General features: G+C 59.3%; 54 protein-coding genes (2 of these 54 only partly in view). 28 read left to right on the top strand and 26 right to left on the bottom strand.

Annotated elements, in window-relative coordinates:
* From LKR43_RS12145 to LKR43_RS12110, 8 genes are all read left to right on the top strand, one after another.
* Positions 1-419, top strand: the 3' portion of a protein-coding gene (locus LKR43_RS12145) for an amino acid ABC transporter permease (RefSeq protein ID WP_227684327.1). 265 nt of this gene lie to the left of the window's left edge; only the last 419 of its 684 coding nucleotides appear in the window; its start codon lies off the left edge, out of view; the stop codon is at positions 417-419.
* A 4-nt stretch (positions 420-423) separates the two neighbouring features.
* Complete coding sequence (locus LKR43_RS12140) at positions 424-1,095, top strand: amino acid ABC transporter permease (RefSeq protein ID WP_227684326.1); 672 nt, start codon at positions 424-426, stop codon at positions 1,093-1,095.
* 11 nt (positions 1,096-1,106) lie between these two features.
* Positions 1,107-1,835, top strand: a complete 729-nt coding sequence (locus LKR43_RS12135; RefSeq protein WP_227684325.1) for an amino acid ABC transporter ATP-binding protein — start codon at positions 1,107-1,109, stop codon at positions 1,833-1,835.
* 60 nt (positions 1,836-1,895) lie between these two features.
* The gene (locus LKR43_RS12130) at positions 1,896-2,693 is read left to right on the top strand and encodes a transporter substrate-binding domain-containing protein (protein ID WP_227684324.1); all 798 of its coding nucleotides are present in this window, start codon (positions 1,896-1,898) and stop codon (positions 2,691-2,693) included.
* A 77-nt stretch (positions 2,694-2,770) separates the two neighbouring features.
* Positions 2,771-3,310 (top strand): VOC family protein, encoded by a 540-nt coding sequence (locus LKR43_RS12125; RefSeq protein ID WP_227684323.1) that lies wholly within the window; start codon positions 2,771-2,773, stop codon positions 3,308-3,310.
* Positions 3,311-3,374: 64 nt separating this feature from the next.
* Positions 3,375-4,643 (top strand): ribulose-bisphosphate carboxylase large subunit family protein, encoded by a 1,269-nt coding sequence (locus LKR43_RS12120; protein ID WP_227684322.1) that lies wholly within the window; start codon positions 3,375-3,377, stop codon positions 4,641-4,643.
* Between the two features lie 4 nt (positions 4,644-4,647).
* Positions 4,648-5,973 (top strand): four-carbon acid sugar kinase family protein, encoded by a 1,326-nt coding sequence (locus LKR43_RS12115; RefSeq protein WP_227684321.1) that lies wholly within the window; start codon positions 4,648-4,650, stop codon positions 5,971-5,973.
* 36 nt (positions 5,974-6,009) lie between these two features.
* Positions 6,010-6,852: a zinc-dependent peptidase gene (locus tag LKR43_RS12110; RefSeq protein WP_227684320.1), complete on the top strand. Its 843-nt coding sequence runs from the start codon at positions 6,010-6,012 to the stop codon at positions 6,850-6,852.
* On the opposite strand, the gene LKR43_RS12105 is transcribed toward LKR43_RS12110, so the two are convergent.
* The gene (locus tag LKR43_RS12105; protein ID WP_227684319.1) at positions 6,849-7,607 is read right to left on the bottom strand and encodes an SDR family oxidoreductase; all 759 of its coding nucleotides are present in this window, start codon (positions 7,605-7,607) and stop codon (positions 6,849-6,851) included. The two genes, LKR43_RS12110 and LKR43_RS12105, sit on opposite strands and share 4 nt — an antisense overlap.
* 78 nt (positions 7,608-7,685) lie before the next feature.
* A complete protein-coding gene (locus tag LKR43_RS12100) occupies positions 7,686-8,393 on the bottom strand; it encodes a DUF2238 domain-containing protein (RefSeq protein ID WP_227684318.1) in 708 nt (235 codons plus the stop codon).
* 124 nt (positions 8,394-8,517) lie between these two features.
* Here LKR43_RS12100 and LKR43_RS12095 point away from each other — a divergent pair, with 124 nt between their 5' ends.
* Positions 8,518-9,717: an MFS transporter gene (locus LKR43_RS12095; RefSeq protein ID WP_227684317.1), complete on the top strand. Its 1,200-nt coding sequence runs from the start codon at positions 8,518-8,520 to the stop codon at positions 9,715-9,717.
* On the opposite strand, the gene ppc is transcribed toward LKR43_RS12095, so the two are convergent.
* Complete coding sequence (gene ppc, locus LKR43_RS12090; RefSeq protein WP_227684360.1) at positions 9,714-12,545, bottom strand: phosphoenolpyruvate carboxylase; 2,832 nt, start codon at positions 12,543-12,545, stop codon at positions 9,714-9,716. The genes LKR43_RS12095 and ppc overlap by 4 nt on opposite strands.
* Positions 12,546-12,674: 129 nt before the next feature.
* Between ppc and ilvD the strand changes: the two genes are divergently transcribed.
* From ilvD to LKR43_RS12075, 3 genes are all read left to right on the top strand, one after another.
* Positions 12,675-14,534: a dihydroxy-acid dehydratase gene (gene ilvD / locus LKR43_RS12085; RefSeq protein WP_227684316.1), complete on the top strand. Its 1,860-nt coding sequence runs from the start codon at positions 12,675-12,677 to the stop codon at positions 14,532-14,534.
* Between the two features lie 232 nt (positions 14,535-14,766).
* Complete coding sequence (locus LKR43_RS12080; protein WP_227684359.1) at positions 14,767-15,372, top strand: OmpA family protein; 606 nt, start codon at positions 14,767-14,769, stop codon at positions 15,370-15,372.
* Between the two features lie 246 nt (positions 15,373-15,618).
* Positions 15,619-16,365, top strand: a complete 747-nt coding sequence (locus LKR43_RS12075) for a hypothetical protein (protein WP_227684315.1) — start codon at positions 15,619-15,621, stop codon at positions 16,363-16,365.
* Between the two features lie 25 nt (positions 16,366-16,390).
* Here the strand turns inward: LKR43_RS12075 and LKR43_RS12070 are convergent, their stop codons facing one another.
* Complete coding sequence (locus tag LKR43_RS12070) at positions 16,391-17,641, bottom strand: D-amino acid dehydrogenase (protein WP_227684314.1); 1,251 nt, start codon at positions 17,639-17,641, stop codon at positions 16,391-16,393.
* A 192-nt stretch (positions 17,642-17,833) separates the two neighbouring features.
* On the opposite strand from LKR43_RS12070, the gene LKR43_RS12065 reads away from it, so the two are divergent.
* Positions 17,834-18,322: an Lrp/AsnC ligand binding domain-containing protein gene (locus tag LKR43_RS12065; RefSeq protein WP_227684313.1), complete on the top strand. Its 489-nt coding sequence runs from the start codon at positions 17,834-17,836 to the stop codon at positions 18,320-18,322.
* A 12-nt stretch (positions 18,323-18,334) separates the two neighbouring features.
* Here the strand turns inward: LKR43_RS12065 and proB are convergent, their stop codons facing one another.
* From proB to LKR43_RS12025, 8 genes are all read right to left on the bottom strand, one after another.
* Positions 18,335-19,495 carry a glutamate 5-kinase gene (gene proB, locus LKR43_RS12060; RefSeq protein ID WP_227684312.1) on the bottom strand — a complete coding sequence of 387 codons (1,161 nt, stop codon included), beginning with the start codon at positions 19,493-19,495 and terminating at the stop codon, positions 18,335-18,337.
* Between the two features lie 12 nt (positions 19,496-19,507).
* Entirely contained in the window at positions 19,508-20,620 is a 1,113-nt protein-coding gene (obgE, locus tag LKR43_RS12055; RefSeq protein WP_227684311.1) for a GTPase ObgE, read from the bottom strand.
* A 139-nt stretch (positions 20,621-20,759) separates the two neighbouring features.
* Positions 20,760-21,020 carry a 50S ribosomal protein L27 gene (gene rpmA, locus LKR43_RS12050; protein ID WP_227684310.1) on the bottom strand — a complete coding sequence of 87 codons (261 nt, stop codon included), beginning with the start codon at positions 21,018-21,020 and terminating at the stop codon, positions 20,760-20,762.
* A 36-nt stretch (positions 21,021-21,056) separates the two neighbouring features.
* Positions 21,057-21,368, bottom strand: coding sequence for a 50S ribosomal protein L21 (gene rplU / locus LKR43_RS12045; RefSeq protein ID WP_130038696.1), 312 nt, complete (start codon positions 21,366-21,368; stop codon positions 21,057-21,059).
* A gap of 102 nt (positions 21,369-21,470) precedes the next feature.
* Positions 21,471-22,697: a bifunctional glutamate N-acetyltransferase/amino-acid acetyltransferase ArgJ gene (argJ, locus tag LKR43_RS12040; protein ID WP_227684309.1), complete on the bottom strand. Its 1,227-nt coding sequence runs from the start codon at positions 22,695-22,697 to the stop codon at positions 21,471-21,473.
* A gap of 44 nt (positions 22,698-22,741) precedes the next feature.
* Positions 22,742-24,019, bottom strand: a complete 1,278-nt coding sequence (gene hemL / locus LKR43_RS12035) for a glutamate-1-semialdehyde 2,1-aminomutase (protein WP_227684308.1) — start codon at positions 24,017-24,019, stop codon at positions 22,742-22,744.
* A 65-nt stretch (positions 24,020-24,084) separates the two neighbouring features.
* The gene (thiE, locus tag LKR43_RS12030; protein ID WP_227684307.1) at positions 24,085-24,732 is read right to left on the bottom strand and encodes a thiamine phosphate synthase; all 648 of its coding nucleotides are present in this window, start codon (positions 24,730-24,732) and stop codon (positions 24,085-24,087) included.
* Positions 24,729-25,499: a bifunctional hydroxymethylpyrimidine kinase/phosphomethylpyrimidine kinase gene (locus tag LKR43_RS12025; RefSeq protein WP_227684306.1), complete on the bottom strand. Its 771-nt coding sequence runs from the start codon at positions 25,497-25,499 to the stop codon at positions 24,729-24,731. The genes thiE and LKR43_RS12025 overlap by 4 nt, the downstream gene beginning before the upstream one ends.
* Before the next feature lie 171 nt (positions 25,500-25,670).
* On the opposite strand from LKR43_RS12025, the gene LKR43_RS12020 reads away from it, so the two are divergent.
* From LKR43_RS12020 to LKR43_RS12005, 4 genes are read left to right on the top strand one after another with little or no spacing between them, the layout of a single operon-like run.
* Complete coding sequence (locus LKR43_RS12020; protein WP_073102607.1) at positions 25,671-25,835, top strand: rubredoxin; 165 nt, start codon at positions 25,671-25,673, stop codon at positions 25,833-25,835.
* Positions 25,836-25,871: 36 nt separating this feature from the next.
* Positions 25,872-26,465, top strand: a complete 594-nt coding sequence (locus tag LKR43_RS12015) for a YqgE/AlgH family protein (protein ID WP_227684305.1) — start codon at positions 25,872-25,874, stop codon at positions 26,463-26,465.
* A complete protein-coding gene (gene ruvX, locus LKR43_RS12010) occupies positions 26,458-26,862 on the top strand; it encodes a Holliday junction resolvase RuvX (protein WP_227684304.1) in 405 nt (134 codons plus the stop codon). Before LKR43_RS12015 ends, ruvX begins: the two co-directional genes overlap by 8 nt.
* Before the next feature lie 12 nt (positions 26,863-26,874).
* Positions 26,875-27,627, top strand: coding sequence for a lysophospholipid acyltransferase family protein (locus LKR43_RS12005; RefSeq protein ID WP_370632107.1), 753 nt, complete (start codon positions 26,875-26,877; stop codon positions 27,625-27,627).
* Here the strand turns inward: LKR43_RS12005 and LKR43_RS12000 are convergent.
* The 8 genes from LKR43_RS12000 to mpl form a co-directional block, all read right to left on the bottom strand.
* Entirely contained in the window at positions 27,621-28,469 is an 849-nt protein-coding gene (locus tag LKR43_RS12000; RefSeq protein ID WP_227684302.1) for a symmetrical bis(5'-nucleosyl)-tetraphosphatase, read from the bottom strand. The two genes, LKR43_RS12005 and LKR43_RS12000, sit on opposite strands and share 7 nt — an antisense overlap.
* Positions 28,466-29,644: an LPS export ABC transporter permease LptG gene (lptG, locus tag LKR43_RS11995; protein ID WP_227684301.1), complete on the bottom strand. Its 1,179-nt coding sequence runs from the start codon at positions 29,642-29,644 to the stop codon at positions 28,466-28,468. Before lptG ends, LKR43_RS12000 begins: the two co-directional genes overlap by 4 nt.
* Positions 29,645-29,733: 89 nt before the next feature.
* On the bottom strand, positions 29,734-30,453 hold the full coding sequence (gene mtgA / locus LKR43_RS11990) for a monofunctional biosynthetic peptidoglycan transglycosylase (protein ID WP_227684300.1): 720 nt from the start codon (positions 30,451-30,453) through the stop codon (positions 29,734-29,736).
* Between the two features lie 3 nt (positions 30,454-30,456).
* Positions 30,457-31,308, bottom strand: coding sequence for a shikimate dehydrogenase (gene aroE / locus LKR43_RS11985; protein ID WP_227684299.1), 852 nt, complete (start codon positions 31,306-31,308; stop codon positions 30,457-30,459).
* Positions 31,305-32,192 carry an energy transducer TonB gene (locus LKR43_RS11980; protein ID WP_227684298.1) on the bottom strand — a complete coding sequence of 296 codons (888 nt, stop codon included), beginning with the start codon at positions 32,190-32,192 and terminating at the stop codon, positions 31,305-31,307. Before LKR43_RS11980 ends, aroE begins: the two co-directional genes overlap by 4 nt.
* A gap of 18 nt (positions 32,193-32,210) precedes the next feature.
* Complete coding sequence (locus tag LKR43_RS11975; protein WP_227684297.1) at positions 32,211-34,097, bottom strand: ribonuclease catalytic domain-containing protein; 1,887 nt, start codon at positions 34,095-34,097, stop codon at positions 32,211-32,213.
* Positions 34,098-34,149: 52 nt separating this feature from the next.
* A complete protein-coding gene (locus LKR43_RS11970) occupies positions 34,150-34,755 on the bottom strand; it encodes a YqiA/YcfP family alpha/beta fold hydrolase (RefSeq protein WP_227684358.1) in 606 nt (201 codons plus the stop codon).
* 38 nt (positions 34,756-34,793) lie between these two features.
* Positions 34,794-36,152 carry a UDP-N-acetylmuramate:L-alanyl-gamma-D-glutamyl-meso-diaminopimelate ligase gene (gene mpl, locus LKR43_RS11965; RefSeq protein ID WP_227684296.1) on the bottom strand — a complete coding sequence of 453 codons (1,359 nt, stop codon included), beginning with the start codon at positions 36,150-36,152 and terminating at the stop codon, positions 34,794-34,796.
* Between the two features lie 97 nt (positions 36,153-36,249).
* On the opposite strand from mpl, the gene LKR43_RS11960 reads away from it, so the two are divergent.
* From LKR43_RS11960 to LKR43_RS11925, 8 genes are all read left to right on the top strand, one after another.
* Positions 36,250-36,750: a TlpA disulfide reductase family protein gene (locus LKR43_RS11960; protein ID WP_227684295.1), complete on the top strand. Its 501-nt coding sequence runs from the start codon at positions 36,250-36,252 to the stop codon at positions 36,748-36,750.
* 116 nt (positions 36,751-36,866) lie between these two features.
* Entirely contained in the window at positions 36,867-37,301 is a 435-nt protein-coding gene (aroQ, locus tag LKR43_RS11955) for a type II 3-dehydroquinate dehydratase (protein WP_227684294.1), read from the top strand.
* An 82-nt stretch (positions 37,302-37,383) separates the two neighbouring features.
* Positions 37,384-37,836, top strand: a complete 453-nt coding sequence (accB, locus tag LKR43_RS11950) for an acetyl-CoA carboxylase biotin carboxyl carrier protein (protein ID WP_227684293.1) — start codon at positions 37,384-37,386, stop codon at positions 37,834-37,836.
* Between the two features lie 3 nt (positions 37,837-37,839).
* Positions 37,840-39,186, top strand: coding sequence for an acetyl-CoA carboxylase biotin carboxylase subunit (gene accC / locus LKR43_RS11945; protein WP_227684292.1), 1,347 nt, complete (start codon positions 37,840-37,842; stop codon positions 39,184-39,186).
* 11 nt (positions 39,187-39,197) lie between these two features.
* Positions 39,198-40,118, top strand: a complete 921-nt coding sequence (gene prmA / locus LKR43_RS11940) for a 50S ribosomal protein L11 methyltransferase (protein WP_227684291.1) — start codon at positions 39,198-39,200, stop codon at positions 40,116-40,118.
* A 24-nt stretch (positions 40,119-40,142) separates the two neighbouring features.
* Entirely contained in the window at positions 40,143-41,294 is a 1,152-nt protein-coding gene (locus tag LKR43_RS11935) for a zinc-ribbon and DUF3426 domain-containing protein (RefSeq protein WP_227684290.1), read from the top strand.
* An 8-nt stretch (positions 41,295-41,302) separates the two neighbouring features.
* The gene (locus LKR43_RS11930) at positions 41,303-42,247 is read left to right on the top strand and encodes a carbohydrate kinase family protein (protein ID WP_227684289.1); all 945 of its coding nucleotides are present in this window, start codon (positions 41,303-41,305) and stop codon (positions 42,245-42,247) included.
* A gap of 59 nt (positions 42,248-42,306) precedes the next feature.
* The gene (locus tag LKR43_RS11925; protein ID WP_227684288.1) at positions 42,307-42,807 is read left to right on the top strand and encodes a glycine zipper 2TM domain-containing protein; all 501 of its coding nucleotides are present in this window, start codon (positions 42,307-42,309) and stop codon (positions 42,805-42,807) included.
* Positions 42,808-42,879: 72 nt separating this feature from the next.
* Here LKR43_RS11925 and LKR43_RS11920 read toward each other — a convergent pair whose 3' ends face one another.
* From LKR43_RS11920 to LKR43_RS11900, 5 genes are all read right to left on the bottom strand, one after another.
* Positions 42,880-43,443: a YggT family protein gene (locus LKR43_RS11920; RefSeq protein ID WP_227684287.1), complete on the bottom strand. Its 564-nt coding sequence runs from the start codon at positions 43,441-43,443 to the stop codon at positions 42,880-42,882.
* Positions 43,444-43,583: 140 nt separating this feature from the next.
* Positions 43,584-44,240 (bottom strand): histone H1-like DNA-binding protein, encoded by a 657-nt coding sequence (locus tag LKR43_RS11915; protein WP_227684286.1) that lies wholly within the window; start codon positions 44,238-44,240, stop codon positions 43,584-43,586.
* A 157-nt stretch (positions 44,241-44,397) separates the two neighbouring features.
* Positions 44,398-45,546, bottom strand: a complete 1,149-nt coding sequence (locus LKR43_RS11910) for a ribonucleotide-diphosphate reductase subunit beta (RefSeq protein ID WP_227684285.1) — start codon at positions 45,544-45,546, stop codon at positions 44,398-44,400.
* A gap of 19 nt (positions 45,547-45,565) precedes the next feature.
* Positions 45,566-48,490: a ribonucleoside-diphosphate reductase subunit alpha gene (locus LKR43_RS11905; protein ID WP_227684284.1), complete on the bottom strand. Its 2,925-nt coding sequence runs from the start codon at positions 48,488-48,490 to the stop codon at positions 45,566-45,568.
* 298 nt (positions 48,491-48,788) lie between these two features.
* The gene (locus tag LKR43_RS11900; protein WP_370632106.1) at positions 48,789-52,304 is read right to left on the bottom strand and encodes an indolepyruvate ferredoxin oxidoreductase family protein; all 3,516 of its coding nucleotides are present in this window, start codon (positions 52,302-52,304) and stop codon (positions 48,789-48,791) included.
* A gap of 96 nt (positions 52,305-52,400) precedes the next feature.
* Here LKR43_RS11900 and LKR43_RS11895 point away from each other — a divergent pair, with 96 nt between their 5' ends.
* Entirely contained in the window at positions 52,401-52,853 is a 453-nt protein-coding gene (locus LKR43_RS11895; protein ID WP_227684282.1) for an Lrp/AsnC family transcriptional regulator, read from the top strand.
* A 112-nt stretch (positions 52,854-52,965) separates the two neighbouring features.
* The gene (locus LKR43_RS11890) at positions 52,966-53,457 is read left to right on the top strand and encodes a hypothetical protein (protein WP_227684281.1); all 492 of its coding nucleotides are present in this window, start codon (positions 52,966-52,968) and stop codon (positions 53,455-53,457) included.
* A gap of 9 nt (positions 53,458-53,466) precedes the next feature.
* Here LKR43_RS11890 and gltX read toward each other — a convergent pair whose 3' ends face one another.
* The gene (gene gltX / locus LKR43_RS11885; protein WP_227684280.1) at positions 53,467-54,876 is read right to left on the bottom strand and encodes a glutamate--tRNA ligase; all 1,410 of its coding nucleotides are present in this window, start codon (positions 54,874-54,876) and stop codon (positions 53,467-53,469) included.
* 77 nt (positions 54,877-54,953) lie between these two features.
* Between gltX and LKR43_RS11880 the strand changes: the two genes are divergently transcribed.
* A protein-coding gene (locus LKR43_RS11880; RefSeq protein WP_227684279.1) for a GNAT family N-acetyltransferase crosses the window boundary here: on the top strand, positions 54,954-56,365 show its 5' portion. It continues 1,048 nt past the right edge of the window; only the first 1,412 of its 2,460 coding nucleotides appear in the window; the start codon lies at positions 54,954-54,956; the stop codon falls past the right edge of the window.

The raw sequence follows: 56,365 nt of genomic DNA, 5'->3' as shown, positions 1-56,365 counted from the left end.
CATTTGCGGCGGGTCTGGTGGCGCTGATCATCAACGTTGCCGCGTATACCTGTGAAATCATGCGTGCCGGCATGGACTCGGTTCATCCGGGGCAGATTGAGGCTGCCGAATGCCTGGGCCTGACGAAACGGCAGGTTTACTGGCACGTTATCCTGTGGCCCGCCATGGAAAAGGTGTATCCCGCGCTCACCAGTCAATTTGTGCTGCTGATGCTGGCCTCGTCCATTACTTCGCAGATCTCGGTCGAAGAACTGACGGCTGTGGCAAGCCGGGTGCAGTCCGAAACCTTCCGGCCCTTCGAGGCCTATATCCTGGTTGCCGTCGTCTATCTGGCGTTGTCGCTGCTTATGCGCGTGGGGCTGTGGGGATTCGGGCAGTTGGTATTCGCTCGTCGGCGTCGTTTGAAGACAACAGGGTGAAGCCATGATATCCGGTGGATTTACATACGCGCATTTCGAATTCCTGCTGCAAGGCGCCGTCTGGACAATATGTCTTTCGCTCATCGCCTTTGTGGGTGGCGGGATTGCCGGCGGCGTGGTGGCCTTGCTGCGCATCAGCTCGGTGGCGCCGGTCAGGTGGCTTTCCTACCTTTATGTGCAGGTGATACAAGGCACGCCCTTGCTGGTGTTGCTGTTTGTGGCGTACTTCGGCCTGAGCATAGCGGGCCTGGAACTCTCCGGTCTGGCCGCCGCCGGAATTGCAATGGTGATTTATGTCAGTGCCTACCTGGGTGAAATATGGCGCGGCTGCATACAGTCGGTCGCCAGGACGCAGTGGGAAGCCGCTGAGTGCCTGGCGCTGTCGCGCAGCCAGCGCATGCGCCTGGTGATCCTGCCGCAGGCCGTGCGTATTGCAACGCCGCCCACAGTGGGTTTCATGGTGCAAATCGTCAAGAACACTTCGCTGGCTTCCATCGTGGGGTTCGTGGAGCTGGTTCGGGCCGGGCAGTTGATCAACAACTCCATTTTCCAGCCCTTCCTGGTCTATGTACTGATAGCGGTATTTTATTTTGCGATGTGCTACCCCTTGTCAGTGTGGAGCCGCAAGCTTGAACGCAAGCGTCAGTATGGAGCCCGCTCCACACTGAGCGCATAAAAGGAAAAACTATGTCGATAGTGGTTGAACTGAAAGACGTTCATAAAAGCTTTGGCGCCAACCAGGTGCTGAAAGGCGTGTCGTTTGCGGTTGCCAAGGGGCAGGTCGTGGCCATCATCGGGCAAAGCGGGTCAGGCAAAAGCACTGCCTTGCGTTGTATCGATCATCTCGAGGTCATCGATCAGGGGCAGATCAATGTATGCGGGCATCGCGTGCACGACGAGAACATCAACCTGCGTGCCTTGCGCACCGACGTGGGCATCGTCTTTCAAAGCTACAACCTGTTTCCGCATCTGACGGTTGCGGAGAATGTGATGCTCGCACCGCGTGCCGTCAAGAAAAAGACCAGGGAAGAAGCGCTGGCCATCGGCAATCGCACCCTGAAGCAGGTTGGCCTGCTCGAAAAAGCGGATGCCTACCCCGAGCAGCTCTCGGGCGGACAGCAACAGCGCGTAGCCATTGCACGGTCGCTGGCCATGGAGCCCAAGGTCATGCTGTTCGACGAGGTGACGTCGGCGCTGGACCCGCAGCTGACGGGCGAAGTCTTGCGTGTTATCGAGCAACTTGCGGCCGAAGGCATGACCATGGTGCTGGTTACCCACGAAATGGAATTTGCTGCGAAAGTGGCCGATACCATTATCTACATGCATCAGGGCAAGGTCTGGGAAACAGGCAGCGGCCAGATGCTGCGCAGCCCGCAAACGGCCGAATTGCAGGAATTTCTGGCGTATGGGCTGTAATCAGAGCCCCGCGCCTTCTTGTGTGACATCACTTTACGTTAAAGCAACGGAGACATAATCATGAAACTGAAGAAAATTCTTTGCATGGGCTCACTGGCCCTGTGCCTGGGCGCCTTTGCCGGCGCAGCCTCGGCGGATGCGCTGGCCGATATCAAGGCGGCCAAGAAGGTGCGGGTCGGCATCGATCTGGGTGCACCGTTTTACGGCTATATCGATGGAAAAATGCAGGCTGTCGGTTCAGACGTCGAGGCTGCGAAACTGCTGGCCGAGGATCTGGGCGTCGAGCTGGAAATCGTCCAGACGACCAACTCCGCGCGCATTCCCAATCTCTTGTCGAACAAGGCAGACCTGATCATCTCCTCGTTGTCCATCACACCGGAGCGCGCCAAGGCGGTTGATTTTTCGATTCCTTACGGCGCCATCCAGGCTGCGGTTGGTGCGCCCAAGAGCCTGGACATCAAGAACATGGACGATCTGGCCGGCAAGTCGGTTGCCGTGACCCGTGGCGGGCCGCAAGACAAACTGGTTTCGGAAGGATCGCCCAAGGCCAAAGTCGTGCGCTTTGATGACGAGGCCGCTTCCATCACTGCCGCCGCGACGGGACAGACCGATATCGTGGCGATCACACCGCCTATCATCAACGCCATCAGCAAACGTAATCCCGAGCGTGAGTTCGAGGTCAAGTTTGTGATTCAGTCGTATCAACTGGGTGTTGCCATGCGCAAGAACGAGCCGCAACTGAAGGAGTGGGTCAACGCATGGATACGTACGAACCTGAAGAACGGCAAGCTTAACGACATTCACATGAAGTACGCCGGTGTGCCGATTCCCGAGGAAATCGTACAGGGCGCCAACTGATAGTCGGTGATATGCAAGCAAGCCCGCCGTGTTGCATGACCGGTGCACAGGCGGGCCACTAATCTTTAGGAACAGGAATGAGCAAGTTTTTTGGCGAGATTCGTCAATTGGGTTATGTCGTCAAGGATATCGAGGCGGCGATGGAATACTGGAGCAAGACATTGGGTGTCGGTCCCTGGTACTACAACCCCAAGGTGCCCATCAAGAACTACCGCTACCGTGACGAAAGCTACGAGCCACATAATTCGGTCGCACTGGCCAACTCGGGTTTCGTACAGGTTGAGCTGATTCAATGCCGTAACGACGTCCCATCGATGTACCGTGATTTTCTGCAGGCCGGCAATACCGGTTTGCAGCACGTGGCCTATTGGACTGAAAGCTATGACGACGATCTTGCCAGACTGGTGGCACAGGGCTTTCGCCCGGTCATGAGCGGCGAAGTGGGCGAACGCGGACGCTTTGTGTATTTTGATACGGAGTATCACCCTGGCTCCGTGATCGAGCTCTCGGAAGTGGCCGGGCCCAAGGGCAAGCTGTTCGATCTGATCCGCAATGAGTCGCTGCAGTGGGATGGACGAGACCCTGTGCGGGAATTTCCTGACTTGAGCACGCTGTAGCCCGCTCGTAGGCAGCCTGCCCCAGGGCTGCGACGCTTCGAATGTCTTTCTTTTTTCTGCACACATGAACTCAGAACGTTTTCACGCCACTTATTTGATAGAGACCCCCCTGGATCCGGCCAAGGTCGCGAATGTCATGGCCGGAGAGCAGTCATGCGGGACGTTCACGCGTGTGCACGGCGAGACCGATGAGCTGCGCGAACGGGCCCGGGCGACGGTAGAACAGCTGGATTTGCTGGACAGTTCGGACAGCCCCGCCTTACCCAATGCCTGGCTGGACAGGCAGGGCAGCCAGGGCCCCTGGCAGCGTGCGCGAGTGCGCATTTCCTTTCCAGTGGACAATATCGGCGCCAACCTGCCCACGCTGGCATCGACGGTGGCCGGCAATCTGTATGACCTGGGCGAGACAACAGGCATGCGTCTTGAGGCCTTGCAGTTGCCCGCGTTGTATCGCCAACGTTTTGACATGCCCAGGCACGGGGTGGCCGGAACACGCCGCCTGGCCGGTGTCGAACAGGGCCCCTTGCTGGGTACCATCATCAAGCCCAATGTGGGTTTGTCGCCGGCCCAGACCGCCGCGTTGGTCGGGCAGCTATGCCAGGCCGGCGTTGATTTCATCAAGGATGACGAAATCTGTGCCGACCCGGTGCATGCACCGCTGGCCGAGCGTGTGGCCGCGGTGATGGCGGTGGTGCGCGAACACGAGCAACGCACCGGCAAGGCTGTCATGGTCGCTTTCAACATCACCGACGAAACCGATGCCATGCGTCGCCATGCCGAACTGGTAGAACGTGAAGGCGGCAGCTGTGTCATGGTCAGCCTGAATTATTGCGGGTACTCGGCGGTGCAGACCTTGCGCCGCAGTACTTCACTGGTTTTGCATGGGCATCGCAACGGCTATGGCGCCATGGCGCGGCATCCCTTGCTGGGAATTTCATTCCAGGCCTACCAGACACTATGGCGACTGGCCGGTGTCGATCATATGCACGTTCATGGACTGCAAGGCAAGTTTTCGCAGGAAGACCAAGAGGTCGTGGATTCGGCCAGGGATTGCCTTGCACCGCTGGCCGACGGCCTGAACGATCAGGTTATGCCGGCGTTTTCGTCGGGTCAGTGGGCCGGCACGGTGCCGGCCACCTTCGATGCAGTGGGCACCGACGACTTGCTGTTCATGTCGGGTGGCGGTATTTTGGCCCACCCAGACGGAGCGGCGGCCGGGATAGCCAGCCTGCGCCAGGCATGGGCTGCCGCAAACGCGGGCGTGGTGCTGTCCGAGTATGCCGTGAACGCGCCGGAGCTGCGTCGCGCGCTGGAATTTTTTGGCGGCAGGTAAGCGCATGGCGCCGCATCCGACCCGCCTGGCTTTCTACGCCGACGACTTCACCGGCGCAACCGATACCCTGTCAACGGTAGCCCGTGCCGGCTATCGCAGCATGCTGTTTCTGCGTCTGCCCACCCGCCGGCAATTGCAGGAGGCAGGCTCGCTCGATTGCCTGGGGATTGCCGGTGCAGCCCGCTCCATGAATGGTCCGGAGCAGGTTGCGGAACTGGAGCCTGTGGGGCACTTTCTGCAAGAGGTGAATGCCAGTGTCACGCATTACAAGACCTGCTCCACCTTCGATAGCTCGCCAGACACCGGCAGCATAGGCCTGGCTGTCCAGACGTTGCGCAAGCAATTGCAGCCGGCGCGCTTTGTGCCCATCGTGGGTGGACAGCCCAATCTTGGCCGCTATTGTGTGTTCGGCAATCTGTTTGCCGCCTTTCAGACTGGTGGTGCCGCCTACCGCCTGGATCGCCATCCCACCATGAGCCAGCATCCCGTGACCCCCATGCATGAAGCCGATCTGCGCCGGCATCTTGCGCAGCAGGGGCTGGAACAAATCGGACTGATGGAATATCCGGCTTACGCACGCGCACCTGCCGAGTTCCAGGCCTTGCTGGATCAGGCCATTGAAGATCATTCCGACGGCATTTTGTTTGATGTGGGCCAACCCGAACATCTGGCCACGATAGGGCAGGCCATGTGGCAGCAGGCACACAAACACAAGCTGCTGGCCGTAGGGCCCAGCAGCGTCGCCCAGGCGCTCATTGCGCATTGGACGGAATCTGGCGAGGGCATCACGCTGGCCCGAACTGAGTCCATGAAGACCGCACAGGGGCCTGTGTTCGTGATGTCGGGCAGCCGTTCCCCCGTGACTGCCATGCAGATCGCTGCTGCCACGTCGTACGAGCGCATACCCATGGATGCCGGCCTGTTGTGTGCCGGAGAAGGCAATGCCTATGATGCCCTGTTGGAGCAGGTTGCAGCAGGTTTGATCCAGGGGCGGCATGTGCTGGCTCATGTGGCTGATGAGTCGCAGGATTCGAGCCCGGTGTCGGCCGTGGCATTGGCCCAGGCCTGCGGGCGCTTTCTGGCCCAGGTGCTCGTACAAGGCCGGCCGGCCCGGATCGGTGTGGCCGGGGGAGACACATCCAGCCTGGCCCTGAAGTCGCTGGACGTCTGGGGCCTGTCGTATGTGGGCCAACTGGATCCGGGCGCCGCGCTTTGCCGCATGCACTCCGACCTTGAGTATCTGTCGGGTGTCGAGCTCATGCTAAAGGGTGGGCAAATGGGCTCTGAGCAAGTATTCGAGAAACTGATTGCACCCGACCTGGCGTGCTAGCATCGTAGCCATTCTGTCTCGAAGAACGAAGGGATTATGTTCAGATGGCTTGCAGGGCGTGGCGCATCGTCCCGGAAAGTGTCGAACGAGCTGGCGCAGATTTCCCCCGAGGTCTGGCTGTCGGTGGTCGGCGCGCTGCCTTTTCTGGGCGGTCTGAGTCACGCCGAAAACGAGGCACTGCGTCAGCGGGCGGCATGGCTGCTGGCCAGCAAGAACTTCAGCGCGGCGCAAGGGCTGGTACTGACTGATCAAATCATGTTGTCGATTGCCGCGCAAGCGGCATTGCCGGTGCTCAATCTGAATCCGGCGCTATACGAAGGCTGGATAGATATCATCGTCTATCCCGGCGGGTTTCTGACCCCACGGGTTGAAGTGGATGAAAGCGGCGTGGTGCATGAGTACATGGCCGAAGCCAGCGGCGAGGCATGGGAGGGTGGTCCCGTCATCTTGTCATGGGAAGACGCCGGCCCGGGCCGGGAGCCGGCCAACAACGTGGTCATTCATGAGTTTGCGCACAAACTGGATCAATACGGCAGCGATACTGATGGCATGCCTAATCTGGCGGCTCACCCCGAGCTTGAACCACGCCGGTGGAGCAAGACGCTGGATGAGTCGCTGTCTGCGTTCACGCGCGCGCTTGATGCGCTCGAAGCATCGATACCAGAGGACGTGGATCCGGAGTCGGAAGAAGGGCAAGTCTGGTACGACAGCTTGCCGTTGGACCCTTATGCGGCGACGGACGAAGCGGAGTTCTTCGCCGTCAGTTCTGAGGCTTTTTTTGTGGATCCTTTACAGCTATGCACCAGCTTGCCGCAGTGGTATGCCTTGCTGGCCCAATACTATCGGCAGGATCCGCTGCGCAGGCTGGCCAGTGTCTAGCCGCGTCCGATAAAGGGCATTTTGGTAGCCATGACCGTCATGAACTGCACGTTGGCATCCAGCGGCAGGCCGGCCATGTAGAGCACGGCGTTGGCCACGTGCTCGACATTCATCAAGGGCTCGGGTCGGGTCGAGCCGTCTGCCTGAAGTACGCCACGGCCCATGACTTCCGTCATTTCGCTGGCGGCGTTGCCGATATCGATCTGACCGCAGGCGATGTCGTATTTGCGTCCATCCAGTGAGGTCGCTTTGGTCAGGCCGGTGATGGCATGCTTGGTTGCCGTATACGATACGGCATGGGGGCGCGGCGCGTAGGCTGAGATGGAGCCGTTGTTTATGATGCGCCCGCCCTGTGGCTGCTGCGCCTTCATCAGTCGGAAGGCGCCTTGTGTGCACAGAAAGGCACCGGTAAGGTTGATGTCGACGGCCGCTTTCCATTGCTCGTATTCGAGCTCTTCAAGTGAGGCCGAACGGGCGAATATGCCGGCATTGTTGAACAGCAGGTCGAGCCGTCCAAAGTGTTCCGAGATCTGTTCAAAAAGATGATTGACCGCAGCAGGATCGCTGACGTCGGTCGGGACGACCAGAGTACGAACGCCGTGTGCCTGTGCCTGCTGCGCTGTGGCGTCCAGCGGTTCTTTGCGTCGCCCTGCAAGCGCCACGGCGTAGCCTGCGCCGGCCAGTGCCAGTGCGATGCTCTTGCCTATGCCTGAACCCGCACCGGTAATCAGTGCGAACTTTTCCTGTGAATTCATTGCCTGCTCCTGTCGCTTTTGTGTCTGCACGGCATTATACGGGTGGCGTGCGGGCTGCTGACTTGCATGCGCAGATGCTCAGTGCCTGGTCGATGGCTTCATGTGCTGCGACCACTCCCAGGCGATGTCGCGGCGTGCATATCTGTTGATCGCTGCGGCAATCAACATGGCCAGCAAGGCACCCAGCGCGGCCAGCGCCATATCTTTATGGGCGTCCCAGATATCACCCTGAGTACCGAGATAGTGCATGCCCAGATCGCCGCCGAAGATCTCGGCCGCTCCCCATTCGATCAGTTCGTACAAGGCCGATGTGCTGAGCGTAAAGTCCAGCGGCAGGAAATAAGCCCAGAAGCCGCGTACTTCGACGATGCGCAAAAAGAATTCGCGTATGGGGTAGGCCAGCAGCAGACCGTATGCAAAGTGTACCAACCGGTCGTAGTGGTTGCGTTCCCATCCGAATACGCTGTTCAGGGAATGGCCCGTGAGCGCTTGCCACCATTGGTCATAAGGAACGTTTGAGTAGGTGTAATGCGAGCCCAGGGCGTGCAGCGACAGAAAAAGCAGGATCAGCAGCAGCGAGGCATTCGAGAACCGGAACTGGCGCCGGACCAGCCACAGCAGGCAGAAGAGCATCAGGACCAGCGCGTTCTCGAGGAGCCAGGCCGGACGGTCGCTGGGATGAATGGCCAGTGCCAGCCACAAACCGGCATAGCCAAGAGCAGCGACGCGGATGGCAAGATGGCCTGCGCGGCATTCCTGAGTGTTTGATCGAGCCGGTACTGACATGCTGCTCCTTTGAGGCCGGTGCACGGCCTGTGTAGCATGGATTATGGCTTGGTGGCAAAATACTGCATAGCCTGCCTGGCGTCGCTGCGGATGGCCGCCGACCAGGTACGGGTCTGTTGCATAAATGACTGAAACCCCTTTTAGCTGGCGCCAGATTGCGATTCCCGCTTTCGGCCCCTCCTTGTTGTTCGGCATCTCCAACGGTGCCATCCTTCCTGTTATCGCCCTGAGTGCCATCGCTCTGGGTGCGTCCCATGCAATGTCCGGCGTTATTGCGGCGCTGGTAGGCCTGGGTTCCCTGATGTGCAACATTCCGGCAGCCATGATCACGTCGCGCTTTGGCGAGCGGCGCTCACTGATGGGTGCCGCAGCGGTCTGTGTCGTGGCGCTGCTCATCTGCATCCTGGCCCGTCACCCGGCGGTACTGGCTGTCGGCGTCCTGCTCATAGGCATGGCGACGTCAGTCTTTTACCTTGCCCGGCAAGCCTTCCTGATGGAGGCAGCACCGGTGCACATGCGGGCGCGGGCTTTTGCCACGTTAGGCGGCACGCAGCGTATCGGCATGTTCATAGGCCCCTTCGCCTCGGCCGGACTCATGCACTTCATGGGTTTGAGCGGTGCTTATGTGGTGGCCATGGTGGCTTTGACGGCGGCGGGTGCGCTGTCATTTGCGCTGCCCGAACTACGGTCGGGATCCGAAGACACTGAAGCGCAGGCCATGCGGCCCGGCGTACTGGCCATAGCAGTTACGCACAAGAGGGCATACCTGACACTGGGGCTGGGTTGCATGCTTGTTGCCGCCATGCGTGCTTCGCGCCAGGTTGCCATACCTTTGTGGGCCAATGCCATCGGTTTAAGCCCCACTGCGACCGCCCTGATCTTCGGCTGTGTATCGGCCATAGACATGCTGGTGTTCTATCCGGCCGGCAAGGTTATGGATCAATATGGGCGCTTGTGGGTGGCCCTGCCTTGCGCACTGACCCTGGCGGCGGCCTTCCTGGCCATTCCATGGGCCACGGCGCTGGTGCCATTTGTATTGGTGTGTCTGGTGATGGGGCTGGGCAATGGCATAGGATCCGGCATAGTGATGACACTGGGGGCCGACGGCGCCCCGGTCAATGGCCGTAATGAGTTTCTGGGTATCTGGCGCCTGATTACCGATGCCGGCACCAGTGCAGGTCCCTTTGTGCTGGCCGGCCTGACCGCAGCGGTGTCGCTGGGTGCCGGCATAGGCTTTACCGGTGTATTCGGACTGCTGGCAGCCGGCATTTTCTGGGGCAATCTGCCTCGTGCGCGGGCAAACCGGCAGTCCGGTACTGTCTAGCCGGAGTTCCTCAGGCCGGCGGCAATGCCATTGATGGTCGTGTGTATGGCCCGTTGGCTGCGGCTTTCCTCGTCGCCATTCTGGCTTTCATGGGCAAGACGGTGGCGTCGCAATAGTTCGACCTGCAGGTGGTTCAAGGGGTCGATATAGGCGAAGCGTTCGCTCAGTGCCGCAGCCAGCCGCTCATCTTTGGCCAGCAGGTCATGGCCGCTTACCTTTTTGAACATGTCCAGCGTCAGCATGAATTCGGCCTCTATGCGCCCAAAGACGTGCTTGCGCAGTTTTTTATCGGGAACCAGACCGGCATAACGCCGGGCGATGTCCAGATCGGTCTTGGCCAGTACTTGCTCCATGTTCGAGAGCAGGGTTTTGAAGAACGGCCAGACCTGCGCCATTTCTCGCAGTTGGGCAAGCCGCAGCGCGGGTGTTGCGGGGCTGCCGTCGTGGCCTTGTTCGATATAGGCCTGCAAGGCCGTACCCATGCCATACCAGCCGGTCAGCATCAGGCGGCATTGCGCCCAGGAGAACCCCCAGGGGATGGCTCGCAGGTCTTCTATTTTCTGGGTGGCCTTGCGTGCAGCCGGACGAGAACCAATATTCAGGCCGGAAATTTCCAGGATCGGAGTCGAGGCAAAAAAGTATTCATTGAAGCCGGGGGTCTGATAGACGAGGTCGCGGTAGCTGGCCTGGGCAACGTCCGACATATAGCTGACGGCCTTGCCGAAGCGCGCCATGTTCTTGTCTTCCGTTTGTGAGGCGTTGGGCCCGGTGGTCAGACTGGTTTCCAGGGTGGCGGCGACAAAGTTCTCGAGGTGCCAGCGGCCGACTTCCGCATCCTTGTATTTGCCTTGTATGACTTCACCCTGTTCAGTCAGGCGTATCTGGCCGTTGACGGTGCCGGGCGGTTGTGCCTGTATGGCTTCGAAGCTGGGACCGCCGCCGCGGGCAACCGAGCCGCCACGGCCGTGGAAAAGGCGCAGCCTGACCTTGTGTTTCTTGAAGACCTGCACCAGCTGGCGTTCCGCGTAATACAAGGACCAGTTCGACGTCAGGTACCCGCCGTCTTTATTACTGTCGGAATATCCCAGCATGACTTCCTGTATGCCGTCCTGGGTGTGCCGCACGCGGGTGTTGATTTCGGGCAGACTGAGCCAGCTGTCCATGATGTCGGCGCCGCGCATCAGGTCGGGTATGGTTTCGAACAAGGGCACAACCATCAGGCCCGATGCCGCCGCGCTGCTGCCGCCGGTGTCGTTGGGGGTGATCAGGCCGGTTTCCTGCTGCAGCACCACGACTTCAAGCAGGTCGCTGAGGGTTTCGGTGTGCGACACGATGGTCTGCCGGATGGCGGCGGCGCCGTAACGGCGCCGGCACTCGGCCGCCATGCGCAGTATGGCAAGTTCCTTCTCGGTTTCATCGGAATAGCGTATCCAGGGCGACACCAGCGGCCGGACTTGCGTAACCTCGTTGCGCAAGAGCGTAATACGCTCTGCTTCGGACAACTCGCTGTAGTTAACGGGCTTTTCATTCATGTGCACATCGGCCGCCGTGAAAAGCTCGGTCAGGACGCGCTCATGTACATCCGAGCTCTGGCGCAAGTCGACCGTGGCCAGATGGAAGCCGAAAATACTGACGGCCTGCAGCAGTCCGGACAGCCGCAATTGCGCGATCAGGCTGCCGTGATGCCGGTCCAGTGAATCGGCAACAACTTGCAGGTCGCGCCGGAACTCTTCGGGGGTAGCGTATGCCGGTGCCGGATAAGTGGGGCGCAGGGCCTGTTGCTTGCCCGTCAATTCAACAGAGGTCGCGGCCAGCCTGGCGTATACGTGTATGAAGGCACGCCGGTAGGGCTCGTCGATCCGGTGAGCCGAGCTGTCCTGGCTGACCAGTGAAAGCGCCTGCAGTTCAGGGCTGATATTGCCCAGGTTGCGTGAGAGCGAGAGCTCGGTACCGAGGGTTTTGACTTCCTGCAGATAGTGGCGCAGCACGAGCCGGGACTGGCGCAACAGGGCCTGCTCGAGCGTGGATGCGTCCACCCTGGGATTGCCGTCACGGTCACCGCCTATCCAGCTGCCCATCTGCAGGAATGGCGGCAGTGGTTTGGTTAGTGTGTCAAACAGTTTGTGGCTGGCCGGTTGCAGGCGTGTCGCCAGATCCTGGTACAGGCGCGGTATGGCGGTCAGGAAGGTGCTGGTGTAGTACGTAAGCGCGTTGTCGATCTCATCCAGTACGGTCAGCTTTTCCCGACGCAGCATGCGTGTTTGCCATAGTGTGGCAACCAGGCCTGTCAGGGTCTGATCCAGAAGTCGTCTTTCCGAGGCGGTCAGGGTTGCGTCGCTTTGCGCCAGATTCCTTGCGATGGCCCGATGCAGATCCAGCGTACTTTTGCGCTGGACTTCGGTGGGGTGGGCAGTCAGTACCGGCACAATGCATGCGGTTTCAAGATAACGCAGTACCTTGCGGCTGCTTACGCCCTTGCTGCGCAAGATGTCGAGTGCCTGCTGCAGGCTGCCGCGCATGGGGTTGTCTGCGTGCAGCTCGTGCTGGCGCTGACGCCGGTTCTGGTCACGATCTTCGGCAATGTTGGACAAGTGCAGGAAATAGGTGAAAGCCCGTGCGACCGAGTTCGATTCTTCGTCAGGGAGTTTTGCGATCAGCTTTTCCAGCGTGCGACTGTCGGCATCCCGGCCTTCGCGCCGGAACTTGACCGCAGCACGGCGCAGCTTTTCGATCACGTCGTAAACGGCCTTGCCTTCGCATTCATTGATTACATCGCCCAGCGTTTTGCCCAGGTGCCGGATATCGTTGCGCAGGGAAGTCGGTTCCATGCGGGATGCTTCGGGGTGATTCACAGAGTCTCCTGTTGTTATCTCGTTATAGGGTCATGGAGCAATATTAGCAATTCGATGGATTATCATAGAATTTTTTAGGCGTAAACCTTCGTTTCAGAGACTCACATGCCGCAATATCGCTCACGTACTTCCACTCATGGCCGCAACATGGCAGGCGCACGCGCACTTTGGCGTGCTACCGGTATGCAGGATGGTGATTTCAACAAGCCCATCATCGCCGTGGTCAATTCCTTTACCCAGTTTGTTCCCGGCCATGTGCACCTGAAGGATCTGGGCCAGCTGGTCGCCCGGCAAATCGAGGCTGCCGGCGGCGTGGCAAAAGAGTTCAATACCATTGCCGTAGATGACGGCATTGCGATGGGGCATGGCGGCATGCTGTATTCGCTGCCGTCGCGTGAGCTCATTGCCGACTCGGTGGAATACATGGTCAACGCGCATTGCGCCGATGCTATGGTGTGCATTTCCAACTGCGACAAAATCACCCCGGGCATGCTTATGGCGGCCATGCGGCTCAACATACCCGTGGTGTTCGTCTCGGGCGGCCCCATGGAAGCGGGCAAGGTCATCGAGCCGGGTACCCAGAAAATCCTGATGAAGCTGGATCTGGTCGACGCCATGATCAAGGCGGCCGACCCCAATGTCAGCGATGCCGAGGCTGCCGAGGCCGAGCGCAATGCCTGTCCTACATGCGGATCGTGTTCGGGCATGTTTACCGCGAACTCCATGAACTGCCTGACCGAGGCACTGGGTCTGGCGTTGCCTGGCAACGGTACCGTGCTTGCCACCCATGCCCGGCGCAAAAGCTTGTTTGAAAATGCGGGCACGCTGGTGGTTGATTTGTGCAAGCGCTACTACGAACAGGACGACGCCTCGGTTCTGCCTCGCAGCATCGCCACCTTTGCCGCGTTCGAGAACGCCATGACGCTGGATGTGTCCATGGGCGGTTCGACCAATACCGTGCTGCATTTGCTGGCGGCTGCGCAAGAAGCGGGCGTAGACTTCACAATGTCGGACATTGACCGCGTATCAAGGCGTGTGCCCTGTCTGTGCAAGGTTGCACCGGCTACCGACAAATACCACATTGAAGACGTGCACCGCGCGGGCGGCATCATGGGTATCCTGGGCGAACTGGCCCGGGCCAATCTGCTGAACCTCGACGTCGGCAATATCCACAGCGGTACGCTGGGCCAGGCCATTGCAGATTGGGATGTCAACAGCGGTAATGCATCGCAGGCCGTGCAGGCCTTCTATACCGCAGCGCCGGGTGGTGTGCGCACGCAGGTAGCCTTCAGCCAGGATCGACATTATCAGCAGCTCGATCTGGATCGTGAAAAAGGCTGCATTCGTTCGAAGGCGCACGCGTACTCGCAAGACGGGGGGCTGGCTGTGCTGTATGGCAACCTGGCCCCCAATGGCTGTATCGTCAAGACGGCCGGTGTCGATGAAAGCATACTCAAGTTCACCGGTCGGGCTCGTGTCTACGAAAGTCAGGAAGCCGCGGTGGATGGCATCCTGGGTGATCAGGTGCAGCCAGGTGACGTCGTGATCATTCGTTATGAAGGTCCCAAAGGCGGCCCCGGCATGCAGGAAATGCTCTACCCGACCTCTTATCTGAAGTCCAAGGGTTTGGGCAAAACCACGGCGCTGCTGACCGACGGTCGCTTTTCGGGCGGATCCTCAGGACTCGTCATCGGGCATGCGTCGCCTGAAGCGGCAGAGGGCGGCAATATCGGCCTGGTTCAGGAAGGCGACACCATAGAAATCGATATTCCCAATCGCACCATCAATCTGGCCATCAGCGCCGAAGAGCTCGCCAGCCGTCGTGCCGCGATGGAAGCGCTGGGCAGCGGTGCCTGGAAACCGCTGGGCAGGGAACGGGTCGTATCGCAAGCCTTGCGCGCCTACGCTGCCCTTGCAACGTCGGCAGATCGTGGCGCCGTACGTGATGTGTCTCAGTTGAAATAGAATGCCTCGGGCGGCGGAAGCTGGCTTTGCCGCCCGTGTTCCGCCGGTATTTGTGTCAAGAACGGTCAATTTTCGGGGTGCTGAACCAAAATGTAACACTGCTTGCCCTGACAGCTTGCTAGCATAAGTAAATGCAGTCATCACGTCTGCTAAGAATAGGAATAGGGAGAACTAAATGAAAGTATCCAAGCGTACTGGAAGAATAACCACCCTCGTTGCTGTCGTTGCATTGATGGCAGGCTGCGCCAATATGAACGACATGAGCACTGGCGGCAAGACCGCGGTGGGCGCCGGTGCAGGCGCTGCCGTGGGCGCCGGCCTGGGTGCGCTGATTGGTGACAGCAGCAAGGCCGCCGCTATCGGTGCGGGTATCGGCGCTGTTGCCGGCGGTATCGCCGGCTATAACTGGAAGGGCGTGAAGAACGACGTAGAGAAATCTGGCGCCACCAGCCTGGGTGTCGATGTCACGGAAATGCCCGACGGCACTTTGCGCGTGAACATTCCCAGCCATGTGTCGTTTGATACCGGTAAATACGCGCTCAAGCCAGCCTTGCTGCCCGTACTGGACAGCGTAGCCCGCGCCCTGGTCCAACATCCTGAACTGCGTGCCAAATCCATAGGCTATACCGACAGCACAGGTTCCGACCAGGTCAACCAGACTCTGTCGGTCAACCGTGCCCGTGCCGTTGGCAACTATCTCGCGCAGCAGGGCGTGCCGGTGGCTAACCTGACCGCTGAAGGCCGCGGCGCCAGCAATCCGGTTGGTGACAATGCGACTGCTGAAGGCCGGGCCCTGAATCGCCGGGTCGAGCTTTATTTGTACGCCGTACAGCAGTAACTCACAGCAGCCTCAAAAAAAGCGGGCGACCTTCGGGTCGCCCGCTTTTTTGGTGTCCGGGATGAAAAATAGTATTTGCAAACGTTATAATCAAATGTAAACTAACGTAATAATTATATTCATAACGTTAATTTATTCTTACGATTAGGCATTAGTGAATATATGTATATAAGCAGGCGTTCGTGAGTTTTCCCGAGAGCCTGCTTGTCATCCGGATGAGGTCGATATGACCCAATAGGACACCTCATGAAGCAAAGTCTGAACGTATTGTTTTTTGCTCCAAAAGCTCAGGCTGGCGCAGTTCCGGCAAGCAATGAAAGGATCAGGGGCCTGCAGGAAAGCGGGTTTCAGGTACAGCGCTGTGCGACCATTCCGGCCCTGCATAAGTGCATACAGGCGAATGTATCGGAAGACATGCCGGCCGCCGTTGTGCTGGCTGGCAGCCTGCCGGAAAACTGCTCGGCCGCCACGTATTTGCGCACAATGCATCCCGATGTCGGCATTGTCGCACAAACCAGCGGCTTGCAAGATGCCGACGTCATCAGGCTGTTGCAAAGCGGGGTCGACAACTACTTCGGGCACGATGCCTCTCACGACCTGCTCGCGGCGATTTTGTTTCGCCTTTTCTCTCGATCAGACGGCGGGCACGATCATTTTGCGGCGCCCGCCGATGACACGGCAACTTCAGGCTGGGCCTTGCAGGATCAAGCCTGGAAGCTGAGCAGCCCCGAGGGCACCCGCATCACCCTGACAACCGGTGAGCGGGCCTTCCTGATGGTGCTGTTCAATGCAGCCGACCGGCGTGCCACCCATCGCCAACTGGCCGATGCCGTCAACCAGGATTACGCCCTTGCCGCATCGCCGGCGCCCCAGGGCCGCCTTGGCGTTCTGGTCAGCCGCCTGCGCCGCAAGTGCGCAAGCCAGGGAGAGCCCCTGCCGCTGAAGTCGTTGCACAACTGGGGTTATATGTTCACCGGGCCGGTACAGAGTTAGCCGGGGCTGCAGTGCAGCCCGTTGCTTACTGATACCTGAGTACCGACAAGTCTTCGCTGCGTATGGCGGTAGGCTTGCCCGACACAATATCTGCAATCAGTTGTCCGCTGCCGCAGGCCATGGTCCAGCCCAGCGTTCCGTGGCCGGTATTCAGAAAGAGGTTCGGCAGCCTGGTAGGCCCGACGATGGGTGTGCTGTCGGGTGTCTTGGGCCGCAGCCCCGTCCAGAACTGGACGTCGCCGGGCTTGCGGCTGCCGGGGAAAAGGTCATCCACAACCATTTCCAGTGTCTTGCGTCGCCGATCATCGAGGCGTTTGTCGAAACCGACGATCTCGGCCATGCCGCCCACGCGTATGCGCTGGTCGAAACGGGTTACTGCAATCTTGTAGCTTTCATCCAGCAAGGTCGAGACGGGCGCCCGGCTTTCATCGGCGATGGGAACGGTGATGGAATAGCCTTTCAGGGGGTAGACCGGTAGTCTGGCGATATGCTTGAGCAGCGGTGTCGACCAGGCTCCCAATGCAACGACGTAGGCATCGGCCGTCATGAGTCCGCTGTCGGTTTCCACGCCGCTTATGCCTGAGCCATCGGCATGCAGGGATTTTATGCCGGTGTTGTAGTGAAAGGTCACGCCCAGCTTTACGGCTTCGGCCGCCAGCTGCGTGGTGAACAGATTGCAGTCACCGGTTTCGTCGTTGGGCGTACGCAGGCCGCCCACGAGCTTGTTCTTGCTGTGAGCCAGCGCGGGTTCAGCGGTTTCCAGTTCGTCGCGGCCGAGCAGTTCGTAATGTATGCCTGCGTCGCTGAGCACCTTCATGTCTTGTCCGGCAGCATCGAGCTGCTGCTGGGTGCGGAATACCTGCAAGGTGCCACGGCGGCGGCCTTCGTACTGGATGCCAAGCTCATCGCGCAGCGCGTCAAGGCATGTGCGGCTGTAGCCCGAAAGCCTGAGCATGCGTTCCTTGTTGATGGCATAGCGGCGGGCTGTGCAATTGCTCCACATTTTGTACATCCACTGCAATTGAAACAACGAGCCATCGGGCCGGATGGTAAGCGGCGGATGTTTGGCGAACATCCATTTGACGGCCTTCAGTGGAACACCGGGAGCGGCCCAGGGGCTGGAGTAACCGTAGGATACCTGCCCGGCGTTGGCAAAACTGGTTTCCAGCGCCGGCCCGGCCAGGCGTTCTATTACGGTGACTTCGTGGCCTTGACGGGCCAGATAATAGGCGCTGCTGATGCCGACGGCGCCAGCCCCCAACACGATGATTTTCATATAGTCCAAGAAAATAGAGCTTGATCCAGGCATGGTAAGCCAGATCAACCAGGACTTTTTTATGAAAAAATTTGTTTTCCGTTGTTTTATCCTGTCTGGCAGGCAAAGCCGCAGGATTTCAGCAATAATTGCTGATGTGTTGCCCGATCGCGGAAATCAGCCTCGCAGCAGGCTCTTGACCAAGGAAAATTGATGAGAATCCAGCGCACTCCTGTATCTACTTTAGATAAACTCGATCGCCATATACTGGATCTTCTGCAACGTGACGGACGCATGTCCATGACCGACCTTGCCGATGCGGTTGGCCTGACGGTTACACCCTGCATAGAGCGGGTGCGGCGCCTTGAGCGCGACGGTGTCATCACCGGCTACCATGCGCGGGTGTCACCCGAGGCGCTTGATGCGGGCTTGCTGGTGTTTGTGGAAATATCCATGTCCAGCAAGTCTGATCGCACTTTCGATGATTTTCGCCGTGAAATCCTGTGCATACCCCAGGTGCAGGAGTGTCATCTGGTGTCGGGCGACTTCGATTATCTGGTCAAGGCCCGCATCAAAGAGATCAGTCAGTATCGCACTTTGCTGGGCGATATCCTGCTGCGCCTGCCTGGCGTGACGCAGACTAAAAGCTGCGTGGTCATGGAAGAGATCAAGGAAACGCTATTCATTGCCGCGCAAAAATAGCGTGATGCCGGGTCAGGCGTCAGGTGTACCGGTCTTGCGCACAAAAACCATGTTGTCGCGATGCATGAGCTCGGCATCCGACATGGATCCCAGTATCTCCGCAATGCGATTGCTGGGCTGGCGCATGATGCGCCGGGTATCGGCCGCCGAATAATTGATGAGTCCGCGTCCGCACTCGACACCGTGCTGGTCCACGCAGGCGACTACGTCGCCGCGCTCGAATTCACCTTCCACCTCGGTGACGCCTATGGGAAGCAGGCTCTTGTGGCCTTGTGTAAGGGCCTTTACGGCACCATCATCAAGCGTGACGCGCCCGCGCAGGCGCAAGTGATTGGCCAGCCAGCGCTGGCGTGCCGAACGCACAGGCAGGATGGCGCGCAATTCTGTGCCGACCGATTCGCCGTCGGCGAGTCTGAGCAGCACATCGGGCTCGCGACCCGACGCAATAATAGTGTGGCCTCCGCTATTGGCAGCCCGCTTGGCTGCCAATATCTTGGTCAGCATGCCGCCCGTACCTATATTGCTGCCCGATCCGCCTGCCATGGCTTCGAGCGCAGGGTCGCCGGCCTGTCCGTGGGTGATGAATTCGGCATCGGGGTTTTTGCGCGGGTCGGCGCTGTACAAGCCGGGCTGGTCGGTCAGGATGATCAGCGTCTCGGCTTCGATCAGATTAGTGACGAGCGCGCCCAGGGTATCGTTGTCGCCCAGGCGGATCTCGTCGGTCACGACGGTATCGTTTTCGTTGACGATGGGCACGACGCCCAGTCCCAGCAGGGTATACAGCGTGCTGCGGGCATTCAGGTAGCGGCGGCGATCAGCCAGGTCTTCGTGCGTCAGGAGAATTTGTGCCGTGCGTATGCCGTGGCGTGCAAAAGCGGCTTCGTAGGCCTGGGCCAGGCCCATTTGTCCTACCGCAGCGGCGGCCTGCAATTCATGCATGGCATTGGGGCGTCGCGGCCACCCTAGCCTGGCCATGCCCTCGGCGATTGCGCCGCTTGAGACCAGCACCATTTGCTTGCCCTGGCTGTGCAGGCGGGCGATCTGCCCCGCCCATTGCTCGACCGCCTGGGTGTCTATACCCTTGCCCTCGTTGGTGACCAGCGAAGAGCCGACCTTGACGACCAGACGTCTGGCGTGTGTAACAGCAGAAGGCAAAGCGTGGATGGAGGCCATGGAGAGAACGGATCAGGATTCAGTGTGGTCGGAACGGGTATCGTCGAAACGAGGGTCTTCGGCAATATAGCTGCCGTCGGCCTTGTCCTGGGCCGTATTGGCTTTCTCGCGCTCGGCGTCCAGCCATTCCTGCAGACGCCAGGTGAGTTCTTGTGCTCCGTCTCCGGTGAGGGCTGAAATGGCGAAGACCGGGCCGGTCCAGCCCAGCGCAGCGCACAGGCGCTCCTTGACGTCATCGGGGTCCTCGACCATGTCGAGCTTGTTCAATACCAGCCAGCGGGGCTTGTTGTAGAGGTCCTGATCGTACAGTCGCAACTCTTCCACGATAGCGCGTGCGTCCTGGGCCGCCTGCTCAACGGGATCAATGGAAGGGTCGGGCGAGGAGACATCGACAAGATGCAGGAGCACTCGGGTGCGCGACAAGTGGCGCAGGAACAAATGCCCCAGCCCTGCGCCTTCCGAGGCGCCTTCGATCAGCCCGGGGATGTCGGCGATCACAAAACTGTGCGACGGAGAGGTACGCACCACGCCCAGATTAGGGTGCAGGGTGGTGAAAGGGTAGTCGGCAATCTTGGGCCGGGCGTTGGAGACCTTGCTGATAAGGGTGGACTTGCCGGCATTGGGCAGGCCCAGCAGGCCGACATCGGCCAGCACCTTCAATTCCAGTCGCAGCTTGCGCTGTTCGCCTTCCTGGCCGTAGGTGAACTGGCGGGGTGCGCGGTTGGTGCTGGATTTGAAGTGCAGGTTGCCCATGCCGCCCTGGCCGCCGGCAGCTAATGTGACACGCTGATTGTGGCGGTCAAGGTCAAAGAGCTGCTCGCCGGTTTCTACATCGAATACCGTGGTACCAACGGGCACACGCAATGTAATGTCGGGGGCAGCGGCGCCATACTGATCGGAGCCGCGGCCGTTTTCGCCGTTTTTGCCGCGATGCAGGCGGGCAAACCGATAATCAACCAGTGTATTGATGTTGCGATCGGCAACCGCGTATATGCTTGCGCCCCGGCCACCGTCGCCGCCATCGGGCCCACCCTTGGGAATGAATTTTTCGCGGCGAAAGCTCGCCGCGCCATTGCCGCCTTTGCCGGCGACGACTTCGATGGTTGCTTCGTCTACGAATTTCATTGTGTGTGACTTATAAAGTGGGGAGGGCGCCCCGGCTTGTGCGGCGCCCGGCAGTGCGGGTGCCCGGAATTGCCAATCTATTCTAAAACAAAAAGCCCCGCCTCAAGGGCGGGGCTTTCCGGAGATGTGCGTGCCGCGATTACTCGGCTGCAACCACCGATACGGTGCGCTTGTTCAGTGCGCCCTTGATGGCGAACTGTACTGTGCCGTCTACCAGCGAGAACAAAGTGTGATCTTTGCCCATGCCGACGTTCACACCGGGGTGGAACTGAGTGCCGCGCTGACGAACAATGATGGAACCAGCCGAAATAGCCTGGCCACCGTAGGTTTTTACACCCAGTCGTTTCGATTCTGAGTCGCGACCGTTACGCGTTGAGCCGCCGCCTTTTTTCTGTGCCATGTTTAGCTCCTGCTATACAAACCGTTGAGTCTATCGTTAGGCCGTGATGGCTTCGATGCGGACTTCGGTGTAATTTTGACGATGACCTTGACGCTTCTGGTAGTGCTTGCGACGGCGCATCTTGAAAATTTTGACCTTGTCGTGGCGGCCTTGTGCAAGAACGGTTGCCTTGACCACGGCTCCGGCGACCAAAGGCGTGCCAATTTGCAGCTGCTCGCCTTCGCCAACCGATAAAACCTGGTCTAGCGTAATTTCTTGCCCAATGTCTGCCGGTATCTGTTCTATCTTGAGTTTTTGACCTGCAGCAACACGATACTGTTTGCCGCCGGTTTTTATGACCGCGTACATGTGGGAATTCCTAAAAATAAACCTGGCAAAAATGCCAAGCTCGTGATTCTACCGTGTTTTATTAAAAGCAGTCAAGCAGTCCATCGCCTTTGCCTGCCGGGTTCAGGACCTGTAGTCGGCGTTGATGGTGACGTATTCATGTGAAAAATCGCAGGTGTAGACCGTTTCTTGCGCATCGCCACGACCCAGGGCAATACGCATGGCGATTTCGGCCTGTTGCATGACACGCTGTCCGTCTTCTTCCTTGTAGTCGGGGTGACGCCCGCCCTGGCTGGCCACCATGACGTCTCCGAGCCACAAATTGACGCCGCTGACATCCAGGTCGGCTATGCCGGCATAGCCTATGGCACACAGAATGCGGCCCAGGTTGGGGTCGGAGGCGTAGAAGGCAGTCTTGACCAGCGGGGACTGAGCCACCGAGTAGGCGACCTTCAGTGCTTCTTCGGGCGTTTTGGCCTGTTCCACGTGTATGGTCATGAATTTGGTGGCGCCTTCGGCATCACGCACGATCTTTTGTGCCAGTTCGGTGGCAGCTTCGGCCAGCGCCTGATACAGGGTTGCGTACAGCGGATCGGATATGGACTCGACACGCACCGGGCTTTTGCCTGTTGCCACAATGATGAAGGAGTCGTTGGTGGACGTATCGCCGTCGACGGTAATGCGGTTGAACGACAGGTTGGCAATACTGCGTGCCATGTCTTGCAGCAATTCGGGGGCGATACCGGCATCGGTGGCCAGGAAGCCCAGCATGGTGGCCATATTGGGCCGTATCATGCCGGCACCTTTGCTGATGCCGGTAATGGTTACGGTGTGGCCGCCCAGATCGATGCGGCGCGACACGATCTTGGGTTGCGTGTCGGTGGTCATGATGCTGTGGGCAGCCATGAACCAGCTGTTGTCGGCGGCAGCGTCTACAGCCTTGGGCAAGGCTGCCACCAGGCGGTCCAGGGGCAGGGGCTCAAGAATGACGCCGGTAGAAAATGGCAATATTTGCTGGGGCTTCACCTTAAGGATGCCGGCCAGCTCCACGCAGGTTTGAGTGGCTGCCTGCAGCCCGCTCTCGCCGGTGCCGGCATTGGCGTTGCCGGTGTTGATGACCAGCGCGCGTATGCCCTGGCCGGCGGCAAGGTGTGTTTCGCAAACCTGCACCGGCGCGGCGCGAAAACGGTTCAGGGTAAAGACACCCGCAACGCTGCTGCCTTCAGCCAGCTGAAATACGGTCAGGTCGCGGTGATTGGCCTTGCGTATACCGGCTTCGGCAGCGCCGATGCGGACGCCCGCGACGGGGTGAATATCTGATTCCAGGGGAATGTTTAGATTGACGGCCATAAGATACGCTTGGTGGTAAGTGTCTGAAAGAGTCGATTTTAGCGCTACAGCGTGGCAAATACTTGCTCGGCGGCATCCAGTGTGGTCTGGATGACTGCGTCGTCGTGCGTGCCGGAAATGAAGCCCGCCTCGAAGGCCGAAGGAGCAAAATACACGCCCCGGCTCAGCATGCCATGGAAGAATTTCTTGAAGCGTTCGATATTGCACATCGAGACTTCCGCGAAGGAAGTGGGTACCGAAGCCGAGAAATACAGGCCAAACATGCCGCCTATGTAGTCGGTGCACATTTCTATTCCGGCGGCTGTGGCGCGCTGGGCCAGACCTTCGGTCAGTTTGCGATTCTGCTCCGACAGCTGCTCGTAAAAGCCCGGTTCCGACAACAATTTGAGCGTAACCAATCCGGCCGCAACCGCCACAGGGTTGCCTGACAGCGTGCCGGCCTGATAGACGTCGCCCAGCGGTGCAATGTGATCCATGATGTCGGCTCGTCCGCCAAACGCGCCAACGGGCATGCCGCCGCCTATGACCTTGGCCAGTGTCGTCAGATCGGGTGTGACGCCCGTCAGCCCTTGTACGCCTTGTGGTCCTGCGCGAAAACCCGTCATGACTTCATCGAAAATCAGCAGGGCGCCATATTGGGTGCACAGCGCACGCAGGCCTTCAAGAAAACCGGGTGTGGGCTTGATCAGGTTCATGTTGCCGGCGATAGGCTCGACAATAATGCAGGCAATGTCGTCGCCGTATTGTTTGAATGCGGCTTCTACGGCATCAAGCTGGTTGTAGTCGAGCACCAGCGTGTGCTTGATGAACTCGGGCGGCACGCCTGCCGATGTGGGGTTGCCGAAGGTAAGCATCCCCGAGCCGGCCTTGACCAGCAGGCTGTCGGCGTGGCCGTGGTAGCAGCCTTCGAACTTGATGATCCTGGAGCGGCCGGTAAAGCCGCGTGCCAGCCTGATGGCTGACATGGTGGATTCGGTGCCCGAGCTGACCAGCCGGACTTTTTCTATCGAGGGCAGGCGCGCGGCAATGGCCTCTGCGATTTCGATCTCGCCCTCGGTAGGCGCACCGAAAGAAAGGCCGTGTACGGCGGTTTCCTGCACGACACGGACCACTTCAGGGTGTGCATGGCCCAGGATGGCCGGCCCCCAGGAGCCCACGTAGTCAATATATTGTGTGTCTTCGGCATCCCAGATGTAAGGGCCTTGCGCGCGCTTGATGAAGCGGGGGGTGCCACCCACCGAACGGAAGGCCCTGACGGGCGAGTTCACGCCACCAGGGATGGTTCGGCTGGCTCGTTCAAATAGTTCTGTATTGCGGGACATGGTTCAGGGCTCTTTGTGGAAACAGGAATATCGTGGGTGCCTGGATGGCGCCGGTGGATCGGATTCTAGTCGAACAGCGCCGCGCACTGCGCTGCGGTCGCCTGGATGTCACTGCTGTCGAACAGGCCGCTGATCAGCGCGATGCTGTCGGCGCCTGCATGGACTACGGGCCGGGCATTTTCTGCCGTGATGCCGCCAATGGCAACCACAGCAGCGCGTGGCCGTGCATCATTGCACTCGGCCAGCATGCGGCCCTGTTCGATGTGCTCAAGTGTGGCGCGTACGGCGTCGGGCTTCACCCGTGAAGGGTACATGGCGCCGAACGCGATGTAGTCCACACCTGAGGCCAGGGCTTGCCTGGCCAGCGCGGGCTGATCATAGCAGGAGCAGCCGATAATCTTGTCGTGGCCGAGGGCTTCGCGAGCCTGGACCAGGCTGCCGTCTTCGCGACCCAGGTGGACGCCGTCTGCATTGAGCAGCGCCGCGAGTCGCCAGTCATCGTTGATGATGGACACGACATTCAGCTGCTGGCAGATCCGGACCACTTGCCGGGCCTGTGCCAGGCCGTCATCGGGGGAGGCTGTCTTGCGGCGCCATTGCAGGGCTTTCATGCCGCCGTTGGCTGCCGCGGCAATGGCGGCCAGCAGCTTGTCGGTATCGTCCCATTCGGGCGTTACGCCATACAAGCCTCGCGGAAAACGTAATGTTCTCATGATGCAGACCGATTGATAAGACGTTGTCCCATGCCGGGCTGGAAGCTGCGGGCCACCAAGGGGGCAGAGGCGGAAATAGCCGCCTCGACAGCCTGGGGAACCGCCTGGCCCTGTGCCAGCTGGGCAGTGATGGCGCAGGCCAGGGGGCCATCGGGATCCGCCAGGCGCGCCGCAGGCGGTTGCCAGCTCCAGCTGGCGGTCTGGTTGCCAGGGCCTTGCAGCAGGTGGCTGCCATGGCCGGGACGCAGGGGCGCCCCGGTCGACAGGACCCACGTGGCGCCATATTGCAGCAGCGACTGGGCCGGTGTGCCGGCGTGCGCCAGTACGCCGTGAGCGTCCCACTGCTCCAGCAGGTGATGGTCAGCCACTACAATGTCGGTTTGTGGCAACAGCAGGTCGAGTATCGCCAGTTGCAGCGTTTCGGTATCCAGATCCTGAACCAGTGATTCGTCAGGCGTCGGGGTCAGGTGCAGGACCAGCGGCACGTGGTTGTAGTCGGCCGCGATCTGGGCCAGTACGCTGACTGCTTCCGGCGTATAGACCGGCCCAACCTTGATGGCCTGAATATTCATGTCTTCCAGCAGGCAGCGCGCCTGATCATCGATCAGTTCGGCGGGCAGCGGCTGAATGTCTTCAGTGCCGGCCGTGTCTTGCACCAGGGTGGCTGTCAGGGTCGATAACGGGTGGCAGCCCAGTGCGGCGCAAGTAACCGCATCGGCGGGCAGGCTACTTGAGCCGCTGGGGTCGAAAGGGCCGAAAATAAGCACAAGTGGCGGATTTGGAACTGGCACAGCAGGATTAATCACACTAGGACATAGTCATATTTGGTTAATATCCAAATGCATGGCTATTGGGTTTAGTAATATTGCCCCCATTCTAATAGAAGCCCAGGGAATCCGCCGGGTTCCGGATTTATACATTTCAGTGAGTAACAAAATATGCGTACATGGATGTGTCTGATTTGCGGTTGGATATATGATGAGGAAGCAGGTCTGCCTGAAGAAGGCATTGCGCCCGGCACCCTCTGGGAAGATGTCCCGCCCAACTGGGTGTGTCCTGAGTGTGGGGCGCGCAAGGAAGATTTTGAATTGATCGAGGTCTAAGCCTATCGCAGTGATTTTGTTCCAGGAGGGCGCATCATGAGCTCGTCAGTCAACCGGTCCGGTTCCGAATCCGGCGTCAACTTGTCCCGGCAACTGTTGCTGGCCATGCCTGGAAAAGTGTCTGGCAACCTGGCCAATACGGTTATCTATTTGTGCGAGCATACCGACCAGGGAGCGCTCGGGCTGGTTATTAACCGGCCTACCGACCTGACCGTCAAAGATCTCCTCAGGCGTATCGATCTCGATCTGTCGCTCGAGATCGGGCCCATCCAGGACGCGCCCGTACACTTCGGTGGTCCCGTGCAAACCGACAGGGGCTTTGTGCTGCATGCTCCTGCAGGCGGCTACAGCTCCAGCATCCAGCTTGGCGAAGTGGCACTGACGACTTCACGCGATGTGCTGCAGGATGTCGCCCAGGGCAAAGGCCCCGAGCAACTGCTGGTCACACTGGGCTATGCGGGGTGGGGCGCCGGGCAACTCGAAAGTGAAATCTCGCAGAATGCCTGGCTGAACGTAGATGCGACCAACGATATTCTGTTCAACACGTCTTGCGAGAACATGTACCAGGTGGCATTGGCCCAACTGGGCATAGATCCTCTTATGCTCACGGGCGCGGCGGGCCATGCCTGACCGTACCTTGCTGGCCTTCGATTACGGCACCAAAAAAATTGGTGTGGCCATAGGCAATACGCTCACCGGTCAGGCCAGGCCGCTTGAAATTCTTTTCCCCGTTACGCGGGTGCAGCGTTTTGCCGCCATCGAGAAACTGCTGCACGACTGGCAGCCCGACAAGGTGGTCGTGGGCCTTCCATTGGCCACCGATGGCTCCGAGCAATATGCCAGCCTGCGTTGCCGCCGGTTTGCCAATCAGCTGCACGGACGCTTTGGCGTCGAGACCGTGCTGGTAGACGAGCGCGGGTCCAGCATGGAGGCGCAGCAAATGCTGGGTAACCACGATCACGATGACGCGATGGCTGCCGCCATTATTCTGCAGCGATACCTCGACGGACTTGCGTCGGAACACTAAAGAGAGACGAATTTGGGGATACTGCTTTTTGTGTTGCGTGCAGTCTGTGTCGTGTTGATGCTGCTTTCGGGTTTGTTCTGCATTGCCCTGATTTTTCCTCTGGCCCCCATAGGGGTGCGGCAGGCCATGGGCCGGCACTGGTCGCGGCTGCTGATGTGGTTTTGCGGTGTCCGCATGCGAGTGCATGGCAAGCCGGCACAGACCGGTGCGGCGCTGTGGGTCGTCAACCACGTGTCCTGGGTTGATATCTTCGTACTGAACAGTGTTCGCACCACAGCCTTTGTGGCCAAGAGCGACATACGGCGTTGGCCGCTCATCGGCTGGCTGGCGCGGGGCATGAATACGGTGTTTATCGAAAGAGGCAATCGCGCCGCCATCCGGTCGGTGACCGAGCAGATGCAGCGTTGTTTCAGCCAGGGTCAGGCGGTCAGTCTGTTCCCGGAAGGCACCACGTCCAGCGGGCTGGATGTTGGTCCCTTCCATGCCAGCCTCTTCGATGCCGCGTTGCGGGCACAGGTTGATGTGCAGCCGGTGGCGCTGCGGTTTTTTCATCGCGGGCAACGCAGCGACTATGTGGCTTTTGTGGGCGAGCAGACCTTGGTGCAGAACCTGTGGTATCTGCTGCGTACGACAGGGGTCGTAGTTGAAGTCGATTTTCTGGATGTGATTTCTGCCCGGGAGTGCGAGCAGTTGGGGCGCAGTCATGCCGCGTCCCGTGCCCATCACCTCATACGCCGGGCGGTGACCGGTACCGGCGCTCAGTGACGACCCGGCTCCTGATATTGATGGCAGGCAATTTGCACCAGCTTGCGATCATGCAGGCGTAGCGCCGTCAGCTGGCGGCCCCATACACAACCCGTGTCCAGGCAGACGGCATCGGGGCGAAGCAGCAGGCCCAGGGTAGACCAGTGGCCGAATGCAACGGTGGTGCCCTGCATGGCGCGGCCTGGCACATCGAACCAGGGCAGAAGGTCGCCATCATCGTCGGGCGCGCCTTTATGAGTGAACTCCATATGGCCCTGGCTTGTGCACATGCGTATGCGGGTCAGGGCATTGATAATCACGCGTCGCCGGTCATGGCCCTGCAGTGTCTCATCCCAATATGCCGGCTCGTTGCCATACATGTGTTTCAGGGCATTCTTCCAGTCAGGGCCCCTGAGCGCAGCTTCTGCTTCTGCGGCCAGCGCAAGGGTTTTTTCCAGGCTCCAGGCAGGCAGTACTCCGGCATGCACCATCAAGTGGCCTTGCTCGTAGTGTGCCAGCGGCCGATGTCGCAGCCAATCCAGCAGCTCATGCGCATCGGGTGCGTTCAGTATATCGTTGAGCGTGTCTGATTTGCCCGGTTTCCTGATGCCGGCGGCAACGGCCAGCAAGTGCAAGTCATGATTGCCCAGCACCACACGGGCGCGGTCTCCCAGGGCCATGACGGTGCGCAGGGTGCCCAGTGAATCGGGCCCGCGGTTGATCAGATCGCCTGTGAACCAGAGGCGGGCGTCGTGGTCGGCGGCAATATCGGGGTGTGCCAGCAAGCTCTGCAAAGGTATGCAGCAGCCTTGCAGGTCGCCTATCATCCAGATGCTGGAACAGCTGTTTTCTGCAGGGTTCATACCGAGGACTTACTCCAGGGCCAGCGAGTCTGGTTGAAGCGCCGCACGTTATGCTGGTTCTCCATGAGCGTAAGCGCACCCAGTGCGAGTCCCAATGCCGCCAGATTGGGCACAAGCGCAGTTACCCACGGTGCCCACTGGTTCAGCATGCCCACATTCAGTGCAAGCTGGTTCAGCATGAAAAAGCCCACACCCAGCAAAATGCCGATGAAGACCTTGCTGCCCACGCCGCCACGGCGTGTCTGCATGAAACTGATGGGTGCTGCAATGGTGATCATGACCAGCAAGGTAAATGGGTAGGCCATTTTCCGCCACAGGGCGACCACCTGCCTTTCAGTTTGCAGGTGATTGCTCTCCAGGTAGTCGATATAGTCCACCAGCACACGTATGGACATGCGCTCTGGCGTCAGGATGCGCGCGATCAGCCTTTCCGGAGTCAGGCTGGTCGTTATTGTACGTTCGGGCAGGGTTTCGAGGTGGGTCAGGGGCTCGTGCGGCTGTACCGCGTCGGCCAGGGTCGAGATGGAGTTGACCTCGATGGAGGTTTGCTGCACTTCGCTCAGGATCAGCGAGCCCTCGGAAAAATGCCCCCGGCTGGCTACCGAGTAGGTGGCCAGCTCTTGTCCGTTCTTGAACTCATACAGCGTGACGTCTGCGACGTTGCCACCGGACTTGAGCTGTGCGATGTTGATGATGCGTGTGCCATCGTCGCCGTCGGATTCCTTGAACCAGTATCCGCTGTTCAGGCGGCCGCCACCCGCCTTGCCCAATAGGGTCAGGCTGGCTTCGCTGGACTTGATCTCGGCAGCCGGAGTAATGATTTCAGACAGCAGGAAGGCGCAAAACACCAGGGGTATGGTCAGTATCCAGAGCATGGCCAGCAGCTTCAGGCCGCTGACACCCGAGACGCGCAGGATAACCAGCTCGTTGCGCTGCGCCAGACCCGCCAGTGCCAATATGGCGCCGATCAGCAGCCCGATGGGGAGCAAGTCATACAGCGTTGTCGGCAAGGCCAGCGCCTGCATGTAGAACAGATTGAGCAGGGTGAACTGATTGCTGATGTCTTCCAGCTGTTCGATGAGGGCGAAAAACGTGAACAGACCAATCAGCGCCATCAGGACGACGGCGGTGGATCTATAGATTTCTCGGGCAAGGTAACGGCGAGCAGTACGCATTGAACTGATTTTATGCCTGAACAGGCCAGCACGGATGAAACCGCAAGCTTAACATTTGCCGATGCTGCTTCCCTGGCCCGACGACGCGTCTAGGGGATAACCACCTGATGCATGCGTTTTTGTATGGTGTTGGTACGCGAACGCAGGTACGAGGTATTGCGATGCGTGTCGTAATAGACAGGGTTAGGCAGCATGGACGCCAGCCTGGCTGACTGGTGTTGGCTCAGGCGTGCAGCACTGGTCTTGAAGTAATGCCTTGCCGCCGCTTCGGCGCCGAAGGTGTCTGCGCCCCATTGGGCAATGTTCAGATAGAGCTCGAGTATGCGTTCCTTACTCATGATCATTTCTATCATGTAGGCCAGGATCAGTTCCTGGCCCTTGCGCAGATAGGTACGTGATCCGGACAAAAACAGGTTCTTGGCCAGCTGCTGCGTAATGGTTGAGCCGCCGCGCCTTTTGCTCTTGCCACGATCGGCCTGTTTCTGGTTGTATTCCCAGGCCTTGCGTATGGCTTCCCACTCGACGCCTTCGTGCGCGACGAAGCCTGAGTCTTCCGATGCCACCACCGCGCGTTTCAGGTTTTTGCTGATCTGGTCGTAAGGAACCCACTGGTATTTGATGGTGGCCTTGGGGTCAGACTCCCGGAGCTCGTTCAGGGTCGCCTTCATGAAGGCGCTGCTGCCGGGATTCTTCACACTGAGCCACAGCACCATCACGAACAGACCGAACAGGTAAAGCAGGCTTGCCGCGACTGCCGCCAGCAAGACGACAGCGACCACTTTGGTTTTATTGATTCTTCGGGCACTCATGGGTCAAGTATAGGACGCCCCGCCACGCAGGGCCTGAAGCACGGATGTTATGTCGGGCCGCACACCGTGCCAGATGGCATAGCTGGCTGCAGCCTGGCCAACCAGCATGCCCAGGCCGTCTGCCACTCTTGCTGCCCCCTGGGCCCTGGCCTGCACCATGAAAGCCGTATCCTCGCTGCCGTACATCATGTCATAGGCCAGGGCACCGGGCGCATAGAGTCCTTCGGGCAGGTCGGGCGGGAGGCCGCCCAGGCTGCTGGACGTGGCATTGATGACAATGTCCCATGGGCCTTGAGCCTGATCCAGTCCGCCCGCCGAAAGCGTTGGCGCGAATCGGGGCAGTTGTTCGAGAACATGATCACGCAGCTGAACGGCACGCTCAGGACTGCGGTTGACTATGCGCAGGCTGGTGCAGCCGGCTTCGAGCAGCGGGAAGACCGCTCCCCGGGCGGCACCACCTGCGCCCACCAGCAATATCTGCTTGCCGGTCGGGTCGCAGTCAAGACGCCTGAGGTCAGTAAGCAAGCCCTCGCCGTCGGTATTGCAGCCATGCACGTGCCCATCCTGCATCCACAGCGTGTTGACGGCGCCTGCCAGGCGGGCACGCGTCGTCAGGTGGTCTTGTGCCAGCGTGTAAGCCTGCTCCTTGAACGGAACGGTGATGTTCAGGCCTGATCCGCCTTGTGCAAAGAACTCATGGCAAGTGCGGGCGAACTCGTCCAGCGGCGCCAGAATACGCTCGTAACGCAGCGTGATGCCGGTCTGGGCGGCGAATGCTTCATGTATGAAGGGTGAGCGGCTGTGCTTGATCGGATTGCCGACCACGCCAAAGAGCAGGGGAGATGTCGTTGTCATGGGGAGCTCGTGGTCAGGTTTTCGTTTTCAAAATGCCATGTGCGCGTAATGGCCAGCACGTCGGTGTGTTCTGCAATGGACGGAGGTAGGGGCGCGAAGGGTGACGCCAGCTGCACGATACGGGCTGCTGCAAGATTCAGGACGGCATGGCTGGAGGGGCGATCGATTTCCACCTTGAGCAGTGAGCCGTCAGCCTTTATATGGACGGTCAGTTGCAGGCTGCCATACAGTTTTCCCCTTGCCTCGGCCGGATAATGCTGGGTACCGAGCAGCTGTATCTTGCTGCGCCAGGCCTCGACGTATTCGGCATAGTCCACCGCGCGGGTGGAAGGGCCCGTAAATTGCCGCCTGGGCTGTGCGTTGTATTGCTCTATGCGCTCTTTGATGGCGCTGATCTGCGCATTCAGTATGAGGCTGTCCTGTTCAAGTTCATCGTCGCCACGGTCGGCAGCGGGTTCGTTCAGATCCGGTTGCAGGCGTTCGGGTGCAGTCTTCTGACGTGACACCAGCAGGGTGTACAGGCGTTGCTGTTCTTCTTCAAGCTCTTGCTGACGCTTGCGCAGCGCGGCCAGGACAACCTGGTCGGCCGATTCCGTTACCGTGCGTGGCAATGGCGTGGAGGCTTGCCCGGTTTCGGCTTCGCCGCCGCCATGCAGCTGATTCTGCGCGAGCATTTCGGGTTGCAGTGGCGCGGTTTCCGATCGCGCATTCACCAGGGTGACCTCCAGCACCGTTGATGCCGGCGCCGGCGCCGGCGGCACCGCGAACTGCAGGGTCAGGACCAGCGCGTGTATTGCCATTGACAACACTAGCGCAATACGCAGGTAGTCGTTGCGGGTTTGGGGTATCCGCAGCAAGGTGGCAGGGGTAGGCGCGCTCTGCATACCGGTCGGCGCAGCGCCTCAGGCCGCAACCACTTCGCGCAGCCGGCAGTCCAGCTCCAGCGCCAGTTCGTCAAAGCCCAGAATGTCGAGCGTCACGATCTGACCACGCTCCAGCTCGGGCAGGGAAGCAACCCGGGTCACAAAAGGTGCGCAGTCCAGGCGTACCAGATCATCGCGTATGACGCTGCCCTGTATGGTGCTGGTGCCTTGTTGCTGCAACCAGCGCAGGCACCAGTAGCGCTCCATGGACGATTGATAGTCGCCCCAGGCGGTGTACTGTGACTCGAAGGCCCCGATAATGGCGTACAGGTCGGCATCCTTGGGCTTGAAAGGTGCGACCAGGCGTGCGGAAACACCGTGCTCGGCTGCTGCCAGTATCTGGCCCTGGTTGATCAGGTCTACATAGCGCCTCAGAGGTGACGTGGACCAGGCATATTGAGGTACACCTATGGCTTCGTGCGGCAGGGCATGGGTAGACATGCGCACGCGGCCCGTCTGTTGCGAGCGATAAATGCCGGGTACGCCATGTTGCGCCAGCAGGCCGCCCCACAGATTGTTGGCCAGTATCATGTATTCGGCCACCAGCCGGTCCAGCGGCGCATTGCGCCGGCGCGGTACCAGGTGCACGGTAGATGCCGGATCATCATGCGGACCATCCAGCACAAACGAGTATTCGACCCGGTTGTTGTTCTCGGGTTTGCCTCGTATCTGTTCGCGTTGGGCGGCCAGGTGTGTTGCCAGGCGCCATAGTGGACGCAGCCATTCACCGTAAGGCAATGGAGCTTGCGGGTTGTCCAGCGCCTCTTCGGTTACCTGCTCGTCCAGTGTGTTGTGGCGCAGGTTTTCCTTTACCGTGATCCGCTCCACCCGTGTCTCGGATGACAGCAGCTCGCCGGTCGCCAGATTTGCCGTTACGTACAGAGACAGGGCCGGACGGGGCTGTCCTGCATCCAGAGAAAATGCGCTGATCAGTTCACCGGGCAGCATGGGAATCTTCAGACCGGGAATGTAAACGGTGGACATGCGGCTGCGGGCCAGCTTGTCGAAGTCGTTGTCACGGCTGATGGCCAGGCCTGGCACGGCAATATGTATGCCCACCTTGACAATATCGCCGTCTACGGGCGTAACCGACAGGGCGTCATCAACTTCTATGGTACTGGTGTCATCCACCGAATAGGCCGTGACATCGGCGAATGGCAGGTCTTTGCCAATCTCGCCCAGCGACACCGGTGCGAACTGTGTGCCCTTGGGGAAGTGCGTGGACAGGAATCGATGTTGATGCAGGGCCAGCGGATGCGGCCAGGCACCCAGCGACAGCAGCAACTGTTCGGGACTGGTGCCGACCTTGCCTACCGCCGCCTCGAAAGCTTTCCATTGCATGGAGTTTTTATCAGGACGGGTAAGCAGCGTGTCGGCCACCTGGGCGATGGGCTCGGGCAGCTTGCCGGCTACCATCTGGTCTATCCACTCTTGTTGCAGGGCGGCCTGGGCCTGTTTCTTTTCAATGGCGGCCAGCGCGGCAGCCAGTATGTCGGGCGGGGCAGGGCGATAGCAGCCCTTGCCGCGCCGATGGAAATAGGCGGGGGCGCTATTCAAGGCGAAGATCAGGGCGGCCTTTTCCACGGCGTTGGGTACATGGCCGAAATAGTCTTCGGCAAAGACGGTCGCTTCAAATTCCTCCTGGGGGGCACATTCCCACAGAAAATCAATTTCCAAAGTTTGCGCCAATGCCTGCGCCTGCTCCAGCAGTTCGGCCGGTGCAGGCTGCTCAAAGCTGAACAGCACGGCGGTGTTCTTTATTTTGCTGCGCTTGCCTGATTCCGACTCCACCTGCATGGTGGAGTCGCTTTGGGAGAAGATTTTCTGCGCCTTGAAGTTGCCGCTTTCTTCGTAAAGAACGTACATAATGATCCGATGGGATGTGCATGGCTGCACATCGTTGGGTAAAGGTGTTAGTTTAGTTTGAAGAGGCGTTGCCAGGCAGCGCAAATGCCAGGACGTCAGGCAGGTATTGGTCGAAATCTGAAATGCCGTGATCGCTGCCTTCCAGGATGTGGCCCTTGCTGCCGCGATACCAGTCAGCCATTTCATGCCAGTCCAGCACTTCGTCGCCTTTGGCTGCCAACAGGTAGTAGCGCTCCGGATGCGCCGGCTTGCCGACTGCCATTGCAGCCAGTTCGTCGACATGCTCCGGTAAAAATACAAACGGTGCGTCGGAATGATACATGGTGTGCTCGCCCACCTGGGTGGCCAGGTCGCGTGCGGCATACACCACGGGATTCATGACGATGGCACGGGCCTTCCAGTGTTCGGCCAGGCAGGTGGCGTAGTAGCCTCCCAGCGATGATCCCGCAATGACCAGGTCTTGCCCGGGCCGCAGGCCACGGGTCTTGATCGCCTGCTCTATCAGATGGTTGCCCAGTGCCAGTGCCTGTTGCGGGCTGGCCGGCAGTTGCGGGCAGACCCACCGGTCGGCCAGGCCACGGTCCTGCAAGGCTTGCGCCATCAGGGTGGCCTTGTATGAGTCGGGAGAAGAGCGAAAGCCGTGCAGATAGAGGATCATGGCGTGCCTGTCGGTAGTGAAGGGCATCAAGCCCGGGCTTATAAGCCGTTCAACAGCTTCTGGTGTATGCCGCCGAAACCGCCGTTGCTCATGACCAGGACAGAGTCGCCAGGCTGGGCCGTCCGGCAGATGGCATCTACCATTTTATCCAGATCGGAGTAGCTGGAGGCTCGATCACCCAGCGGCGCCAGCACCTGGTCCGGATCCCAGCCCAGTGCGTGCTTGCCGCTGGCGGCCCCGAAACAAAAGACCAGATCGGCCTGGCTCAGGGCGTCGGGCAGGCGCGAGGCCATTGCGCCCAGCTTCATGGTGTTGGACCGGGGCTCGAGTACGGCCAGAATCCGCCGTTGGCCCACTTGTTTGCGCAAGCCGGCCAGTGTGGTGGCGATGGCAGTCGGGTGGTGTGCAAAATCGTCGTAGACGTCAACCTGATTGACCGTGCCGCGTAACTCCATGCGTCGCTTCACGCCCTTGAATGCGCACAGAGCTTCGACACCGGCCTCGGGGCTGATGCCCAGGTGCTCTGCGGCAGCCAGGGCGGCCAGCGCATTCATCCGGTTGTGCGGGCCGGTAAGCGACCAGGTGATGGTGCCGATAAGGTCATCCTGGCGCGTGACCTCGAAATGGCTGGCGTGGTCGCCGACATGGGCCTGCCACAGACCATCGGGACCAAAAGTCTGGACCGGGGTCCAGCAGCCTCGGGCCAGTACGCTGTCCAGTGCGGTGTCAATGGCGGGACGTATGATGCGACCCTGCGACGCAATGGTGCGCACAAGATGATGGAACTGGGTTTCTATAGCGGCCAGGTCGGGAAAGATGTCGGCATGGTCGAACTCAAGGTTGTTCAGGATTGCCGTGCGAGGACGGTAGTGGACGAACTTGGAACGCTTGTCGAAGAAGGCAGTATCGTATTCATCCGCTTCGATCACGAACAAGGATCGGTCGGCCTGATAGCGTGCGGAAACCTGCAGGTCATCGGCAATGCCGCCGATCAGGAAATTGGGTTGCCGGCCGGCATGCTCGAGTATCCATGCAAGCATCGAGCTGGTTGTGGTTTTGCCGTGAGTGCCGGCAACGGCCAGCACATGCTGGCCCTGCAGCACATGCTCGCCCAGCCACTGCGGCCCCGACGTATAGGGCAGCCCCTGGTCCAGGATGGCTTCCATCAGGGGATTGCCGCGGGTTACCACGTTACCCACAACGAACAGGTCGGGCTTGAGCGCAAGCTGGTCGGCCTCGAAGCCTTCTGTCAGCCGTATGCCCTGCTCTTGCAATTGGGTGCTCATGGGAGGGTACACGCCGGCGTCGCAGCCTGTTACGGTGTGTCCCGCGGAGCGGGCGATCAGTGCCAGTCCACCCATAAAGGTGCCGCAGATCCCAAGTATATGTAGATGCATTTCTATCCTCCGGGGCTTATTGTAGTGATTCTGGCCGCCCAGTTGAGGGGGTGCTATCATCAACAGGCTGATTGACCTTTACCGGACACCTATTACCATGACACGGCGAATATTTCTGCGCCAGGCCGCAGCTGCTGTGGCAGGCGCTGCCGGGCTGCTCGGGCCCGTCTGGCAGGCCCACGCCGCCACCGACCCCTTCTACGGCCACACCTATCCCGACCTGCAGGGCGGGCAAATCGAGCTCACGCAGTATCTGGGCAAGCCACTGGTGCTGAATTTCTGGGCGACCTGGTGTCCGCCGTGCGTCAAAGAGATGCCTGATCTTGATGCGTTGCATCAAAAGCATACTTCGGTGCATTTCGTCGGGCTGGCTGTAGACACGGCCAAGAATGTCGAGAAGTTCATCCAGAAGGTGCAGGTCAGCTATCCGCTGCTGGTTGCCGGCCATGCAGGCATCAAGCAGATGCGTGATCTGGGCAACAAGAACGGTGGCCTGCCTTTTACGGTTGTTTTCGACGAAAAAGGCCAGATTTCCACGAAAATACTCGGGCAGATCAAGCCCCAGGAGCTCGACGACTATCTCGCCGGCATGCGCTGACCGTGTCGCCCGCGCGATGCAAACATTACGGAATGCAGCTTGGATTTACTAGGCTTTAATGGACAAATGCCGCCATTTAGCGTAAAAAGACGATCTGTCTTCACAAAAAATTTGCCATGGCGCAGCACATCCTCGTTTTGCACGGCCCTAACCTGAACCTGCTCGGTACACGCGAGCCAGATATCTACGGTCGGCAAACCCTGGCGGATATCAATCAACATTTGTCGCAACTGGCTACTGAAAAAGGTGCCGTGCTTACTGCTTTCCAAAGCAATCACGAAGGTGAGCTGGTCGACCGGGTACAGGCCGCCCGTAACGACCAGACTGATTTCATCATTATCAATGCGGCGGCGTACACACATACCAGCGTTGCGCTGCGTGATGCACTGGCTGCCGTAGCTGTTCCTTTTGTCGAAATACATTTGTCCAATGTGCACAAACGGGAATCCTTCCGCCATCATTCCTATCTGGCCGATACGGCACAAGGCGTGATTGCGGGGCTGGGTTCTTTCGGTTATGAAGCAGCCTTACGCTATGCTTTAAGCAACTAGCCACAAGAACGCATTTTTAATTTTTCAACTAACAACACTCGCCCTGTACCATGGTGACAGAGCGATGTCACGGGAAGTTCGTATGGATCTTAGAAAACTGAAAACCTTGATTGACCTCGTTGCAGATTCGGGTATTGCCGAGCTGGAAATTACCGAGGGCGAAGGCAAAGTCAGAATCGTCAAATTCTCGCAATCCGTGCAACCTGTTGCCTACGCCGTTCCTGAGGCAGCCGCGCCAGTTGCGGCGCCGGCAGCTGCTCCTGCAGCCGCCGCCGCGCCCGCTGCCCCCGCAGCGCCGTCCGGTCACGCCGTCAAGGCACCCATGGTGGGTACCTTCTACCGGGCACCCAATCCCGGCGCATCGCCCTTCGTGGAAGTGGGCCAGGCCGTCAAGGAAGGCGAGCCTCTGTGCATTATCGAGGCCATGAAGCTGCTCAACGAGATCGAAGCCGACAAGTCGGGTGTGATCAAGGAAATCCTGGTCGAGAACGGCGAGCCTGTTGAATATGGTCAACCCCTGTTCATTATTGGTTAAACCATGTTTGATAAAATCCTCATAGCCAATCGTGGCGAAATCGCCTTGCGCATTCAGCGCGCATGTCGCGAGCTGGGCGTCAAGACGGTAGTCGTTCATTCCGAAGCTGATCGCGAAGCCAAGTATGTGCGTCTGGCCGATGAGTCGGTATGCATAGGACCGGCTCCGGCACGCGACAGCTATCTGAACATGCCAGCCATTATTTCGGCGGCCGAGGTCACCGATGCCGAAGCCATCCATCCCGGCTACGGTTTTCTGGCAGAAAACGCCGACTTTGCCGAGCGTGTGGAAAAGAGCGGTTTCGTTTTCATCGGCCCTCGTCCCGAATCCATACGCACCATGGGCGACAAGGTTTGTGCCAAGAGGGCCATGATAGATGCCGGTGTGCCGGTCGTGCCCGGTTCGGAAGGCGCCTTGTCCGAAGACCCCGAAGAGATTCTGCGCACCGCGCGCGAGGTTGGCTATCCGGTCATCATCAAGGCGGCGGGTGGCGGTGGTGGTCGCGGCATGCGCGTGGTCTACACCGAAGCCGCCTTGATCAACGCAGTCGCCATGACGCGTAACGAGGCGGGCGCAGCGTTTAACAATCCTGAAGTCTATATGGAGAAGTTCCTTGAGAACCCGCGCCATATCGAAATTCAGGTGCTGGCCGATGGCGGGCGCAATGCCGTCTGGCTGGGCGAGCGCGATTGTTCCATGCAGCGGCGTCACCAGAAAGTCATTGAAGAGGCGCCGGCCCCAGGCATTTCGCGACGTCTCATCGAGCGCATCGGCGAGCGTTGCGCCGAAGCCTGCCGCAAGATGAATTATCGCGGTGCGGGTACCTTCGAGTTCCTGTATGAAAACGGCGAGTTTTTCTTCATAGAAATGAATACCCGCATTCAGGTTGAGCACACGGTGACCGAAATGATTACCGGGCTGGATCTGGTGCAGCAGCAGATCAAGATCGCTGCCGGCGAAAAATTCCTCTTGCGTCAGCGCGACATCGAGTTCCGCGGACACGCCATAGAGTGCCGCATCAACGCGGAAGACCCATTCAAGTTCACGCCCAGTCCTGGCCGCATCACCAACTGGCACACGCCGGGTGGGCCCGGGGTGCGTATGGATTCTCACGTCTTTACCGGCTATACGGTACCGCCCAACTACGACTCCATGATCGCCAAGCTCATTACCTATGGCGACTCGCGCGAGCAGGCTATCGCACGCATGGAAATCGCCTTGTCTGAAATGGTCGTGGAAGGGGTGCAAACCAATATTCTGCTGCATCGCGAGCTCATGCACGACGCACGCTTTGTCGAAGGCGGTACCAGCATTCACTACCTGGAGCACAAGCTCTCGCAGCGGCCGTAAGGAAGAACACCATGCGCGAACTCGTGCTCAATTGTCCCGAGGCGCATGCCGAGGCCTTGTCCGATCTTTTGCTTGAAGCCGGCGTGCTGTCGGTTTCAGTTGAAGATGCTGACGGCGATACCGATGCCGAGCGTCCGCTCTTTGGCGAGCCGGGGCTTGAGCCCGAGGTGCAGGCCTGGGACCGGAACCTGCTGGTGGCATTGCTGCCCGACGGTCTCGATCCGGCTCAGGTTGTCGAGCAGCTGTGTGATGCGGGCTACGATGAATATCAGAACGGCCAATGGAGCACCCGCGATGTTCCAGATGCCGACTGGGTTCGTCTGACGCAATCCCAGTTCCAGCCTATACAGGTGGGGGAACGCATCTGGATCGTGCCAAGCTGGCATCGTGACAGTCCCGATGTGCCGGCCAGGCAAGATGAAGCCGGTGGTGCCATTCATATAGAGCTTGATCCAGGCCTGGCCTTTGGCACGGGCAGCCACCCCACTACGCATCTGTGTCTGGAATGGCTGTCGGCTCATGTGCAGGGTCAGGAAACGCTGCTCGATTACGGCTGCGGTTCCGGCATACTGGCGATCGCCGCCAGGAAGCTGGGCGCGGGCGACACGCATGCCGTCGATATCGACGAGCAGGCGGTGCAATCGACCCGTTACAATGCAGAGGTGAATCAGGTGTCGCTCAAGGCCATGCTGCCCAACGATCTTCCCGACGGGCAGTATCAATTGGTCGTGGCGAACATTCTGTCCAGCCCCTTGAAGTTGCTGGCGCCCATGCTGTCGAACCGTGTTCAGCCTGGTGGCCATCTGGTGCTTTCCGGAGTCCTTGAGCGCCAGGCCGCCGAAGTTGCGCAAGCCTATGCTCCCTGGCTGACCATGGAAGTATGGCAGGCCCGCGACGGCTGGGTATGCTTGCACGGACACCGTCTTGCCTGAGCGCACTGCTCATTTTTTACGCTTATGGATCTGACCACGCGCTGCCCCGAATGCGGCACTACGTTTTCCGCCAGCCTTGCACAGCTGCAGCTGCGCAAGGGCTATATCCGTTGCGTCAAATGCGCCCATATTTTTGACGGATACGAGGCGGTGGTATCTACAGGGGCCGGGGCCACAGCCTCGCCAGCCGCACCCCGCGACCCTGTCGTTCATCACGAGCCTTCGCTGCCGTCAGTGCCGGCTGTGCCGAAAACAACGCAAACCTCGCACGAGCCAAGCCTGCCCAGCGTTTTAAGGCAGCGTCCCGTGTCAGCCAACGAGCCGGTGCATCACATATCGGCCACCAAGGCGGAAACAGATTCCGCCTTTACCATTTCAACACCAGACGATAACTCAACGCAGGCTTCGGGTCCGGCGCCTGCATTTCATCTGGGCGAGGGACATGACAGGACCAGGCCCGAACCGACCTTGGGTTCCGTGCATTCCGCCGCCGCAGAGTCTGTTGATCCCGTGGTTCACAGCCGCGATGGTCGTGAGGAACTCCGTGTATCAGGGCTTTACGTCGAACCCCGGCGCGATAGTGGCGGGTCGCGGCATCCCGATAAAGCGCGCGGTGCTTCTGCGCTCGAGCATGATGGCGCGCATCGCGGCAGCATGGGCCGGTTGCTGTGGGGCGTGCTTGTATTACTGGGTGTGCTGCTTCTGCTGGCGCAGCTGGTTTATGTTTACCGGGCTCCGATCGCCAACAATGTGCCGGCTTTGCGCCCGGTGCTGGAGAACGCATGCGTTTCGCTTGAATGCCGGATTCCTTATGCGCGGCAGATAGACCAGATTGCCATCATGAGTTCTTCATTGCGGTCCGGAACCCCGGCTGCCGCGGTCGCGGCGGCGGCGCCTGATGCTGCGGCCAAGGGTGATGACGCACCAGTCATGTTGCTGCAGCTGGTTCTGCGCAACAACTACGACAAACCGCAGGAATGGCCCACGCTGGTGCTGGATCTGACCGATTTGTCGGGTACCCGTGTGGCGCGAAAGAACCTTCCGCCTCAAAGCTATTTGCCGGCGGAGATCCTGAGCGGGCCATTCAGGGCCGGAAGCGAAATATCCATTGAGGTGCCGATCGTGATGAAGGAAGCAAAAGTGAACGGCTACCAACTCGACAAATTTTTCCATTAAAAGCAGACATGACTGACAAAGTTCTTATATGCGGGTCGGTGGCTTTCGACACCATTACGGTGTTTGAAGGTCATTTCAAGGATCATATTCTGGCCGACAGCATACAGTCGCTCAGCGTTTCGTTCTTTGTGCCCACGATGCGCAAGGAATATGGCGGTTGTGCCGGCAATATTGCCTACAACCTGAGCCTGCTGGATGGCCGGCCCGTGCCGGTCGGTACGGTGGGGCCCGATGCGTCAGACTATATCGCGTACATGCAGCAGCTCGGCATGGATACCAGCATGATACGGGTGCTGCCCGACATGTATACGCCACAGTGCTTTATCACAACCGATCTGGACAACAACCAGATTGCGTCCTTTCATCCGGGCGCGATGATGCGCTCGGCGGAAAACGACCTGAGCGGACAGAACGCCGCCTGGGCAATCGTGGCGCCCGATTCCAAAGACGGCATGTTTGCGCACGCGCGCCGTCTGCACGCCCAGGGCACTCCCTTCATCTTCGACCTTGGGCAGGCCATGCCGCTATTCTCGGGCGAAGACCTGGAAGCAATGCTGCCGATGGCCAGAATACTGACGGCCAACGACTATGAAGCCAGTGTCATCGAACAGCGCACCGGGCGCAGCATGGCGGATATTGCCAGGACCATGCAGGCGGTTGTGGTAACACGGGGCGCCGAAGGTGCAACACTTTATGCCGATGGCACCGAGACCCACATCGAGCCGGTCAAGGCCAGCGAGATCATCGATCCTACCGGTTGTGGTGATGCACACCGTGCCGGTTTGTTATACGGGCTTACCAAAAACTGGTCGCTGATCGATGCCTGTCGTTTGGCTAACGCTATGGGTAGCTTTAAAATTGCATCCAGGGGGCCGCAGAATCATCGCCCCAGCCGTGCAGATATCAGCGCTGTATTGAAGCAGTACTATGGTCTGACATTGCTGGATCAGTAACCACACGACTGAGTCTGGCGCAGGCGCCTGGTCTCACATGTGTTTTACAAGGAGTCTCTATGAGTTCATCCCTTCTTTCGCCCGCAGGCGGGCGCCCTGCTCGCCTCCTTGTCATGGCTGCCCTTGCCGGTTCACTGACAGTGCTGGCCGGCTGCGCCAATGATACCGCCTCTTCGTCCGTATACACCTACGGGCAGGCGCAACGCGAACAGATAGTGCGCCTGGGAACGGTTGAGTCCGTACGCACAGTTACCATCCAGAAGGATCGCACCAGCGGCGCCGGCGCCCTGGCAGGAGGCGCTCTGGGCGGGGTGGCTGCCAGCTCTATTGGTGGTGGCACGGGTCAGGTTCTGGCCACCATAGGTGGCGGCCTGTTGGGTGCCATGGCGGGCAATGCCGTCGAGAACAACATGGGCAAATCCCAGGGGCTGGAAATAACGGTCAGGCTCGACAACGGCGAGACCCGGGTGATTGCCCAGGCAGCCGATGTTGCCATCAGCCAGGGACAGCGTGTGCGCGTCATCAGCGGCAACGGCCCGACGCGTGTCGCTCCGATGTAATCGCATCTTTGGCAGCAGATAAAACAACAGGCGCTCAGGCGCCTGTTGTTTTATCTGCGCAATGATTCAAGGCTATACGCCAAAGAGCGTGTAGGCAACACGCTGAACCACCATCATGGCCACCTGTGCCAGCACCAGCAGAACCAGTGGTGACAGATCAAGTCCGCCCAGGTTGGGCATGATGCGGCGTATGGGATCGAGCAAGGGCGCCGTCAGGGTGTGCAGCACCGGCATGATGGGTGCCATGGGATTTACCCACGACAGGATTGCCTGTATCAGGGTAGCCCAGAGGATCAGGTTGAATGCCCATTTGAGCATGGTCATGAATGCGGCGAGTACGGCCGGCAGCAGGCTTTGCACAGCGGGCAGCGCGCCGGTCAGCAAGGTCCAGGAAAGCAGCAGGAAGATCAGTGCGGTCAGCCAGCACGCCAGCAGGGTGGGCCAGTCGATACGGTTGCCCGGGCTGAGGACCTTGCGCAAAGGCTGAACCAGCCAGTTGGTCAGGCGCAGCACTGCTTGCGAGTAGGGATTGAACGGATGCAGCCGTATTGCAAAGACCCAGGCCCGGATAAGCAAGGCTATGCCGAACAGCGAGAACACAATGCTGATAATGAAATGAAGAATGTCACTTACCATGGTTGGATTGCATGTAATTTCAAACGGTCATTGTCGCACGCCTGTGTATCGCCCGAAAATATTATATTGATCACCCAAAAGAGAACTGCCCGACAGGGTCGGGCAGTTTGGTCAGGCTTTTAGAGAGAACACATTACGCGTCAGGGGCGGCCGCCGGTCGGGAAGGGCCACGATGCTGCCGGGTTAACGGTTTTCTTTGCTTCAGGCGCCGGGTTGTTTGCCTTGGCTGTTTTGGCAGCCGCTTTGGCACTAGGCTTTTTTGGCGCTGCTGCTTTCTTGGCTGGAGCCTTCTTGGCCGGTGCTTTTTTTGCGGGTGCTGCTTTCTTGGCTACTGCCTTTTTAGCGGGAGCTTTCTTGGCAACGGCTTTCTTTGCAGGCGCTTTCTTGGCTGGTGCCTTCTTGGCTACGGCTTTCTTTGCTGGTGCTTTTTTAGCAACGGCCTTCTTGGCTACGGCTTTTTTGGCTGGTGCTTTCTTTGCTACGACTTTCTTTGCTGGTGCTTTTTTCGCGGGTGCTTTCTTTGCAACAGCTTTCTTGGCTACCGCTTTTTTAGCAACGACTTTTTTTGCCGGTGCTTTCTTGGCTACGGCTTTTTTAGCAACAGCTTTCTTGGCAGGCGCTTTCTTCGCTACGACTTTCTTGGCAGGGGCTTTCTTGGCGACTGCTTTCTTTGCGGGTGCTGCTTTCTTTGCTGCTGCCGCTTTCTTTACAGCGACTTTCTTAGCGGGTACTGCCTTCTTGGCGGGTGCAGCTTTTTTAGCTGCCGCTTTCTTGGCGGCCTTTTTGGCTGTTGCCATAGTAATGCTCCTTGAGGTCGAGTCTAAGAGGACGTCCACCCATTTGATATGGCCCCCACGCAATGTGTGCGACCCATCTCAAATGGCGCAAGCGTGCAAAGCATATAGCACCTTGCACGCCTAGAGTCTAACGTAAGCCTTTACTATCTTCCAAGCATTATTCCCAGCTTAACGCCCCGCCGGTCTGATATTCGATGACACGCGTCTCAAAAAAGTTGCGCTCTTTCTTCAGGTCTATCATTTCAGCCATCCATGGAAATGGATTTTCTTCTTGCGCGAAAAGAGGTTCAAGACCGATTTGCTGGCAGCGCCGGTTGGCAATAAAACGCAAATATGATTTGAACATTGATGCGTTCAAACCCAGCACGCCGCGAGGCATGGTGTCTTCAGCGTAAGCATATTCAAGGTCTACAGCCTTTTTGAACAACTCGCGCAGCTCTTCGCGAAACTCGGCTGTCCATAAGTGCGGGTTCTCAAGCTTGATGGTGTTGATGAGATCGATGCCGAAATTGCAGTGCATGGATTCATCGCGAAGTATGTACATGTACTGCTCGGCCGCGCCCGTCATTTTGTTCTGACGGCCCAGCGCAAGTATTTGCGTAAAACCAACATAAAAGAACAAGCCTTCCATCAGGCATGCGAAAACAATCAGCGACTTGAGCAAGGTCTGATCGGCTTGCGGCGTGCCCGTCTGGAAGTTGGGATCGGCAATCACGTCGATGAACGGAATCAGAAATTCATCTTTGGCGCGGATCGAAGGGACTTCGTTGTAGGCATTGAAGATCTCGGCTTCGTCAAGATCAAGGCTCTCGACGATGTACTGATAGGCATGCGTGTGTATTGCTTCTTCAAAGGCCTGGCGCAGCAGGAACTGCCTGCATTCAGGCGCAGTGATGTGACGGTAAGTGCCCAGAACAATATTGTTGGCGGCCAGGGAGTCGGCCGTGACGAAGAAGCCAAGATTGCGTTTGACGATGCGGCGCTCGTCTTCGGTCAGGCCGTTCGGATTCTTCCAGAGCGCGATGTCGCGCGACATATTGATCTCTTGGGGCATCCAGTGATTGGCGCAGGTTGCCAGATACTTTTCCCAGGCCCATTTATATTTGAAAGGCACCAGCTGGTTGACGTCGGTTGTGCCATTGATGATGCGCTTGTCAGCAGCACGAACGCGGCGGCTCGAGTCGGACGGGGCGCTGGCAGCAGCGGCCGGAGCCGCCGCGCTGTTGTCCGGAGCTTGTCGTTGTGGTGTGGCGCCATGGCCGTTGGTGGCTGGCGCTGTGGCGGGGGTGTCGTCCCAGTTCAACATAATGATTTCCTGTGTTCGATTATTGGCAGGCTTCGCATTCTTCGAAGCCTTCGTCACCTGGCCGCATGGTGCATACGGCGCCCAGCACTTCGGCTTCGGGCAATGCTGCGACTGCAGGAGCGGCAGCGGCTGCCACCGGGCTGGTGCCCGCGCCAGACGAGACGGCATTCAGCTCGCCGCCGCGGCCGGTCGATTTCTCGGCGTTGGTGGCGCCGATGGAGCGCAGGTAATAAGTGGTTTTCAGGCCACGCACCCAGGCCAGCTTGTAGATGTCATCGAGCTTCTTGCCCGAGACGCCTGCCATGAAGATATTCAGCGACTGAGCCTGGTCTATCCATTTGGACCGGCGCGCAGCGCATTCGACGACCCAGGTTGGATCAATTTCGAAAGCCGTTGCGTAGAGCTCGCGCAGATCGGACGGAATGCGATCGATGCGTGCCAGGCTGCCGTCAAAATACTTCAGGTCGGCGACCATGACTTCATCCCACAGCTTGCGCTCTTTGAGGTCACGTACGAGGTAGTCGTTGACGACCGTGAACTCGCCCGACAGGTTGGACTTGACGTACAGGTTGCGGTAGTTGGGCTCGATGCAAGGCGATACACCAATAATGTTCGAGATGGTGGCGGTGGGGGCGATTGCCACGCAGTTCGAGTTGCGCATGCCGTATTGCTTGATGTGCGCGCGCAGGGAATCCCAGTCCAGGGTGCTGCTGTCATCGACTTCGACGTAGCCGCCACGCTCTTCGCGCAATAGTGCGAGAGTGTCTTGAGGCAGAATGCCGCGATCCCACAGCGAACCCTTGAAGCTGGCGTAGTGGCCGCGCTCGGCTGCCAGCTTGCTGGAGGCCCAGTAGGCGTAATAGCAAGCCGCTTCCATGGAGCGGTCGGAAAACTCGACGGCGGCATCGGAGGCAAACGGCACACGCATCATGTGCAGGCAGTCCTGGAAGCCCATCACACCCATGCCCACCGGACGGTGACGCACGTTGGAGTTACGGGCCTTGGGCACGGCGTAGTAGTTGATGTCGATCACGTTATCGAGCATGCGCATGGCGATGGTCGTCGTGCGCTCGAGCTTTTCGTGATCCAGGACGTATTGCCCGCCGGCGTCCTGTTTCATGTGGGCAGCCAGGTTGATGGAACCCAGGTTGCAAACCGCGATCTCGCTGTCGTTGGTATTGAGCGTGATCTCGGTGCACAGGTTCGAGCTGTGGACGACACCCACGTGCTGCTGGGGTGAGCGGATGTTGCAAGGATCCTTGAAGGTGATCCAGGGATGTCCGGTTTCAAACAGCATGGACAGCATCTTGCGCCACAATGAGGTGGCCGAGATTTTCTTGAACAGTGTCAGCTCGCCGCGCGCAACCTTGTCTTCGTAGCCCAGATAGGCAGCTTCGAATTCCTTGCCGTACTTATCGTGCAGGTCGGGCGCATCGGAGGGCGAGAACAGCGTCCATTCGCCGTTTTCCATAACGCGCTTCATGAACAGGTCGGGAATCCAGTTGGCGGTATTCATGTCGTGCGTGCGGCGGCGTTCGTCACCTGTGTTCTTGCGCAGCTCGAGGAACTCTTCGATATCCAGGTGCCACGATTCCAGATAGGCGCATACCGCGCCTTTGCGCTTGCCGCCCTGGTTGACCGCAACGGCGGTGTCGTTGACGACCTTCAGGAATGGCACCACGCCCTGGCTTTCACCGTTGGTGCCCTTGATGTGACTGCGCAAGGCGCGCACGGGCGTCCAGTCGTTGCCCAGACCACCGGCATACTTGGCCAGCAGGGCGTTTTCCTTGATGGCGTCGTAGATGCCGGCCAGGTCGTCGGAGACCGTGGTGAGGTAGCAGGACGACAGCTGCGAATGCACAGTGCCCGAGTTGAACAGCGTGGGCGTCGAGCTCATGAAATCGAAGGATGAGAGGATCTCGTAGAACTCGATGGCACGTGCTTCACGATCGATTTCATTCAGGGCCAGACCCATGGCCACGCGCATGAAGAAAACCTGGGGCAGTTCGATGCGACGGCCACGCAGGTGCAGGAAGTAGCGGTCGTACAGGGTTTGCAGGCCAAGGTAATTGAACTGTAGGTCGCGTTCGGCCTTCAGCGCCGCGCCCAGTTTGGGCAGGTCGAACTGGCTCAGTTTCTCGTCGAGCAGCTCGCCTTCAATGCCGGCTTGCAGGAACTTGGGGAAGTATTCGGCGTAGCGGGTGGACATCTCGGCCTGGGAAACTTCTTCACCCAGGACTTCCTTGCGGATCGTATGCAGCAATAGCCTTGCAGTGACCTGGCTGTACGAGGGGTCGTTCTCGACCATGGCTCTTGCCGAGAGGATGGCAGACTTGAAGACTTCATCGACCGGGATGCCGTCGTAGATATTCTTGACGGTTTCCTTGAGGATGCCTTCTACATCAATTTCGTGTGGCAGGTTTTGGCCTGCTTCGGTAATGGTGGCGCGCAGCTGGGCCAGGTCGAGCGGGCGCACAATGCCGTTGTCGGTCACATTGAGTGCGGGCTCTGCGGCGGGGGCGGGTGCCGCCGTATTCTGCGCGCGCTCCTGGGAGCGTTTTTCGCGATACAGCACATAGGCACGCGCCACGTCGTGCTCACCGGAACGCATCAGTGTCAGTTCGACCTGGTCTTGAATTTCTTCTATATGGAAGGTACCGCCGCTGGGACGGTTGCGCACCAGGGCGTTGACGACCTGAGCCGTCATGGTTTCAACCAGTTCACGCACGCGGGCCGAGGCCGCACCTTGCCCGCCATTGACGGCCAGAAAGGCCTTGGTCATGGCAATGGCAATCTTGCCTGGTTCGAAGCCGACCACTACGCCATTGCGACGGATGATATGGAAATTGCTCCATTGCGTGTCGCGACCGCTTTCGACGGGGGCCGGTGGGCTTGAGGGGCGAAGAGCGGCGGTGCCGGACTCGGGTGCTTGAGTAGTTTGCATTGATGCTCCTGGGGTGAAAATGGCGCGCAAAAGGGCGCAAGTTCAACAGCGTTTCGTTTGGTGGTATTGGGCATGGCTTGTGGTTTGCCATGCGATGCCGCAGCCTGGCTTTGGTAAGCTGCGACCACAATATGTTGTGGTTATTGATTAATTAAGCACTAATTGTAGTGAGAGCCCATGAAGCATGCAAGCTCAAAAAGTGCTTGATTTTTTATTTATTTGTGCTTGGCCTGGGCGTGCGAACGGGGCAAAGCCGCATGGAGCCTTGCTTGCTGCGCCTTGCGCCGGCTGAACGGGCTCAGGCCCGAAATCGTGAGATATTGTTAACGGACATATTGGGCTGGCGCAGGCTGTCTGATACGTTTTGAAGGCGCGTGCGGAAGGTCTGGACGGCAGACATCTTGATGTGGCCATAGCCCCTGACGATTTGAGGCAGGTCGGCCAGTTCAAGCGCCGCATCGTAGTTGCGGGCGTTCAGGTTGCCCAGCATATCCCGCAAGGCGGCCTGATATTCGCCGACAAGCTTGCGCTCGGTCTTGCGCTCGCTGGTGTACGAGAAAATGTCCAGCCAGGTTCCGCGCAGGACTTTACCGTGAGCCAGTACGCGCAGGAATTTTTCAGTCGCGGGCCCAAAGCTGACCTTGCGGTGGATTCCGGTATGTGGATCGCGGCGCGCCAGGACCGGCGGTGCCAGATGAAAGCGCAGGGAAAAGTCGCCTTCAAATTGTTCATGCAAGGCTTTGCGGAAGGATCCGTCGGTAAACAGGCGGGCCACTTCGTATTCATCCTTGTAGGCCATGAGCTTATACAGTGACTGTGCAACCGCTATCGCCAGGCGGGGGCGTCCTTGGGGTTTGAGGCTGCGCTCGGCCGCGAGAACCTGAGCGACCAGGTCACTGTGCTGTTTTGCGTAGGCGGCGTCCTGGTAGTCAGTCAGTGCGGTCCGGCAACGCGCCATGATGTCTTCCAGCGACTCGGGAAAGTGAATGACGACGGCCTGCTCGCGGGCACGTCCACGCGGCGTGAGCTCCTGTGGGCGGGACGCAGCCAGTCGTCCGATTTGAAAGGCATCCTGGTTGGCTTGCACGGCAACGCCGTTCAGCTTCAGCGCATGCATGATGGCCTGCAGGCTCAAAGGAATGGCGCCGTGTTGCCAGGCAAAACCCAGCATCAGCATATTGGCCAGGATGCTGTCACCAAACTGCCTTGTTGCCAAAGTGTGAGCGTCCAGCAGCTTGCTGTTCTGTTCACCCGCCGTTCGGCGCAACTGTGCGATCAATCCTTGGGGATCCAGGCTGACTTGCGGGTCGCGGGTGAACTCGGGTGTGGGTGCGAGATAGGTATTGATGACGGCCAGCGTTTGCCCCGGGCGCAGGGTTTGGAGGACTTCGGGCTTGCTGGCTGCCACAGGGTCACACAGAATGGCAACGTTGGCCTGCTGCGGGGCAACCCGTACAGCACCCGGCTGGTGCGCATCGGCGGAAAGCCGGATATGGCTGATGACGGCACCGCCTTTCTGCGCCAGGCCGGTGATGTCCAATACCGAGGCGGCCCGGCCTTCAAGGTGCGCTGCCATGGAAATGATTGCGCCAACCGTAATAATGCCGGTGCCACCGATACCTGCTACCAGCACGTTGCAGCATGACTCATGTTGCTGGAACTCGGGCAGCGGCAGTGCAGCCACCAGGGCCTGCAGGCGTTCGCGCTCGTCGGGAGAAGTGTCGGCCGCCTTGCGTGGCCTGCCGCCCACCACAGACACAAAGCTCGGGCAGAAGCCATCGACGCACGAGTAGTCTTTGTTGCAACTGGATTGATCAATGGCGCGCTTGCGGCCGAATGGTGTTTCCACCGGTGTCAGCGACAGGCAGTTCGATTGCGTGCTGCAGTCGCCGCAGCCTTCGCAGACACTGGTGTTGATGAACAGGCGGCGGGCCGGATCCGCCAGCGTTTTCTTTTTCCTGCGTCGGCGTTTTTCGGCGGCGCAGGCCTGGTCATGTATCAGCACCGTGACGCCGGGGATGTCGCGCAGTTCACGCTGCAGGGCGTCCAGTTCGTGGCGGTCGTGCACGGTAACGCCGGCCGGCAAACTTGCGCCGCGATACTTCTGTGGTTCATCGGTGGTGATCACCACGCGGCTGACACCTTCGCCCAGCATTTGCTGACAGATTTGTGCAACCGAGATCTGGCCGTCGACCGGCTGGCCACCTGTCATGGCTACGGCATCGTTGAACAGAATCTTGTAGGTGATGTTGGCCTGTGCAGCGACTGCTTGCCTGATGGCCAGGTAGCCTGAATGGAAATAGGTGCCTTCGCCCATATTCTGGAAAACATGAGGCATGCGGATAAAGCGCGACAGCCCTATCCAGTCGGCGCCTTCACCACCCATCTGGGTAAGCCCGCTGGTCTCGCGGTCCATCCAGGTGGCCATGTAATGGCAGCCCACGCCGGCATGTGCCTGGCTGCCTTCAGGTACTTTGGTAGACGTGCTGTGTGGACAGCCCGAGCAGAAATAGGGGCGCCGTGTCAGCGCGGCCGAGGCTTGCGGTATGGGAGCAGGCTTGCCGGCAAGAGCGGCTTCGGCGATGACAGCGGGTTGAGTCTGAATTGTGGGGTCAGTCTGACGCAGCCAGCGGCACAACAAAGCGGCAACGATGGCGGGGCTGAGCTGGCCTTCTCCGGGTACCAGCGCCTGGTGGTCCAGACCGTGTTTGCCTGCAACCGAGGGGCGTTGTACATGGTTGTACAAGATGTCCTTGATCTGGCTTTCGATAAAGGGGGCTTTCTCTTCTATGACCAGTATGTGGTCCAGCCCCTGGGCGAATTGCAGAAAGCCGTCTGTGGCCAGTGGCCAGCTCAGCCCGACCTTGTAATGGCGCACTGAAGAAAGTGGCAGGTCGGGCTGTTCCCGGGCCAGCTGCGACAAGGCATCTTGCGTGTCGAGAAAGGCCTTGCCGGTTGTGACGATGCCCAGCCTGGCGCCGGGCGCCGCGTGCACCGTGCGATCCAGCGGGTGCCGTCGCGAAAAGGCTTTGACCGCCTCCAGGCGTTCGGCCATGCGGTGTTCGATCGCAGGAGTCAGGAAATCGCGGGCACTGTATTCAGGGCCTGCGCCACGCACGTCATCGGGCAGCGTCGGGTTGGCCTCGAGCGTGAACGATCGGCCGCTTTCTACGGTTTCAGTAACCGCCTTGAACGCCACCCAGGCGCCGCTGTAACGGGAAAGTGCCCAGCCCCACAAGCCGAACTGTTCGTATTCATCGACGGAGGCTGGGTGCACAACAGGTATGCCCCAGGCCTGCAGCGAGGTTTCACTGGCGTGTGGAATAGAAGAAGAGGCAGCGGTGTGATCATCGCCAACGATCATCAGTACCCCGCCGTGGCGCGATGCGCCGGCCGCATGGCCGTGGTGGATGGCGTCGCCCGCGCGGTCGACCCCCGGGCCCTTGCCGTACCACATGGCGAATACCCCGTCGACCTGCCTGTCATCGCGTACACCGGCCTGCTGCGTGCCCATGACCATGGTGGCGCCCAGATCTTCATTGATGGACGGCAGGAAACTGATGTGGTGCTGTTCCAGCAGCGACTGTGCCCGCCACATGGCCATGTCTACGCCGCCCAATGGGGAGCCGCGATAACCGGTTACGAACCCGGCGGTGTTCAGTCCGCGCGCCTGGTCGGCCCGCTGTTGCGACAGCAGCATGCGTACCAGTGCCTGGGTGCCGGTCAGGAATATGCGTCCTGTGCCGGCAGTCAGGTTGTCGTCCAGTTGGTAGTCCTGGTCTATCAGGGGCTGAGCCATGCTTGTCTCCATCATTTCTTCCATGATAAAGAATGGGCGGGGGTGTTTTATTGCGTATTCGTATCGTAAAATCCCTAGTTAACGAAACAAATATTTCGTCAAAGAGAATATATGGATAATATTGACGTAAAAATCCTGCAGGCGTTGCAGCAAGACGGCAGGGCATCCGCACAGCAGCTGTCAGATCAGGTTGGTCTGTCGACAGCGCCGGTGTGGCGCCGGGTCAAGGCGCTCGAGGCGGCGGGGGTCATACAGGGCTATTACGCTCAGGTCGATCGCCACAAAGTCGGTTTGCCCGGATGCATGTTTGTCCAGATCAGTCTTGATCGCCATTCGGCCGATATCGTGGAAAATTTCGAACGCTCGGTGCGCGATGCGCCCGAGATTCTCGAGTGCTATGCGGTAACGGGTGATGCCGATTTTCTGCTCAAGATACTGGTGCCCAGCCCGGAAGAATACGATCGCTTCCTGCACCGCTTCCTGTTCAACCTGCCCGGCGTGCGCCAGACGCGCACGATCGTCGCGCTGCGTGAAATCAAGCACGAACTGAAACTGCCGCTATAGCCGTCTGCGGCATAGTGGTTCAGGTAGAATAATTTTTGACTCCCGATTTTGGCCGCCGTTCTTGTACAGGTGGCCAGCGCCACAGCTGCTGGTGGCTTTGAAAGGACGCACTATGGCTATTTCTCTTCTTCGTCCGCGTACCGTGTACGCGAGTTTGTTTGCTGCGGCGCTGGTGGCCGGCTGTGCCGCACCCAGCGCCCCTCCGGCACCAGAACCCGAACCTCCTCGTTGTCAGGCGGCTGTTGCCGGCGATGCCCTGGTGGGCAACTGGCTGAGCGTGCGCAAGCAAAAAGGCGTGGCCGGCGAGCTGCGCACACTGTTCACCCTGCATGCCGATGGCACCATGGCCTACACCGAGCAGCTCAAGCGCGGCAAAAAACCGTCGCAGGGTCTGGCGGAAACCGGTTGCTGGGAGCGTGAACAGCAAATCCTGACCATGCGCACGCTGGAATCGAACGGCGCTTCGGTCAACCTCGATGATCCGATCTATACCAACCGCTACCAGATCGTCTCGATGGGCGAGAAAGCCCTGTCATTGAAAGACGCCGACGGCACGGCGATTACCGCAAGACGTATGTCGCCCGGGTATCGCCTGCCGTTTTAACCGGCGCGTTCAGAGTGCGGCCAGGCGCTCGAGCACCAGGTCGCGCCCCAGGATAGCCAGCACGGCGCCTATGCCCGGTGTTTGTTTCTGGCCGGTTACTGCCAGACGCAGCGGAATCGCCAGCTTGGGCATCTTCACGCCATGCTCGGCCAGCATGGCCTTGATAAGGGCGTCAAGTGTTTCCGTGGTCCAGTCGGGCAGGGCCTTTGCCTTGACGGCGAATTCGGCGAGCAAGGCATGTGCTGCATCGTCAAGGTGTTCGGCTGCCAGCTCGGGGCTTGCGGGTGTGAACGGAGCACAGAACAGCATGGCGCCATCGGCCAGCTGGTTCAGTGTTTCTGCGCGATCTTTCAGCAGGGCCATGACGGTTTGCAGGTCGACGGCTTCCGGGTTGCCCTGTTGTGCAAGGATGCGTGGCGCCACACGTGCGGCCAGGTCTTCGTTGCTGCTTTGCTTGATATAGTGGGCATTGACCCAGTTCAGCTTCTTGGGATCCCATTGCGCAGCAGACTTGGTCAGGTTGCGCGTGTCGAACCATTCCACCAGCTGTTCGCGCGTGAACAGTTCGTCGTTGCCGTGGCTCCAGCCCAGGCGGGCCAGATAGTTGATCATGGCTTCGGGCAGATAGCCGTCTTTGTCGTATTCCATGACGCTGACTGCACCGTGGCGTTTGGACAGCTTCTCGCCATCGGGGCCCAGTATCATGGGCAAGTGGCCATATTCAGGCAGGGTACCGCCCAGCGCGCGCAGAATATTGATTTGCCTGGGGGTGTTGTTGACGTGATCGTCGCCGCGCAACACATGGGTGATTTTCATGTCCCAGTCATCGACCACGACACAGAAGTTATAGGTAGGCGTGCCATCGGGGCGGGCAATGATCAGGTCGTCCAGTTCGCTATTGTCGAAGCTGATGGGGCCTTTGATCAGGTCGTTCCAGCCGGTTACACCTTCGGTGGGATTCCGGAAGCGCACGACGGGCTTGCGGTCGGCCGGCACGGGCGGCAGGGTTTTGCCAGGCTCGGGGCGCCAGGTGCCGTCGTAGCGCGGCTTCAAGCCGGCAGCACGGGCCTTCTCGCGCATGGCATCGAGCTCTTCGGGGCTGCTGTAACAGTGGTAGGCAGTGCCGTCCTGAAGCATTTTCGCGATCACTTCACGGTAGCGGTCCATGCGCTGCATCTGGTAGAAAGGGCCTTCGTCTGGTTGCATGCCCAGCCATTGCATGCCGTCCAGAATGGCCTGAACGGCTTCGGGCGTAGAGCGTTCCAGGTCGGTATCTTCTACGCGCAGTACGAAAACTCCCTGGTGATGGCGGGCAAATGCCCATGAAAACAGGGCAGTGCGTGCACCGCCCAGATGCAGATAGCCGGTGGGAGACGGGGCAAAACGGGTACGAACGGGCGAAGAGGTGGACGAGGTCATGGTTAGTGGTTAGGCTTTAACAAGTAATCGTCCTATTTTAAAGTACAGATCAATCAGTGTTGAAATTCGGATAAAACATGCCGCGCCATCGTCTTGCCGCATTATTTGAACCCACCAGCGTGCTGGTGCTTGCCGATCATCCCCTGCCGGTCGAGCATGCGGTGCCCAAGGGTTTGCAACACAGCATTACCTTTGTTGATGCGGGTACCGAAGGGCTTGTCACCTTGCCTGACTCGCTCGCCGGGGTGACGGGGCAACGACTGGATCTTGCCGTCGTCTGTCTCCCTTCGGCGCGGCTGCCCGCTGCCCTCGATGCGCTCAGGGTGCACCGGCCGCGTGGCCTGATCCTGCTGCTGCATCCCCAGGTGTCCGGTGATCCGGTGGAAGACATGGTGTACTGCCGCAGTTGGGGCAATCTGAATGATTGCGCCGTGCTGGGGCCACGGGCCTTTGGTGCCCAAAGACCACATCTCGGGGTCAATTTCAGCCAGCAACCCGAAGCGCCATTGGCCGGACGCGTTGCGCTCATTGCACAATCTCGCTCCATAACCGCGGCGGTGCTCGATTGGGCCGAGGATATCAGTCTTGGCTTTTCCACTGTGGTTTCGGTGGGTGACGAAGCGATCGTCGATGTGGCTGATGTGCTGGACTATCTGGCCATGGACGCCCGCACCGACAGCATTGCGCTTTATCTGGAAGAGGCATCATCGTCCCGTCGCTTCTACAGCGCACTGCGCGCCGCCGCCAGCATCAAGCCGGTTGTCGTGCTCAAAGCCGGTCACAGCAGCGGGCAGGCGGCACAGGAAGCCGTCTTCAATGCCTTGCTGCGTCGGGCGGGGGCGGTACGCATACAGTACTTCGTGCAACTGTTCTCGGCCCTGAAGGTAATGGTTTACAACCGGCGTCCGCGTGGGCGCCGTATCGCCCTGTTCTCCAACGGCCAGGGCGCGGCCCAACTGGCACTCGACGTCATCAGTGGCAACGAGGCGGTGCTTCGGGCAGAACTTTCTGCCGCGACCGTGCAGGCTTTGGGCGCCTGCCTGGAACCCGCGGCTGATATCGGCAATCCGATTGTGACCTACGCCGGGCTGGGGCCAGACGTCGCGCAGGGCGTCATGGATATCTTGCTGGCCGATCCGGGCGTAGATGGAGTACTCGCACTGCTGTGTCCCGATCCCTTGTCGGATCTGCAGGGCGTGGCGCGTCAGTTGGCCGACCTCGCTCCCAACGCACGCAAACCCATAGTGACCTGTTTTTTGGGCGACGCCAGCATGCGGCCTTTGCGCCACATGCTCGATGACATAGGCACGCCGGCCTTCCGGACCCCGGAATCTGCGGCCAATGCATTTGGCATCCTGAGCGCTTATCACTATAACCAGACGCTGGCCCAACAGATGCTGCCGCCCGAGCCCCTGGGCAAGCCGCCCAGCCTGGACCAGGCGCGTGCCCTGGTCGGCCGGGCTCAAAGCGAACGTCGTACCAGCCTGGA

Origin of the sequence: Pusillimonas sp. MFBS29 (genome assembly GCF_020687695.1) — a bacterium.
In the GTDB taxonomy this organism is placed as follows: Bacteria; Pseudomonadota; Gammaproteobacteria; order Burkholderiales; family Burkholderiaceae_B; genus Pusillimonas_C.
The sequence above is the reverse complement of the archived record's forward strand: the minus strand, read 5'-3'. Positions and strand labels throughout refer to the sequence as shown.

What these genes read in the sequence shown, in the direction of transcription:
- LKR43_RS11975 (WP_227684297.1), bottom strand. Translation starts at nt 34,097, where the DNA reads ATGTACGTTCTTTACGAAGAAAGCGGCAACTTCAAGGCGCAGAAAATC.
- mpl (WP_227684296.1), bottom strand. Translation starts at nt 36,152, where the DNA reads ATGCATCTACATATACTTGGGATCTGCGGCACCTTTATGGGTGGACTG.
- LKR43_RS12065 (WP_227684313.1), top strand. Translation starts at nt 17,834, where the DNA reads ATGAGAATCCAGCGCACTCCTGTATCTACTTTAGATAAACTCGATCGC.
- LKR43_RS11905 (WP_227684284.1), bottom strand. Translation starts at nt 48,490, where the DNA reads ATGCAAACTACTCAAGCACCCGAGTCCGGCACCGCCGCTCTTCGCCCC.
- LKR43_RS11970 (WP_227684358.1), bottom strand. Translation starts at nt 34,755, where the DNA reads ATGATCCTCTATCTGCACGGCTTTCGCTCTTCTCCCGACTCATACAAG.
- LKR43_RS11915 (WP_227684286.1), bottom strand. Translation starts at nt 44,240, where the DNA reads ATGGCAACAGCCAAAAAGGCCGCCAAGAAAGCGGCAGCTAAAAAAGCT.
- LKR43_RS11900 (WP_370632106.1), bottom strand. Translation starts at nt 52,304, where the DNA reads ATGATGGAGACAAGCATGGCTCAGCCCCTGATAGACCAGGACTACCAA.
- aroE (WP_227684299.1), bottom strand. Translation starts at nt 31,308, where the DNA reads ATGACAACGACATCTCCCCTGCTCTTTGGCGTGGTCGGCAATCCGATC.
- ilvD (WP_227684316.1), top strand. Translation starts at nt 12,675, where the DNA reads ATGCCGCAATATCGCTCACGTACTTCCACTCATGGCCGCAACATGGCA.
- ruvX (WP_227684304.1), top strand. Translation starts at nt 26,458, where the DNA reads ATGCCTGACCGTACCTTGCTGGCCTTCGATTACGGCACCAAAAAAATT.
- accB (WP_227684293.1), top strand. Translation starts at nt 37,384, where the DNA reads ATGGATCTTAGAAAACTGAAAACCTTGATTGACCTCGTTGCAGATTCG.
- LKR43_RS11930 (WP_227684289.1), top strand. Translation starts at nt 41,303, where the DNA reads ATGACTGACAAAGTTCTTATATGCGGGTCGGTGGCTTTCGACACCATT.
- LKR43_RS12135 (WP_227684325.1), top strand. Translation starts at nt 1,107, where the DNA reads ATGTCGATAGTGGTTGAACTGAAAGACGTTCATAAAAGCTTTGGCGCC.
- LKR43_RS11890 (WP_227684281.1), top strand. Translation starts at nt 52,966, where the DNA reads ATGGCTATTTCTCTTCTTCGTCCGCGTACCGTGTACGCGAGTTTGTTT.
- LKR43_RS12125 (WP_227684323.1), top strand. Translation starts at nt 2,771, where the DNA reads ATGAGCAAGTTTTTTGGCGAGATTCGTCAATTGGGTTATGTCGTCAAG.
- rplU (WP_130038696.1), bottom strand. Translation starts at nt 21,368, where the DNA reads ATGTACGCGGTCATAAAAACCGGCGGCAAACAGTATCGTGTTGCTGCA.
- LKR43_RS11910 (WP_227684285.1), bottom strand. Translation starts at nt 45,546, where the DNA reads ATGTTGAACTGGGACGACACCCCCGCCACAGCGCCAGCCACCAACGGC.
- prmA (WP_227684291.1), top strand. Translation starts at nt 39,198, where the DNA reads ATGCGCGAACTCGTGCTCAATTGTCCCGAGGCGCATGCCGAGGCCTTG.
- argJ (WP_227684309.1), bottom strand. Translation starts at nt 22,697, where the DNA reads ATGGCCGTCAATCTAAACATTCCCCTGGAATCAGATATTCACCCCGTC.
- LKR43_RS11980 (WP_227684298.1), bottom strand. Translation starts at nt 32,192, where the DNA reads ATGCAGAGCGCGCCTACCCCTGCCACCTTGCTGCGGATACCCCAAACC.
- LKR43_RS12115 (WP_227684321.1), top strand. Translation starts at nt 4,648, where the DNA reads ATGGCGCCGCATCCGACCCGCCTGGCTTTCTACGCCGACGACTTCACC.
- LKR43_RS12120 (WP_227684322.1), top strand. Translation starts at nt 3,375, where the DNA reads ATGAACTCAGAACGTTTTCACGCCACTTATTTGATAGAGACCCCCCTG.
- LKR43_RS11925 (WP_227684288.1), top strand. Translation starts at nt 42,307, where the DNA reads ATGAGTTCATCCCTTCTTTCGCCCGCAGGCGGGCGCCCTGCTCGCCTC.
- gltX (WP_227684280.1), bottom strand. Translation starts at nt 54,876, where the DNA reads ATGACCTCGTCCACCTCTTCGCCCGTTCGTACCCGTTTTGCCCCGTCT.
- LKR43_RS12140 (WP_227684326.1), top strand. Translation starts at nt 424, where the DNA reads ATGATATCCGGTGGATTTACATACGCGCATTTCGAATTCCTGCTGCAA.
- LKR43_RS11960 (WP_227684295.1), top strand. Translation starts at nt 36,250, where the DNA reads ATGACACGGCGAATATTTCTGCGCCAGGCCGCAGCTGCTGTGGCAGGC.
- LKR43_RS12070 (WP_227684314.1), bottom strand. Translation starts at nt 17,641, where the DNA reads ATGAAAATCATCGTGTTGGGGGCTGGCGCCGTCGGCATCAGCAGCGCC.
- accC (WP_227684292.1), top strand. Translation starts at nt 37,840, where the DNA reads ATGTTTGATAAAATCCTCATAGCCAATCGTGGCGAAATCGCCTTGCGC.
- obgE (WP_227684311.1), bottom strand. Translation starts at nt 20,620, where the DNA reads ATGAAATTCGTAGACGAAGCAACCATCGAAGTCGTCGCCGGCAAAGGC.
- proB (WP_227684312.1), bottom strand. Translation starts at nt 19,495, where the DNA reads ATGGCCTCCATCCACGCTTTGCCTTCTGCTGTTACACACGCCAGACGT.
- mtgA (WP_227684300.1), bottom strand. Translation starts at nt 30,453, where the DNA reads ATGAGTGCCCGAAGAATCAATAAAACCAAAGTGGTCGCTGTCGTCTTG.
- LKR43_RS11935 (WP_227684290.1), top strand. Translation starts at nt 40,143, where the DNA reads ATGGATCTGACCACGCGCTGCCCCGAATGCGGCACTACGTTTTCCGCC.
- LKR43_RS12110 (WP_227684320.1), top strand. Translation starts at nt 6,010, where the DNA reads ATGTTCAGATGGCTTGCAGGGCGTGGCGCATCGTCCCGGAAAGTGTCG.
- LKR43_RS12095 (WP_227684317.1), top strand. Translation starts at nt 8,518, where the DNA reads ATGACTGAAACCCCTTTTAGCTGGCGCCAGATTGCGATTCCCGCTTTC.
- LKR43_RS11895 (WP_227684282.1), top strand. Translation starts at nt 52,401, where the DNA reads ATGGATAATATTGACGTAAAAATCCTGCAGGCGTTGCAGCAAGACGGC.
- ppc (WP_227684360.1), bottom strand. Translation starts at nt 12,545, where the DNA reads ATGGAACCGACTTCCCTGCGCAACGATATCCGGCACCTGGGCAAAACG.
- lptG (WP_227684301.1), bottom strand. Translation starts at nt 29,644, where the DNA reads ATGCGTACTGCTCGCCGTTACCTTGCCCGAGAAATCTATAGATCCACC.
- LKR43_RS11920 (WP_227684287.1), bottom strand. Translation starts at nt 43,443, where the DNA reads ATGGTAAGTGACATTCTTCATTTCATTATCAGCATTGTGTTCTCGCTG.
- LKR43_RS12100 (WP_227684318.1), bottom strand. Translation starts at nt 8,393, where the DNA reads ATGTCAGTACCGGCTCGATCAAACACTCAGGAATGCCGCGCAGGCCAT.
- LKR43_RS12000 (WP_227684302.1), bottom strand. Translation starts at nt 28,469, where the DNA reads ATGAACCCTGCAGAAAACAGCTGTTCCAGCATCTGGATGATAGGCGAC.
- rpmA (WP_227684310.1), bottom strand. Translation starts at nt 21,020, where the DNA reads ATGGCACAGAAAAAAGGCGGCGGCTCAACGCGTAACGGTCGCGACTCA.
- aroQ (WP_227684294.1), top strand. Translation starts at nt 36,867, where the DNA reads ATGGCGCAGCACATCCTCGTTTTGCACGGCCCTAACCTGAACCTGCTC.
- LKR43_RS12075 (WP_227684315.1), top strand. Translation starts at nt 15,619, where the DNA reads ATGAAGCAAAGTCTGAACGTATTGTTTTTTGCTCCAAAAGCTCAGGCT.
- hemL (WP_227684308.1), bottom strand. Translation starts at nt 24,019, where the DNA reads ATGTCCCGCAATACAGAACTATTTGAACGAGCCAGCCGAACCATCCCT.
- LKR43_RS12105 (WP_227684319.1), bottom strand. Translation starts at nt 7,607, where the DNA reads ATGAATTCACAGGAAAAGTTCGCACTGATTACCGGTGCGGGTTCAGGC.
- thiE (WP_227684307.1), bottom strand. Translation starts at nt 24,732, where the DNA reads ATGAGAACATTACGTTTTCCGCGAGGCTTGTATGGCGTAACGCCCGAA.
- LKR43_RS12015 (WP_227684305.1), top strand. Translation starts at nt 25,872, where the DNA reads ATGAGCTCGTCAGTCAACCGGTCCGGTTCCGAATCCGGCGTCAACTTG.
- LKR43_RS12080 (WP_227684359.1), top strand. Translation starts at nt 14,767, where the DNA reads ATGGCAGGCTGCGCCAATATGAACGACATGAGCACTGGCGGCAAGACC.
- LKR43_RS12130 (WP_227684324.1), top strand. Translation starts at nt 1,896, where the DNA reads ATGAAACTGAAGAAAATTCTTTGCATGGGCTCACTGGCCCTGTGCCTG.
- LKR43_RS12020 (WP_073102607.1), top strand. Translation starts at nt 25,671, where the DNA reads ATGCGTACATGGATGTGTCTGATTTGCGGTTGGATATATGATGAGGAA.